Annotated in this window: 48 protein-coding genes and 1 tRNA gene (1 of these 49 running past the window's edge); 31 read left to right on the top strand and 18 right to left on the bottom strand. The window is 50.2% G+C overall.

The window, feature by feature from the left end:
* Together B160_RS0116660 and B160_RS0116655 are read left to right on the top strand one after the other, a co-directional pair.
* Positions 1–1,216, top strand: the 3' portion of a protein-coding gene (locus B160_RS0116660; protein ID WP_018629057.1) for a glycoside hydrolase family 88 protein. It extends 77 nt beyond the left edge of the window; only the last 1,216 of its 1,293 coding nucleotides appear in the window; its start codon lies beyond the left edge, outside the window; its stop codon occupies positions 1,214–1,216.
* Positions 1,217–1,268: 52 nt separating this feature from the next.
* A complete protein-coding gene (locus B160_RS0116655) occupies positions 1,269–2,552 on the top strand; it encodes a DUF2264 domain-containing protein (RefSeq protein ID WP_026309831.1) in 1,284 nt (427 codons plus the stop codon).
* 258 nt (positions 2,553–2,810) lie between these two features.
* Here the strand turns inward: B160_RS0116655 and B160_RS0116650 are convergent, their stop codons facing one another.
* Complete coding sequence (locus B160_RS0116650) at positions 2,811–3,749, bottom strand: sugar phosphate isomerase/epimerase family protein (RefSeq protein ID WP_026309830.1); 939 nt, start codon at positions 3,747–3,749, stop codon at positions 2,811–2,813.
* 117 nt (positions 3,750–3,866) lie between these two features.
* Between B160_RS0116650 and B160_RS0116645 the strand changes: the two genes are divergently transcribed.
* The 9 genes from B160_RS0116645 to B160_RS0116595 all read left to right on the top strand — a co-directional run bounded on the left by B160_RS0116645 (position 3,867) and on the right by B160_RS0116595 (position 14,821).
* Positions 3,867–4,100: a hypothetical protein gene (locus B160_RS0116645; protein WP_018629054.1), complete on the top strand. Its 234-nt coding sequence runs from the start codon at positions 3,867–3,869 to the stop codon at positions 4,098–4,100.
* A gap of 108 nt (positions 4,101–4,208) precedes the next feature.
* Positions 4,209–4,865, top strand: coding sequence for a class I SAM-dependent methyltransferase (locus tag B160_RS0116635; protein WP_018629052.1), 657 nt, complete (start codon positions 4,209–4,211; stop codon positions 4,863–4,865).
* 297 nt (positions 4,866–5,162) lie between these two features.
* A complete protein-coding gene (locus B160_RS0116625) occupies positions 5,163–5,516 on the top strand; it encodes a hypothetical protein (RefSeq protein ID WP_018629050.1) in 354 nt (117 codons plus the stop codon).
* Positions 5,517–5,598: 82 nt separating this feature from the next.
* Positions 5,599–6,858, top strand: coding sequence for a DsbA family protein (locus tag B160_RS0116620; protein ID WP_040680017.1), 1,260 nt, complete (start codon positions 5,599–5,601; stop codon positions 6,856–6,858).
* A 276-nt stretch (positions 6,859–7,134) separates the two neighbouring features.
* On the top strand, positions 7,135–8,607 hold the full coding sequence (locus tag B160_RS0116615) for a DUF3375 domain-containing protein (RefSeq protein ID WP_018629048.1): 1,473 nt from the start codon (positions 7,135–7,137) through the stop codon (positions 8,605–8,607).
* 10 nt (positions 8,608–8,617) lie between these two features.
* Positions 8,618–9,208: a DUF4194 domain-containing protein gene (locus tag B160_RS0116610; RefSeq protein ID WP_018629047.1), complete on the top strand. Its 591-nt coding sequence runs from the start codon at positions 8,618–8,620 to the stop codon at positions 9,206–9,208.
* Positions 9,180–12,563 (top strand): ATP-binding protein, encoded by a 3,384-nt coding sequence (locus tag B160_RS0116605; RefSeq protein ID WP_018629046.1) that lies wholly within the window; start codon positions 9,180–9,182, stop codon positions 12,561–12,563. The genes B160_RS0116610 and B160_RS0116605 overlap by 29 nt, the downstream gene beginning before the upstream one ends.
* A 185-nt stretch (positions 12,564–12,748) precedes the next feature.
* The gene (locus tag B160_RS0116600) at positions 12,749–14,260 is read left to right on the top strand and encodes a SulP family inorganic anion transporter (protein ID WP_018629045.1); all 1,512 of its coding nucleotides are present in this window, start codon (positions 12,749–12,751) and stop codon (positions 14,258–14,260) included.
* A gap of 138 nt (positions 14,261–14,398) precedes the next feature.
* Complete coding sequence (locus B160_RS0116595; protein ID WP_018629044.1) at positions 14,399–14,821, top strand: Dabb family protein; 423 nt, start codon at positions 14,399–14,401, stop codon at positions 14,819–14,821.
* Between the two features lie 78 nt (positions 14,822–14,899).
* On the opposite strand, the gene B160_RS29400 is transcribed toward B160_RS0116595, so the two are convergent.
* Positions 14,900–15,091 carry a hypothetical protein gene (locus B160_RS29400; RefSeq protein WP_018629043.1) on the bottom strand — a complete coding sequence of 64 codons (192 nt, stop codon included), beginning with the start codon at positions 15,089–15,091 and terminating at the stop codon, positions 14,900–14,902.
* A 265-nt stretch (positions 15,092–15,356) separates the two neighbouring features.
* On the opposite strand from B160_RS29400, the gene B160_RS0116585 reads away from it, so the two are divergent.
* From B160_RS0116585 to B160_RS0116560, 5 genes are all read left to right on the top strand, one after another.
* Positions 15,357–17,570 carry a glycoside hydrolase family 95 protein gene (locus B160_RS0116585; RefSeq protein ID WP_157558116.1) on the top strand — a complete coding sequence of 738 codons (2,214 nt, stop codon included), beginning with the start codon at positions 15,357–15,359 and terminating at the stop codon, positions 17,568–17,570.
* 211 nt (positions 17,571–17,781) lie between these two features.
* The gene (locus B160_RS0116580; protein WP_026309829.1) at positions 17,782–18,015 is read left to right on the top strand and encodes a thioredoxin; all 234 of its coding nucleotides are present in this window, start codon (positions 17,782–17,784) and stop codon (positions 18,013–18,015) included.
* 335 nt (positions 18,016–18,350) lie between these two features.
* Positions 18,351–19,190: a pyridoxal kinase gene (gene pdxY / locus B160_RS0116575; RefSeq protein WP_026309828.1), complete on the top strand. Its 840-nt coding sequence runs from the start codon at positions 18,351–18,353 to the stop codon at positions 19,188–19,190.
* Between the two features lie 85 nt (positions 19,191–19,275).
* Positions 19,276–20,013, top strand: coding sequence for a YggS family pyridoxal phosphate-dependent enzyme (locus tag B160_RS0116570; RefSeq protein ID WP_018629039.1), 738 nt, complete (start codon positions 19,276–19,278; stop codon positions 20,011–20,013).
* 350 nt (positions 20,014–20,363) lie between these two features.
* The gene (locus tag B160_RS0116560) at positions 20,364–21,071 is read left to right on the top strand and encodes a type 1 glutamine amidotransferase (RefSeq protein WP_018629037.1); all 708 of its coding nucleotides are present in this window, start codon (positions 20,364–20,366) and stop codon (positions 21,069–21,071) included.
* 33 nt (positions 21,072–21,104) lie between these two features.
* On the opposite strand, the gene pdxR is transcribed toward B160_RS0116560, so the two are convergent.
* From pdxR to B160_RS0116520, 8 genes are all read right to left on the bottom strand, one after another.
* Positions 21,105–22,523 (bottom strand): MocR-like pyridoxine biosynthesis transcription factor PdxR, encoded by a 1,419-nt coding sequence (pdxR, locus tag B160_RS0116555; RefSeq protein WP_018629036.1) that lies wholly within the window; start codon positions 22,521–22,523, stop codon positions 21,105–21,107.
* 216 nt (positions 22,524–22,739) lie between these two features.
* Positions 22,740–23,777 carry an alpha-L-fucosidase gene (locus B160_RS0116550; RefSeq protein ID WP_018629035.1) on the bottom strand — a complete coding sequence of 346 codons (1,038 nt, stop codon included), beginning with the start codon at positions 23,775–23,777 and terminating at the stop codon, positions 22,740–22,742.
* An 18-nt stretch (positions 23,778–23,795) separates the two neighbouring features.
* Positions 23,796–26,069 (bottom strand): glycosyl hydrolase family 95 catalytic domain-containing protein, encoded by a 2,274-nt coding sequence (locus tag B160_RS29395; RefSeq protein WP_018629034.1) that lies wholly within the window; start codon positions 26,067–26,069, stop codon positions 23,796–23,798.
* Between the two features lie 58 nt (positions 26,070–26,127).
* Positions 26,128–27,633 carry an alpha-L-fucosidase gene (locus B160_RS0116540; RefSeq protein ID WP_018629033.1) on the bottom strand — a complete coding sequence of 502 codons (1,506 nt, stop codon included), beginning with the start codon at positions 27,631–27,633 and terminating at the stop codon, positions 26,128–26,130.
* 8 nt (positions 27,634–27,641) lie between these two features.
* On the bottom strand, positions 27,642–28,079 hold the full coding sequence (locus B160_RS0116535) for an L-rhamnose mutarotase (protein WP_018629032.1): 438 nt from the start codon (positions 28,077–28,079) through the stop codon (positions 27,642–27,644).
* Between the two features lie 33 nt (positions 28,080–28,112).
* Positions 28,113–29,762, bottom strand: coding sequence for a sodium:solute symporter (locus tag B160_RS0116530; RefSeq protein WP_018629031.1), 1,650 nt, complete (start codon positions 29,760–29,762; stop codon positions 28,113–28,115).
* A complete protein-coding gene (locus B160_RS0116525; RefSeq protein ID WP_018629030.1) occupies positions 29,759–30,988 on the bottom strand; it encodes an enolase C-terminal domain-like protein in 1,230 nt (409 codons plus the stop codon). The genes B160_RS0116530 and B160_RS0116525 overlap by 4 nt, the downstream gene beginning before the upstream one ends.
* A gap of 16 nt (positions 30,989–31,004) precedes the next feature.
* Complete coding sequence (locus B160_RS0116520) at positions 31,005–31,778, bottom strand: SDR family NAD(P)-dependent oxidoreductase (RefSeq protein WP_018629029.1); 774 nt, start codon at positions 31,776–31,778, stop codon at positions 31,005–31,007.
* A gap of 287 nt (positions 31,779–32,065) precedes the next feature.
* Between B160_RS0116520 and B160_RS0116510 the strand changes: the two genes are divergently transcribed.
* Positions 32,066–32,941, top strand: a complete 876-nt coding sequence (locus B160_RS0116510; RefSeq protein WP_169540093.1) for an AraC family transcriptional regulator — start codon at positions 32,066–32,068, stop codon at positions 32,939–32,941.
* Positions 32,942–32,999: 58 nt separating this feature from the next.
* Here B160_RS0116510 and B160_RS0116505 read toward each other — a convergent pair whose 3' ends face one another.
* The 3 genes from B160_RS0116505 to B160_RS0116495 form a co-directional block, all read right to left on the bottom strand.
* A complete protein-coding gene (locus B160_RS0116505) occupies positions 33,000–33,776 on the bottom strand; it encodes an alpha/beta fold hydrolase (RefSeq protein WP_157558115.1) in 777 nt (258 codons plus the stop codon).
* A gap of 95 nt (positions 33,777–33,871) precedes the next feature.
* Positions 33,872–34,363: an SRPBCC family protein gene (locus tag B160_RS0116500; RefSeq protein WP_157558114.1), complete on the bottom strand. Its 492-nt coding sequence runs from the start codon at positions 34,361–34,363 to the stop codon at positions 33,872–33,874.
* Positions 34,335–34,691 carry a metalloregulator ArsR/SmtB family transcription factor gene (locus B160_RS0116495; RefSeq protein ID WP_040680016.1) on the bottom strand — a complete coding sequence of 119 codons (357 nt, stop codon included), beginning with the start codon at positions 34,689–34,691 and terminating at the stop codon, positions 34,335–34,337. The genes B160_RS0116500 and B160_RS0116495 overlap by 29 nt, the downstream gene beginning before the upstream one ends.
* A gap of 270 nt (positions 34,692–34,961) precedes the next feature.
* Between B160_RS0116495 and B160_RS0116490 the strand changes: the two genes are divergently transcribed.
* The 11 genes from B160_RS0116490 to B160_RS0116445 all read left to right on the top strand — a co-directional run bounded on the left by B160_RS0116490 (position 34,962) and on the right by B160_RS0116445 (position 49,746).
* Positions 34,962–35,555: an RNA polymerase sigma factor gene (locus tag B160_RS0116490; RefSeq protein WP_157558113.1), complete on the top strand. Its 594-nt coding sequence runs from the start codon at positions 34,962–34,964 to the stop codon at positions 35,553–35,555.
* Positions 35,556–35,664: 109 nt separating this feature from the next.
* On the top strand, positions 35,665–36,699 hold the full coding sequence (locus B160_RS0116485) for a FecR domain-containing protein (protein ID WP_018629022.1): 1,035 nt from the start codon (positions 35,665–35,667) through the stop codon (positions 36,697–36,699).
* A gap of 178 nt (positions 36,700–36,877) precedes the next feature.
* A complete protein-coding gene (locus B160_RS29390; RefSeq protein WP_169540091.1) occupies positions 36,878–39,097 on the top strand; it encodes a SusC/RagA family TonB-linked outer membrane protein in 2,220 nt (739 codons plus the stop codon).
* 47 nt (positions 39,098–39,144) lie between these two features.
* Complete coding sequence (locus tag B160_RS31735; protein WP_157558111.1) at positions 39,145–40,275, top strand: SusC/RagA family TonB-linked outer membrane protein; 1,131 nt, start codon at positions 39,145–39,147, stop codon at positions 40,273–40,275.
* 27 nt (positions 40,276–40,302) lie between these two features.
* Positions 40,303–42,114, top strand: coding sequence for a RagB/SusD family nutrient uptake outer membrane protein (locus B160_RS0116475; RefSeq protein WP_018629021.1), 1,812 nt, complete (start codon positions 40,303–40,305; stop codon positions 42,112–42,114).
* A 38-nt stretch (positions 42,115–42,152) separates the two neighbouring features.
* Positions 42,153–43,769: a sulfatase-like hydrolase/transferase gene (locus tag B160_RS0116470; RefSeq protein WP_018629020.1), complete on the top strand. Its 1,617-nt coding sequence runs from the start codon at positions 42,153–42,155 to the stop codon at positions 43,767–43,769.
* A gap of 23 nt (positions 43,770–43,792) precedes the next feature.
* Entirely contained in the window at positions 43,793–45,259 is a 1,467-nt protein-coding gene (locus B160_RS0116465) for a sulfatase family protein (protein WP_157558110.1), read from the top strand.
* Positions 45,260–45,351: 92 nt separating this feature from the next.
* On the top strand, positions 45,352–46,746 hold the full coding sequence (locus tag B160_RS0116460; RefSeq protein WP_018629018.1) for an alpha-L-fucosidase: 1,395 nt from the start codon (positions 45,352–45,354) through the stop codon (positions 46,744–46,746).
* Positions 46,747–46,800: 54 nt separating this feature from the next.
* Complete coding sequence (locus B160_RS0116455; protein ID WP_018629017.1) at positions 46,801–48,327, top strand: sulfatase; 1,527 nt, start codon at positions 46,801–46,803, stop codon at positions 48,325–48,327.
* Between the two features lie 245 nt (positions 48,328–48,572).
* Complete coding sequence (locus B160_RS0116450; RefSeq protein WP_018629016.1) at positions 48,573–49,520, top strand: alkaline phosphatase family protein; 948 nt, start codon at positions 48,573–48,575, stop codon at positions 49,518–49,520.
* Between the two features lie 31 nt (positions 49,521–49,551).
* A complete protein-coding gene (locus B160_RS0116445; protein ID WP_018629015.1) occupies positions 49,552–49,746 on the top strand; it encodes a glycoside hydrolase family 95-like protein in 195 nt (64 codons plus the stop codon).
* Between the two features lie 37 nt (positions 49,747–49,783).
* Here the strand turns inward: B160_RS0116445 and B160_RS29385 are convergent, their stop codons facing one another.
* From B160_RS29385 to B160_RS0116430, 3 genes are read right to left on the bottom strand one after another with little or no spacing between them, the layout of a single operon-like run.
* Positions 49,784–51,421 (bottom strand): SulP family inorganic anion transporter, encoded by a 1,638-nt coding sequence (locus B160_RS29385; protein ID WP_018629014.1) that lies wholly within the window; start codon positions 51,419–51,421, stop codon positions 49,784–49,786.
* Positions 51,422–51,433: 12 nt separating this feature from the next.
* Positions 51,434–51,586, bottom strand: a complete 153-nt coding sequence (locus B160_RS31730) for a hypothetical protein (RefSeq protein ID WP_018629013.1) — start codon at positions 51,584–51,586, stop codon at positions 51,434–51,436.
* Between the two features lie 9 nt (positions 51,587–51,595).
* Entirely contained in the window at positions 51,596–52,231 is a 636-nt protein-coding gene (locus B160_RS0116430; RefSeq protein WP_018629012.1) for a class I SAM-dependent methyltransferase, read from the bottom strand.
* A gap of 221 nt (positions 52,232–52,452) precedes the next feature.
* Between B160_RS0116430 and B160_RS0116425 the strand changes: the two genes are divergently transcribed.
* Complete coding sequence (locus B160_RS0116425) at positions 52,453–53,160, top strand: Crp/Fnr family transcriptional regulator (protein ID WP_040680014.1); 708 nt, start codon at positions 52,453–52,455, stop codon at positions 53,158–53,160.
* Between the two features lie 377 nt (positions 53,161–53,537).
* Positions 53,538–54,836: a TraB/GumN family protein gene (locus tag B160_RS0116415; RefSeq protein ID WP_018629009.1), complete on the top strand. Its 1,299-nt coding sequence runs from the start codon at positions 53,538–53,540 to the stop codon at positions 54,834–54,836.
* A 970-nt stretch (positions 54,837–55,806) separates the two neighbouring features.
* On the opposite strand, the gene B160_RS0116405 is transcribed toward B160_RS0116415, so the two are convergent.
* Positions 55,807–55,892: transfer RNA gene (locus B160_RS0116405), tRNA-Leu, on the bottom strand.
* A 134-nt stretch (positions 55,893–56,026) separates the two neighbouring features.
* Here B160_RS0116405 and B160_RS0116400 point away from each other — a divergent pair.
* Entirely contained in the window at positions 56,027–57,319 is a 1,293-nt protein-coding gene (locus B160_RS0116400) for a bifunctional folylpolyglutamate synthase/dihydrofolate synthase (protein ID WP_018629007.1), read from the top strand.
* Positions 57,320–57,393: 74 nt separating this feature from the next.
* Here B160_RS0116400 and B160_RS29380 read toward each other — a convergent pair.
* Positions 57,394–57,671, bottom strand: a 278-nt coding sequence (locus tag B160_RS29380) for a transposase (protein WP_018629006.1), incomplete at its 5' end; no start/stop codon positions are given.

The raw sequence follows: 57,671 nt of genomic DNA, 5'->3' as shown, positions 1-57,671 counted from the left end.
AAAACCGGCCGCCGACCGTTTTGTTGAAGAGAATTTTTTCCACAGCGAAAAGATGCTGCAGTTGCAGCTTGCAGACGCTGATCAGAAATTTGCCGCTCCCAAAGGCGCCTATCCCCGTACCATCAACAAAAAAGGGCAGATGACCACCACGTCGATGTACGACTGGACACCGGGGTTCTTCCCCGGCAGCCTTTGGTATGCATATGAATACTCAAGGAATGAGGCGCTGAAAAAAGAAGCGCTCCGCTGGACCGAAAAGCTGGAGCCGCTCAAAAACTTTACCCAGCATCACGACCTGGGGTTTATGATGTATTGCAGCTATGGCAATGCGTACCGGCTCACGCACAATGCGGCTTATAAAGACATCCTGGTACAGGCAGCGCGTTCTTTGTGCACCCGGTTTGATCCCCGGGTTGGCAGCATCAAATCCTGGAACCGTTTTGTTTCCTGGCATGGGAACAAGACCTATCATTACCCGGTTATCGTAGACAACCTGATGAACCTTGAATTGCTGTTCTTTGCATCAGCAGTTTCCGGGGACACCACATACCGGCACGTTGCCGTAACCCATGCCCTGAACGCGATGAAAAACCAGGTGAGGCCGGATTTCAGCACCTATCATGTGGTGTGTTATGATACCGCTTCGTCCAACGTGGTGGGCAGGGAGACCGCGCAGGGTTATGCCGATAACTCTACCTGGGCAAGGGGGCAGGCCTGGGCCATTTACGGGTTTACCATGGCTTACCGATTTACAAAAGACCCGCGGTTCCTGGCAACTGCAAAAGGGCTGGCCGGCTATTATATGAATCATAAGAATCTGCCTGCTGATAAAATTCCATACTGGGATTTTAACATCGGGCAGCCGGGCTATACGCCGGGTGTAAATTCCAACGCGCTGCGCGTAAAGATCCCGTATCGGGATGCTTCTGCGGCGGCGATCACGGCATCGGCCCTGCTGGAGCTGAGCGGCTATGTATCCGGTAAAGAGGCCACGGGGTACCGGCGGTTTGCCGTTGCTACCCTGCATACGCTGGCAAGCCCTGCATACCGTGCAAAGGAGCATACGAACGGAAATTTTATTTTGATGCACAGCGTTGGCAGCATTCCGCACAATAACGAGATCGATGTGCCGCTGGTATATGCCGATTATTACTTCCTGGAAGGATTGCTTCGGTATCGTAAAATTGCCCATAATGAAAAATTGTTTGAAGAATAACAAAAGACGGTGTTATAAAGACAGCATCATTGCCATATTAAAAGATAGAGAGATGAAATATATACAAAAGAAAACCGGGGCGTTCATGGTCATTGCGCTACTGGTATCCCTGGCAGGCAGCGGTCAGCCGGGACGCAATCCCAAAATAAAGCCGGCAAACCCCGGCATTGCCACAGGCGCACAGGATCGTGCCCGTTGGGTAAAGGACCTTTATAAGATCGCCTATCCGGTGGTGCACAACCTGGCGGAGGGCACCTTAAAAAAGAACCTGCCGCTGGAGCAGGGACCGGATTACAACCTGGTGGTAAAAGATGTGACCTACCTGGAGGCTGTGGGCCGGACCGCTGCCGGGATCGCGCCCTGGCTGGCCTTACCGGACGACGCAACAGAGGAAGGGACGTTGCGTGCCAAAATGCGTAAAGAAATGTTGCAGGGGCTCAGAAATGCGGTGGACCCGGAGAACCCCGATTGCCTGAATTTTAAAAAGCAGAGCCAGCCCATTGTAGATGCGGCTTATTTGTCGCACGCGTTCCTGAGAGCGCCCAAGGCCCTGTGGGAGCCGCTGGATACCCTTACAAAACGGCGGTACATCGATGCATTCAAATCCCTGCGCAACCGCAGCGGGGCCTACAATAACTGGCTGGTGTTCGCAGCGCTTACCGAAGGCTTTCTGCGATACATCGGGGAAGATTATGACCCGGTCCGGATTGATTATGCATTGAACAAAATGAAGGACTGGTACACCGGCGACAGCTGGTACAAGGATGGCGACCTGTTCAGTATGGATTATTACAACTCTTATGTCATTCATCCCATGCTCACGGATCTGATCAAAACCCTGCTGGAAAAGCGACCGGGAAAAGTACATGTGCGTGCGGAAGATTATGAAACGGCGTTGCGCCGGATGGTGCGTCATGCAGAATTCCTGGAGCGCATCATTGCACCGGATGGCACTTATCCCGCTTTCGGACGCTCGGTAACCTACCGCACGGCTGCATTTCAGGCACTGGCTCAGGTGGCACTGATGGAAAAGCTGCCGGAACATATCCGGCCGGCACAGGTACGTTGTGCACTGACAAAAGTGTTTTCCAATATGTTTGAAGGGAACCAGAACTTTGACGCCAATGGCTGGCTGGTGCTGGGCTTTAACGGGCACCAACCCATGATGGCAGATGTTTATACCTCTACCGGAAGCCTGTACATGGCCACGCTGGGCTTTTTGCCCCTGGGGTTACCCGCCGATAATAAATTCTGGACGGATCCTCCGGCAGACTGGACCAGCAAAAAAGCCTGGAGCGGACAGCCGGTGAAGAAGGATTATAAAGTGGATTATTGAGTATGTTAATTTGAGAATTTGGAAATGTGGAAATGTGAGAATGAGATCATCGGGCATAAAACAGATCAGGTATCGAACCATGAACTCTGAACTTCTTTTGCGGTGAGGGCGGGATTCGAACCCGCGGTGCTTTAACGTCAGGCCGTGAACCTCAAACACCCAATGCACCCCAGGTCATCAGCTGTTCGCTTTCGGCGGTAGTCGGACGTTAGACGGATCTGACCTCAAGCTTTAAACGTCAAACCTGAAACAAAAAGACTAAGCCCCGAGCGCTTTCCGGGCATAGTCCAGGCATTTTTTAACTTCCTGTACGGCATCGGATCCTTCAGTGATCTTATATTCCAGCTCAATTGTAACCGGTATTTTATACTTATTATCCCGGAGCAGGGAGAGGATCTCTTTAATAGGTGTATCGCCCTGGCCCCAGGGCAGGTTGGCCCCGCCGTTGGCTGCGGTTTGGCGATCTTTAAGGTGCATGGAGGTGATCCGGTTATGCCGCTTCCGGATCAGCGCCAGCAATGATTGGGCTGTATGCCCCGGTGCCGCGATATAATGACCACAGTCCAGGTTCATTGAATTATAGGGAGATTGCTCTAAAGCCTGGTCCCACAATGTATCGGTTGCCTGTGTATGCGCGTGATAGCCGATATAGACCTTGTGTTTGGCGCCCAGCTTGCCCAGCCGCTCTGTTTGCGCAGGATCTTTGGGCAGCTCAACGGTAACCGCCGAAGCGCCCAGGGCTTTTGCCGCCCGCATGGCGTATTCGATTTCAGCATCGGTATTGCGGGCACCTAATGCATTGGGTTTATAAGCGTAAATTTTTACACCGGCCTTGTTGAACATTTTTTTCACCATTTTGAATTTGTCCATCGGAACCGTGGCCCGCCAATCGGCTATTTGTGCTTTATCCGAAGGACATCCGGCATATTGCTCCACCGCATCGCCCATGAGCTCCACGGCACTGATGCCGCTGTTTACCGTGTATTGCAATATCTCCTGGAGGCTGCCGGGCATGCTCCGGTATGAGTAAGTGATGACACCTATCTGTACACCGGAAATCCTGGAGCCAGGCCCTTTGAACAGATCCTCCGGTCCAAAAAGAGAAGGAACGGTTAACAATCCCAGGGAGGCAAGGCCGCCTTTCTTCAAAAAATCCCGGCGTGAATGCCGACCGGTCTGTTCATTTGCTGCAAGCATATATTTGCTATTTTTAAAAGTGGTTGATGCCGCCAAAGGTACGGAGCTCTGTTTTATTGTAACAGCTTTCTCTATATTCGTTTGTAAATTCACTTTCTATATACCAATCCGCTCATTATGGGAGCAACACCTGATAAACGATCGCAAAAGCTTGTGCATGTGGTGCGGGCATTGTCGCTTGCAGGTATGGATCAACCTGCCGGGAACGCAGTAAAATACAGCCACAAAAAAGAAGAAACGGTGATTCATGTGGGCTGCAAGGAAACAACGCAGGATATTATTTATTTTGTAAAAGGGCGAGGGCAACGGTATCAGGCTTTCGCTGGTAGAACGGATCATCGCCCGGTATAAAGGAAGGGTATGGGCCGAAGGCGCGGCCGGAATGGGGGCTATTTTTTATTTTTCGCTGCCTTGGGTCTGAACCGGAAAAGAGACAATGTTACACTGTAAAAAAAACATATGAATGATAACGACCGGTTAAAAGAACTGGCCGCTCAGTTGCGGCAGCCCGACGGTGCAATGGGAATAGAAGTGGCCGATATGATGCATGAAAGTAATATCGGGATGACCAGGCATGCCATCGACCGGCTTGACATCGCCGATCATGATCATATCCTGGAACTCGGGCATGGGAACGGGAAACACCTTCCATATCTGCTGCGGCAAAAAGCAGACCTGACCTATTACGGGCTGGAGATATCTAAAACAATGAGCCGGGAAGCCGGGAAAATGAACCAGGCTTTTGTAGAAAGGAAGCAGGCCCTTTTTCAGCTGTATGATGGGGTGCACGTGCCGTTTGCTGATCATTATATTAACCGGATCTTCACGGTGAACACCATTTACTTCTGGAAAGAACCGGAGCGGCTGCTTTCAGAATTATACCGCGTATTGAAACCAGGAGGAAAATTGAACATCACCTTTGCACAGCAAAGTTTTATGCAAAAGCTGTCTTTTACACAATACGGATTTACCCTCTATGACAATGAAGGGATAACGGAACTACTTAAAAAGACCCCCTTTTGTATTGCGGATACAGCAACCCAAATGGAAGACATCAAAAGCAAATCGGGAGAGGAGGTGACCCGGGAGTTTACGACGGTTAGCCTCGAAAAGTAACACCATCGGACGGCGGGGCGCTTTATGACCTGGGCGCAAGCGCTATGATTATTGATGACCTTTCCCGCAACAGGAAGGGATATATGCGTATTTTTTTTCATGCTCGCTTAAATTAGCGATCCTCAAAATTTGGAAACCGGGTATCCGGGAGATTACCTTCGTTACGGGATATCCTCCAATTTAATTAATCCAAACCCAAAACGCAGGCAAATAGCTGCCGGCGCAAACAAACTGTTGTGTTTACCAAAACGTATACGTCTGCTCCCGTACCATTTTTCACACATAAAAAAATTTAAAATGAAAAAATTAAGCATTCTTTTTGCTGCAGTAATTGCTGTGGCTGTATTATCAATCAGCTGGAAAGCAATGAACAACGGCGCAGCCGTTATCAATGATGAATGGTGTGGTATGTATGATCTTGATGGGAATTTTCATGAGATAACTACCGCAAAAGCAGTGATCACAAAAAAATCATCGGGTCTGATGTCTTGTAAGTTCGATGACTTTTCCAATCCCAGCGGAAAAGCATATGTTCAAAAAGGGGAAGCTGGTTGCTGGTCTTATTCATTTCCCGGACAATGGGCCGACTACACTTTTGTGGTAAGCGCCTCCGGTCAGGCAACACTTACCTGTCATTTCCAAGCTGAATAGGAAAAGCACGTATAATAAAAATTTAAAAAGCGCCACGCCCTTATGCTGTGGCGCTTTTTAGATAGGTGTAATCTGTATAGATATGAAAACCGTTGTAACCAGAGGGATCGTAGTCTTTTTGATGGTATGGGCGATGACCCTTTCTTTTTATTTGTTTTTTAAACATTTGGAAACCGGAGGACCGGATGTTTGTTTGGCTGTTTTCGGCAATAGCTGTAATGGGGCGCTTTCCGGCTTCTATGCCGAATTGCTGGGGCTGCCCCTGGGGGGCTGGGGAATACTGTATTATGTTTCCCTTGGCTTGTTTTTCCTGATTCCCCGGCTTTTTGGAAACGCCTTTTTGCAGGGAAGCCGCTTTTTCATTTTCCTGTTCAGCTTTTGCAGCGTCATGGCAGGGGGCTACTTTATCGGATTAATGCTTTTGCAACCTGCGCTGTTTTGCCCGTTTTGCACGATGATTCATGGGATCAATTTCCTCTTGTTTTTCCTGCTGATGAAAATAAACAGCTATGGATTCCGGTCATTTTTAAGCAGCTTTCGGGCACCGGCCGTGCAAGTGCAACCTGCTGCTGCTTCAGGGCTCTGGAAAGCGTTTGGTTTCCTGGTCGCTGGCTTTTTTATGACATCGGGCTTCTTTGGTTTAAAAGCATTGGCGCTTTCCACGGCTGCCCGGCAAAGGATCGATATCAAAAAAATAGTTGCGGATTATGACCTCCAGCCGGTGCGGCAGATCCCTGTCAGCAAAGAAGATGCAACCGCCGGAAATCCGTCCGGAGCTATGAAGCTGGTGATCTTTACAGATTTTTATTGCCCCGCCTGCCGGATGTTTTCGGCGGAAACAGACAGTATTCTGAAGAAATTCGGAGGAGAATGTTTGATCGTATTTAAACCGTTTCCGCTCAGCACAGACTGCAATCATTCTATTAAGAAAGACCTGCATGCCGGTGCCTGCGAGGCGGCAAAGGCCTCCCTGGCAGCCGCTCAGCAGGGGAAATTTATGGAATTTCACCACGAACTGTTTAAAGATGCAGGGAAAAAAGATCTTATCATGGTGGCAAAACAATGCAGCCTGCAACTGCCGGCCTTTGATTCATTCCGGAATGGCCCGGTTGCAGCGTCTGTTGTTCAGGCTGGTATCCGCCAGGGTACGACCCTTGGTATTGAAGGAACTCCGGCTGTTTTTTTGAACGGCCGGCAAATAAAGGATACCCGGCCGGGAGTGGTGCAGGCTGTTTTGAAGAGGGAACTGCAGGCCACGGGCAGAGACTCCTCTATCTACCGCAAAAAACACCCGGATACAGGCAGATCCGTTCGCAATGCACATAACAGGCAAACCAGATAGGCAGCGCTGAAAAGAGCATTGTTTAGTTTAATGCTATTTTATATAAAGTGGTATAAATTTATAATTTTTAATTAGATATAGTAGTTTACATAAACTTAATATATTGCTGCTTGCCCGGCTCTTCAAAGGCCTATCGCCTGTCCTCCTGGTCAACCGATGGGTTTTGGCATTGGTTGTCGGGAATGCCCGCCGTTTAAAAAATGTTGTGCCATTAATCTCACCAGATTATCTTATTTTGCAGGCTTCCTATTGTAAAAGAGATGGTTTTGTAGAGGCATGACAAGCGAGCAAATTGCATTTTTAATCAGTTCATCACCAGCGCTGCAAATGTTGCGGTTGCGGAATGCAGGCTGGGTATTACCGTTTTTATATACTGTTTTTAAAGAGAACCGCCGGATGGTGATCCGGGAGGACCAGCTTGTGCCATTGCTGGCAGAGACGCTCGGCGCGCATGCAGATGGTATGGAAGACTGGGAGGAAGCACGGATCGATTTTGGAGAGGATGAAGAGAGCCGCAGCCGGAAGTACCTGCTGAGCTGGGTACAGAAACGGATCCTGCAGGATTTTCCCGACACCGAAGGCAATACCAATTACCAGCTGAGCGCTTATACCGAAAAAGTTTTTCAATGGATGCAGCATCTGCAGAAGGGACAGCATCACGTGGGAACCGAAAGCCGGTTCAAAATGCTGTTCTCTTCCCTGCGCGATATGGTAGAGAATACCGAGGATGACCGGGAACGCAAGCTGCAGATCCTCAAAGACCGGAAGGCGGAAATCGATAAAGAAATAAAAGCACTGGAGCTGGGTGTGGCGCCGCAGCGGTATAACAATGCCCAGGTACAGGAGCGGCTCGATCTGTTCATCCGTCTTTGTTATGAGCTGATCGGCGATTTTCGCGAGGTTGAAGACAATTTCAAACAGATCCATCGCAGCATCGTGGAGCAGCATACCCGTGCAGAACAGAACAAAGGTGCCATTGTGGGTTTTGCTTTTGAATCGTACGATGCGTTGCGCAGCAGCAACCAGGGCAAGAGTTTTTATGCCTTCTGGGATTTCCTCATCTCCCGCAGCGGACAGGAAGAATGGCGGCAGCTTACCGAACAGCTGCTGCTCCTGCTGGAAGACCGCCAGCTGGAAGCCGACACGGATTTCCTGCAAAATATCAAATCATTTCTGCTGGAGCAGGGGCGTGCGGTCTACGATGCCAACGATAAAATGGCGGAGAAGCTCAGCCGCATCATCACCGAAAAGGAGATCGCGCGCCACCGGCGGCTGCGCCAGCAGATCAGCGGCATCAAGGAGCTGGTATTCGATCTCATGGAGGAAGAGCATCCTGTTGAAGCTGGATTGTTACTGGAAGAGGCTGCCGATATTAAGATCGTTATGGACCGGGGGCTGACGCTGGAGGCAAAAAAAACGGCAGGCGCATTAAAACAGCCCATGCCGGCCGTGGAAAAGATCGCCGATGTGGACCGGTTCAACCGGTTGCTGAACACCAGCTTTATAGACAAAAAGCGGCTCTGGCAAAAGGTAGAGCAGGTGCTGGAACACAAACAAACCGCCACCCTAAAAGAGGTCATAGAAGCTGCAAAGCTGGAACATGGCCTGGCCGAGGTGATCAGCTACTACGGTTTTTTAAAAGAAAGATCAAAAAGGGTGCAGATAGTGGGTAGCGCGGTAGAGCTGATCCCGTTGAACAGCAGCGCCGATAAATTTGTGGAAGTGCCGTATTTGTTATTTAGTAAATAGAAAGAGATCCATGGCCGAAAAAATACATTCATTTACGCCTGTGTTCATCAAGCTGCTCAAAGGCCCGGTAGAATACCTGGACAAAAACGTTTGGGAAAAGCTGCTCCAGTACAAGACCGAGCTTATCGTTTTTTTACAGGGTGTAGGACTGACCCTGGTACTGGATGAGCAGGATGGCTACGCGTACATAAAACACGCGGTATCGGAAGAGGACGCCACCAGTGTAAGCTGGGTACAGCGCCGGGCCCTGGCCTACGACGAAAGTGTGATGCTGGTGTTACTGCGCGATATGATGGCTGAATTTGAAGTGGGCGAGGCTACCCAGCGGGAGCTGATCAAAAAAAGAAGGGAGATCAAGGAGTATGCCGAGTTATTTTTTAAAGAAAATGCCAGCCGGGTAAAGATGCTGAAGGACATCGACCGGCTCATCGAACGCGCCGTGGAAAATGGATTCCTGGAACGGTCGGGTGTACACGAAGTGCCGGATGAACAAAAATTCCGGATCAAAAAGCTCATCAAAGCCCGGGTAGACAGCGAGGTATTAGAAGATTTTAAACAGCAATTGACAGCACATGCAGCTAAGCGTATTCAGCACGGATAATGAAAAAAGCGGCTTCCGGTTACAATACATGGAAGTCTTTAACTGGGGAACTTTCGACGAACAGATCCATACCATCATTCCCGGTGGGGAAACCAGCCTGCTTACAGGATCAAACGGCAGCGGGAAAACCACGTTTGTGGACGCCCTGCTAACGCTCATCGTTCCCGAAAAAAAATACCGGTTCTATAACCAGAGCAGCGGCAGCGAAAAGAAAGGCGACCGTACCGAAGAAACTTATGTACTGGGGGGCTATGGCACCATCAACAATGAGAACGGCGTTACCAAAGCCTTGTACCTGCGGGAGAACCGCGAAGAAGCCTACAGCATCCTGCTGGCTAATTTTACCAATGAAGCCATGCAGGAAGTGACCCTGTTCCAGGTGCGGTATTTCAACAACGGGGATATGAAACGGATGTTTGGTATTGCCCATAAAAGTCTGCATATTGAGGAAGATTTTAAGCCCTTCGACCTCGGCAATGCCTGGAAACGCCGGCTGGATCAGCAATACAATAAAGGGAGCCGCAAGCAGGTAGAATGGTTTGATGCCGCGAGCAAATATGCCCACCGGCTGGTGGATGTGCTGGGGATGCAGAGCATCCAGGCGCTGACCCTTTTTAATCAGACCGTAGGCATTAAAGTATTGGGCAACCTGGATGATTTTATCCGCACGCATATGCTGGAGCCGCGCGATATGGAATCCCTGTTCCAGGAACTAAAAAAGCACCTGGCCACGCTGCTGGATGCCCAGCGGAATATTGAAAAGGCGGAAGAGCAGATCCGCCTGCTGCAACCTGTACAGGAACATTATACCGGGTTCAAAAATCTGCAGACCCGGCAGCAGAACGCCCAAAAGGCCCTGCATACTGCTGCTGCATGGAAGGGCTATACCCAGGACCGGTTATTACAACAGGCACTGGAAGAAGCCGGCATGGGTGTAAAAGAGCTGGAAGAGAAAACCGCAATAGCAAAAGCGGGTATTGATGCCCTGCATGAAGAAGAACGCGTTACCCGGAACCAGATCGACCAGAATCAGGCCGGGCAGCGGCTGAAGCAGCTGGAGCAGGAGCTGCAGGCATTGCAGGCCAAAAGAGCAGAAGCCGAAAGCGACCTCACATTATTTACAGAGTGGTGTGCCGCATTACACCTGGAAGATAAAAGCGCTTCCGATGAAGAAAGTTATAAACGCGTGCAGAAGGAAGCCGGCCAGTTTGCCCGGCGGCTCGAAAAAGAGAACCGGCAGAACGAGGCAGATGATTTTGATGCCAGGAACCTCCATAAAAGGGCCGGGGAGGCAAAGAGCAGCCTGGAAGAAGAACTGAATATCCTGCTGCACAACAAAAGCAATATCCCTGCCCACCTGGTACAGGTACGCCGGCAATTGTGCGCGGCATTAAAACTGGATACATCGGAACTGCCCTTCGCCGGCGAACTGATGCAGGTAAAGCCGGAAGAACAGCGCTGGCAGCCGGCCATTGAAAAATTATTGTATGGCTTTTCGCTCCGCCTGCTGGTGCCCGATCAGTACTATAAAAAAGTGACCCGCTACCTCAATCAGACCAATACCGGCACCCGGCTGGTCTATTACCGGGTACTGGATACCTTTCATACCCTGGCAGAGGACGATACCGTTTTTTATAAGCTGGATTTTCATCCGGAACATCCGCTTTCCGGTTGGGTACAACAGCAGGTGGTGCAGCAGTTTTCCTATACCTGCCTGGAAGAGGAGAAGCCGATGGAGCGCTATGATAAGGCTATTACGCTGAACGGGCTGATCAAGAACCGCGACCGGCATGAGAAGGATGACCGGCCGGGCAGCAATGATGCCGGGCGTTATGTAATGGGTTGGAACAATGAAAATAAGAAAGAGGCGCTCATCAGTCAGCGGAATAAGCTGGCAGATGAGCTGGCGAATGCCGCCGAGATCATAGAGCGTTGCCGCAACCGGGCTGCCCGGCTGCAAAAACAATTCTATGCGCTGAACCGGCTGCAGGAACATGGTGGCTTTGCATTGCTGGACGTAGCGGGCATACAGCGGAACATTCATAAAACCGGAGAGCAGATCACGGCATTGAGCAAAAGCAACAACCAGTTACAGGAACTGACCGCACAGCTGGAAGCAACGATCCGGCAGCGCCAGGAGGCAGAAAAGAGTTGGGAGCAGGCCGCGCAGGCGAAAACCACCCTGCAAAACGGGATCCGGACGATGGAGCAGCAACGGGAGCAACTGCAATTACTGTTGCAGCATATTACCGAAACGGATAAGGAAGAGCTGCTGCTGTTTCAGCAACAGCATGCGGCGTTGCTGGCAACTGTAACATTGGAGAATATTGAAACACTATATGCGCAGTTTAAAACACAGCTGGAGAACGAAACGCAGGAAATGCAGCGGCTGCTGCATAAGGAAGAAACGCAGCTGAACCGGGGCATCAGCCAGATCAAGAATCCGTCTCCGGCTTTATTGCAACGTTTCCCGGACTGGTATAGTGATGTGCAGTTCCTGCCGGAAGAGGCGGAGCATGCGGAAGAGTTTAAAGAGTGGCTGGATAAACTGGTGAGTGAGAACCTGCCGAAATACCGGAAGGACTTTGAGAATTTTGTCAACGATACCATTACCTATAAGATCGGCGGGTTGAATGAGGAAATGGAAAAATGGGAGCGGGAGATCAATAACAGTGTGAGCAAGCTGAACCAGTCGCTGGGAGGAATTAACTTTAACAAGCTCCCGGATACCTACATCCAGCTGGGCAAGCGCCGGGTACAGGATGCCACGGTAAATGCCTTCCGCAATGCCCTGCTGGAGGCCTTGCCTCAGGCGGCCAACTGGCAGCAGAGCAGCTTTGAGGACAAGGCACTGCATTTCCGCCAGAAAGTACAACCGCTGATCGACAGCCTCGATGAAAGCGAAACCTACCGTACGCGGGTGATGGATGTGCGGAACTGGTTTGAGTTCTGGGCAGATGAAAAATTCCGCAATACCGGAGAGCTGAAAAAGACCTATCGCCAGATGGGCCAGTTGTCCGGCGGGGAGAAGGCCCAGCTGACCTATACGATCCTGTGCAGCGCCATCGCTTACCAGTTTGGCATCACCCGTGAGGGAAAGAACAGTCGCAGCCTGCGTTTTATTGCCGTGGATGAAAGCTTCAGCAACCAGGATGAAGACAAGGCAACCTACCTGATGGAACTGTGCAAACAGCTGCATCTGCAATTGCTGGTTGTAACGCCCAGTGATAAGATACAGATCGTTCAGGATTACATCGCGCATGTACACCTGGCACAGCGCGTCAACAACAGGCATAGCATCATGTACAATATGACCATTAAAGAGCTGCAGAAACAGATGAAGAAAGCCTCCTGATCATGGATGTTCCAGGTTTAAGGTTCAGGATTTCACGCTGGATCCGGTTTGATGCATGGTGACCTGCCGGGAGCGGAAAGCTTACAGCTGGATGGTTCTCCTTCGCGCTGCATCTCCCGGAGGGGGCGCTGCCCTTTGCAGGAGAAAATGCAGGTATATTTTTTAACCGATTCATTAAATAGCAGATGCAGTTACTCGGACTGAACCGTAATACAGATTATAAAGCAGAGATCCTTGCAGGCCTCACCGTGGCCATGACCATGATCCCCGAATCCTTATCCTTTGCCATCCTGGCAGGTTTGTCACCGCTGACGGGGTTGTATGCGGCATTTCTTATGGGGTTGGTGACTTCTGTTTTAGGGGGCCGGCCGGGTATGGTTTCCGGCGGGGCTGGTGCCACGGTGGTCGTGCTCATTGCACTTGCAGCCGGTCATGGAGTAGAATATCTTTTTGCCACCGTGATCCTGGCTGGGTTGCTTCAGCTACTGGTTGGCTTTTTTAAGCTGGGCAAGTTCGTCCGCCTGATCCCACAGCCGGTTATGTACGGATTTTTGAATGGACTGGCGGTTATCATTTTTATGGCACAGGTTGCACAGTTTAAAACACCGGCCGGCTGGCTGACAGGAACAGCGCTGTATACGATGGCCGGACTGACCCTTTTGACGGTGCTGATCGTTATTGGGTTTCCAAAGATCACCAAGGCGGTTCCGGCATCCCTGGTAGCCATATTGGCCGTTTTTGCTATCGTTTTCTTCTCAGGCATGGATACCCGGAAGGTAATGGACATTGCTTCCGTCAGCGGTTCCCTGCCGTCCTTTCACCTGCCGGCAGTGCCGGTTACACTGGAAACGTTGCAGATCATATTTCCCTATGCACTGATCATGGCAGGTGTGGGGCTGATCGAATCGTTGCTTACCCTGAATATGGTAGATGAGATCACCCATACCAAAGGAGCTTCAAACAGGGAAGCGATGGCACAGGGCACCGCCAATATGGTAAATGGCTTCTTTGCCGGCATGGGAGGTTGTGCCATGGTGGCGCAAACATTGGTGAACCTGAATGCCGGTGCCCGTACAAAGCTGTCTGCCTTTATCGGGGCTGTTACCATCCTGGCGGTGATCCTGGTAGGAGCGCCCTTTATTGAGCAGATCCCGATGGCCGCCCTCGTTGGAGTGATGATGATGGTAGCCATCGGTACATTTCAATGGGTAAGCTTGCGGATCATCACCAAATTCCCCAAAACAGATATCATCGTTGGCATCTTGGTGGCACTGATCACCGTGGTATTGCACAACCTGGCGCTGGCGGTGCTGATCGGGGTGGTCATCTCGGCCCTGGCCTTTGCCTGGGATAATGCCAAACGCATCCGTGCACGCAAGCATACCGACAGCAACGGGATAAAATATTACGAAATTTATGGCCCGCTTTTTTTTGCGTCTACCACTGCGTTTATGGAAAAGTTTGACGTAAAGAATGATCCGGATGAAGTGGTGATCGACTTCCGGGAGAGCAGGGTGGTGGATATGTCGGCAATCGATGCCCTGAATAAGATCACCGAGCGCTATGCCCGGCAGGATAAGAAAATCCACCTGCGGCATTTGAGCCCGGATTGTAAACGGTTGCTGAAAAATGCCGGAGAGACCATTGATGTAAATGTAATGGAAGACCCGACCTATAACGTAATGCAGGACCGGTAATGCTTTCCCGCAGTACCGCTCGAAGAGGACGCTGCAGATGAAAATTCTTCCGGTCCCTTTCGGAAGACCCGGAAGAGAAGAAGGCTGTTGGCCCTTTTTCTTATCTTTGAAAAAACACGAAGTGCTCAAAAAGATCATATGCAAAACAAAAAAGATAGTGCAAATACCCGCAGAAAATTTATAAAGAATACGGCCGTGCTGGCTACCGCACCCGTAACCATGGGGCATAGAACGCCGCCTCCCAAACAGCCGGTCATTCATCATGTTTTCTTTTGGCTGAAGGAGCCTGCATCCGAAGCAGGTAAAAGATCCCTGATCGTCGGTCTGAAGACCCTGAAAGCCATCCCGCAGGTGCGGCAGCTGCTGATTGGCACGCCGGCTTCCACGCTGAAACGCGATGTAGTTGACAACAGCTTCCAGGTTTCGGAATTGATGTATTTTGACAGCACCCGCGATCAGGATGCATACCAGGAGCACCCGGTGCACAAAGCTTTTGTTGAAAAATACAGTCACCTGTGGGAACGGGTAGTTGTGTATGATATGGTAGTGGATCTTCCCTGACCCCTTTTTTAGTATTGCCGGTAGTCCTGCGGCGGGTGCACCGGTTTATATCTGCAACCCGGATCCGGTCGCCAGAGCTTAGTTAGCGGTATTGATATCCGAGACTTTGTGTATCTGCAGCCATTCCCGGAATTCGTCCGGGTGTTCCGGCGAAAAGTGAATGATCTCTCCCGATTTGAGCATGATGGTAAAAAAGCCCGCAGCTTCAACAAATTTGTTCAACTGCGTATGGCCATATTCAAATTCAGGAAATAAAACAGCAATGTTCATATCTAACTGATTTAGTCGTGCACAACGCCAGTAAGGTGCTGAACACCGTATAAAATTATCAAAATATCCTGCATAAAAATCCGGATGCGCGGGTAGCCCGATATCCTGGGGACAAAAGGTGGAAATCTTTGGTTTTTAATTTAGCGCAGGCCGTGCATTTAACGAAAGCAGCAGGTGAACCAATATCTTTGCCGACAATAAAAATACAATTGTCCTGCCGGTTTCTATGCTTCAGAAAGCGGGGGTGTTAAAAACGATGAAGAATATGAAGAGAATCACTGCATTGGTCCTGCCGGTTTTTTTTGCATGTCTTTTTGCCAAAGCAGGCAATGAAGGCGATGTTGCCTTATGGTATGAAAAGCCGGCTGCAAAATGGGAAACCGGGGGGCTTCCGATCGGCAACGGACGTATGGGGGCCATGATGCTGGGTGGTGTTGAAAAAGATGTGATCCAGTTTAATGAACAGAGTCTTTGGAGTGGCGATAACAACTGGGATGGAGCTTATGAAACCGGCGACCACGGTTTTGGCGCTTACCGGAATTTTGGAGAGCTGCGCTTGCTGTTTGACCGGAAATTATCGGTTCATGATTATCGCAGGAGCCTGAATGTAGCTACCGGTCTTTACCAGGTCTCTTTTTCCGGTGCAGGCGGCCACTACCGGCGTGAGGCCTTCGCCAGTCATCCGGACCAGGTAATGGTATTCCGGTATGTGGCAGGAAAGGAAGGAAAACTGTCCGGGCGTATCGGCTTATGGTCGGCCCAGGGGGCGGCAACGCAGGTTACCGGAAATACATTACAATTTGCAGGAATAATGCCCAACCAGCTCCGGTACGCTGCCCGGGTAATGATCCGGCATGAAGGGGGGAGCATAGCGGTAACCGACAGCCAGCTGGTATTTACCAATTGTACATCACTTACCTTGTATCTCAATGCCCGCACCAATTACAAACCGGATTATAATGCCGGCTGGCGGGGTGCCGATCCCCTGCCGGTGATTGAAAGAGAACTGGCGGCTGCATGGGCCAAAACCTATGCGCAATTGCGGACTGACCATATCAAAGACGTTACGGCGCTGACGGGCGCCGCCCGGATCGACATCGGGGCTACCCCTGCGGCATTGCGTGCCCTGCCCACCGATATGCGCCGGGATCAATACGCAGAGGGCAGCGCGGATCCGGACCTGGAAGAGCTCCTGTTCCGGTATGGCCGCTACCTGCTGATCAGCAGCTCACGCCCGGGTGGTTTGCCTGCCAACCTGCAGGGGCTTTGGAACCACAGCAATAATCCCCCCTGGGCCAGCGATTACCACAACAATATCAATATCCAGATGAATTACTGGCTCGCCGAAACAACCAATCTTTCCGCCTGCCATCAGCCCCTGATGGATTATATAGTAGCCCAGGCAGAGCCCTGCCGTATTGCTACCCGCAAAGCCTTCGGCGCTCATACCCGTGGCTGGACGGCCCGTACCAGTCAGAATATTTTTGGAGGGAACGGCTGGGAATGGAACATACCGGCCAGTGCCTGGTATGCCCAGCATGTATATGAGCACTGGGCGTTTACCATGGACCGTGCTTTTTTGAAGAGCACGGCTTATCCCGTGCTGAAAGAGATCTGCCAATACTGGGAAGACCGGCTGAAGCCATTGCCGGACGGAAGCCTGGTAGCACCCAATGGATGGTCGCCGGAGCATGGCCCGCGGGAAGATGGGGTCATGCACGACCAGCAGCTGGTATGGGATCTGTTTCAGAATTACCGGGACGCGGCAAAGGCATTGGATATCGACAGGGATTACCAGGCAAAAGTAGCATCCCTGCAACACCGGCTGGCGCCGAATAAGATCGGTAAATGGGGTCAGCTGCAGGAGTGGCAGGAAGACCGGGACGATCCCGATGATCAGCACCGGCACACCTCGCACCTGTTTGCCGTTTACCCGGGACGGCAGATCAGCCTTACCCGGACTCCGGAGCTGGCCCGGGCAGCCATTATTTCATTGCGCAGCCGCAGCGGGAACTATGGTAAAAATGCGGATAAACCGTTTACTGCAGCCTCCACGGTAGGCGACAGCCGTCGCTCCTGGACCTGGCCCTGGCGTTGCGCATTGTGGGCCCGCCTGGGTGAGGGTGAAAAAGCAGGGATAATGATCCGCGGACTGCTGACCTATAATATCCTGCCCAATCTTTTTGCCAATCATCCGCCCTTTCAGCTGGATGGTAATTTTGGTATCAGTGGCGCCATGGCCGAAATGCTGCTGCAAAGCCACGCTGGCGAGATCAGCCTGCTGCCGGCAATACCCGCCGCATGGAAGGCTTCCGGATCCTTTACCGGGCTCAGGGCCCGCGGAGGATTTACCGTAGATTGTAAATGGCACAATGGCAAAGTGATCAGCTACCAGATCCGTTCTTCCCGTCCTCAAAAAATAAAGCTGCGGATAAACGGCAGGCTCAAAGAAGTGATGTCTGCAAAAAGCGGTCGTTAAAACCGGTTCCTTTTTTTATAAGAACTGCCGGTATCGCATGCTCCCGGGCGCTGTTGCGCTGCGAAGAAGCTTCCCCATATGCACGGGGGAGTTGCCCCTCCTGCGGACCTGCGCCAGTTTTTAGGAAGATGCTAAAAACTGGAGGAGTTAAATGTTAGGAATCCTAACTAAATTTGCAATGTCAACATTTTTTAAAACCAAAAGACAAAAAATGGAAAAATCAATTTTTTACCACGCAGGCTGTCCGGTTTGCGTTAGTGCCGAACACGACATCATTCATTTAGTTGGAGAACCCAATGTGGAAGTAGTGCATCTTGGTGAAGACCAGGGCCGCATTGCTGAAGCAGAAAAAGCGGGGGTGAAATCCGTACCCGCGCTGGTAACGCCAAACGGCAATGTCTTGCACATCAACTTTGGCGCATCGCTTGCTGATGTAAAAGGGTAGCCACTCTGCCTTACGTGTAGTTGAAAGGTGAACGGGTTGTATCAGAAGCTCCTTGCCGCAGGCACCGTAAAGAGCCCGGGGATCATGCGGTTACAGGAACATCCGTTCTGATACAACCCTTTTGATTGTAACGGAAAATCCACACCGTTTGCCGGCGGCGATCGTATGAGGAGGTAGAGAAAACCGGTTGCTGGACCATCTGTTTTTTCAAAAACTGTATGAGACAGGCAGTCCTGTTTCTGGATAGCTTTGTTCAACAATCAGCCGGGATGCAGGGAAAGGTGCTGGAACGCGTTCCGTTGCCATCATTTTTAAACCGGCACAAAGCCAGAAACATGCGTGCAATGAAGAAGCGGGTGCTCACGATACAGAGCCAGGTGGCCATCGGATATGTGGGTAACAATATTGCAGCCATCGCCCTCCAGCTTTGCGGATCGGATCCGGTGCAGGTGCCCACGGTGATGCTTTCGAATCATATCGAGTATCCTGAAGTGTATGGACGACCTGTAGAGCCGGCTTTGTTTTCAGCGCTGCTGAAGGGGGTGGCGGCAAACGGGATCGTTGATGACTGTTCTTTTCTGATCAGCGGCTTTTGCAATGATAAAGTCATTCTTTCGTTGCTGGCAGATTTTATCCGGAAAACCCGCCCCCACGCCGGTTATCGCTATCTCTACGATCCGGTCTGTGGCGATTTCCGGGCCGGCGGCCTCTACATTCCGAAGGCGGTAGCAGATCATTCAATAGCAACATTGCTGCCCCTGAGCGATCTGATCACCCCCAATCATTTTGAACTGGAATATATCCTGGGGAGAAAAATAAACTCGGAGGAGGAATTTTATAACGCGGTAACAGGGCATCCGTTGTTGCGTTCCAGAACTGTTATTGTTACCAGTGCCGGATTTGTGAACCTGCCGGAAGACCGGATAGCAGTAATGCTTTTTACAGAGGGGCAGATAGCGCGTTTTGAAACAGACCGGGTTCCTGTTGAAGTGATCGGCACCGGGGATCTGTTTGCGGCCATTGTTGCAGCCCAGCTGAATCTTGGCAGGGATATCGGGCAGGCCGTTGATAAGGCGGTGCGCTATCTGCATGCGGTGCTCCGGTACAGTTTCGGGCTGGGCGAAACCGATCTCACCGCGGCTGCGCTGATAAAATGCCTGGATGTTTTGCAGTAGCCGCAGCCGTCAAAGGCGAATGGGACCGTGCCCGGTCGCTGATCTTTTGAAAAGAACATGTCGCGGGCATTCTAAACAAAAGCGTATGGCCGATATTTTAGAACACTTACAGGAGATCCGGAAACGTATAGAGCGTGCCTGCAGCGCAAGCGGGAGGGCGCCGGAGGAAGTACGCCTGCTTTTAGCCACGAAAACGGTGCCGCCGGCACGCATAAAGATCGCGTTGCAGGAAGGGCAACGCCTGATCGCCGAGAACAGGGTGCAGGAGATCCGCGAAAAACATGCAGCGTTGAAGGCAGTTCCACATGAAAGCCATTTCATCGGGCACCTGCAATCCAATAAGATCAAAGAACTGCTGAAATACGATATTTCCTGTATCCAGTCGGTCGATCGTTTGGAGTTAGCGGAAAAGCTGCATCAGCGCCTGTTATTGGAGCAGAGAACAATGGAAGTGCTCATACAGGTAAATACCTCCAATGAAGACAGCAAATTCGGGATCGGGCCGGATGCAGCGCTTGAACTGGTAAAGGCAGTGGCTGGTCTGGGATCCATAAAAATAAAGGGGCTTATGACCATCGGGCTTTTCAGCGCTGATACCGGGAAAGTGCGCGGCTGTTTCCGGTTATTAAAAGAGATCCGTGATCAGATCGCTGCCGCAGCCATTCCCGGCGTGGAAATGAAAGCGCTTTCTATGGGGATGAGCGGCGACCTGGAAACGGCCATTGAGGAAGGTGCGACCATCGTGCGGGTAGGAACGGCCATATTCGGGAAGCGGCGTTACCCGGACAGCTACTACTGGAATGAGCAGACCCCGGATGCATAGCAAGCGCAACCGCTACTATAAAAGTACAAGGTGTAGGGACAGAGGCCGCCAGGTTTTTTTGGGAGCATAATATCTCGATCCCTCAGGCGGCGTGTGGGGATGGCCGCCGGCTCATGATCCAAACGGCCGCGGTATTTTTATTGGATTTAAGATCTGTGCATCTGCGGCTCCTGTGTGCCTGAACTCACTGTTCCAGGGTCTTTCAGACGTCTTATATTTTGTTCCCATCTGGCAGTGTGTGAAATCACGCGCCATGCCATGGCCCCTTTCACTGTGGACCTGAAAAATAAACAGGATGTATTATCTTTCCGGCGCAGATCGGTCCGGATTTTAAAGATCAGGAAGCAAATATGATGCGCGTACACTATTTACAACACGTTCCTTTTGAAGCTCCGGCGTATGTAGAAACCTGGATGCAGGAGGAGGGACACAACGTTTCCGCCACCCGTTTTTACGACCCGGGGCACCGGTTGCCGGCTATGGACGAGCTGGATGCGTTGATCATTATGGGAGGGCCGATGGGCGTGTATGATGAGTCGCTTTATGATTGGCTGGCGGATGAAAAGACATTTATAAAAACCTGTATTGGTGCCGGCAAAAAAGTACTGGGCATTTGTTTGGGTGCGCAGCTCATAGCGGTTTGCCTGGGTGCCCGCGTACAGGCGGCGCCCCATAAAGAGATCGGCTGGTTTCCGGTGTACCCTGCCGGTGACTGCAGGGCGGTGCCCTGGTTTTATGAACTGTTCAGGACCGGTCCGGTAGTATTTCATTGGCATGCCGACCGGTTTACGATTCCGGAAGGTGCCATGGACCTGTTGCACTCGGAGGCGAACGGCAACCAGGCCTTTTACTATAACCGGGATGTGATCGGCCTGCAATTTCATTTGGAGGTTACCGCTTCATCAGTGGATGCATTATTGCGGGAGGCTGCTGCTGACCTTGAAACGGCAGCAGCAGTACAATCCGCAGCGGAAATAGAAGCCGGGAAGGACCTGATCGCGGACTGTAATGAAAAAATGGCCGCTGTTTTAACACACTGGCTTTATTCCGGGGAATGACCTGGAAAAGAAGTGAAAGCCGGAACCGGTCATTCAGAGAAAGGCTGCCAGGGCCTTTATACCGTCTTTCAGCTGCTCTTCGGAAAGCGCCCCGTAACCCAGCCGTATTCCATTCACCGGCTCGTCGTAACTGAAGCTATCCGGTGTGGTGATCCCGATCCCTTTTGATCGCAGTTGTTTGGAAACCTGCATCCAGTTTATTTTTTTATGGGGCAGGATCCAGAAGGCCAGCCCGCCCTCGGGTACCGGGTAGCGGGCTTTATTCTTTAAATATTCCGAAAGGAGCGAAGCCGTAAAATCCCGTTTTGACCTGTAATACTGAAAGGCCTTGCGTATATGCCGTTTAATGGTGCCGTCCCGGATCAGCTGCAACACCGCCTGTTCCATAATGGTATCTCCCTGAACGTCGATGATCTTCCGGAGCGTGCCGATCTTTTCAATAAGGGCCGCGTCCTTAGTAGCAAGGTAGCCGATCCGCAGGGCGGGCGCCACCACCTTGCTCAAGGTACCGACGTAAATGAAGTGCTTCAGTTCGGGGAAGGCAGACAAGGGATGAACGGGACGGTAACCAAAATGGAATTCATTGTCATAGTCATCTTCTATGATCACAAAACCGTATTCATTGGAAAGCCGGATCAACTCCAGCCTTCGCTGAAGACTAAGCGTTACCGTTGTCGGGTACTGGCGATGGGGCGTAGTATAAATGGCTTTTACCTTCTTATGTGAACGGAGGTGCGCAAGCACGTCTTCGATCAACAGGCCCTCCTCATCTACCCGAACCGGCAGTAAGGTGGCACCGGCATGTTCCCATGCCTGCCAGGCGGGTTTATATCCCGGGTTTTCGATCATCACATGGTCGCCCGCGGACAGGAGGCATTGCGCAATCAGGTACATGGCCATCTGACTGCCCCTGGTCACACATATATGATCTTCGGCAACCTGCATGCGCCGCTGGTGATTCAGCATCTGGGCGATCTCCGCCCGGAACGCAGGATCTCCATACACATTCCCGTAAGACATCATTTGCCATTTTGCCTTTTGGTGAAAGACCTGGCGGTACGAGCGCGCCAGTTCCGCAATGGGCGCTATCTTACCGTTCGGGTGACCGTCATCAAAATAAATGGAATACCCTGTTACGCGTCTTTCCTGCGTGGCGCGTACGCGCCCGGGGGATTTGATCTTTTTAAAACGGGGCAGCTGATCGGCAACAAATGTACCCTTACGCTCTTTTGATACCAGCCAGCCTTCGATGAGCAATACATGCAGCGCTTCCACCACGGTGTTACGGTTTACCTGTAGAAGTTGCGCCAGCTGGCGGCTTCCGGGCAGGGCTTCGCCGCCTTTCAGCCGGCCCCAATGAATGTCTTTTATAATGGCGTCGGCAATTTGCAGGTAGATCGCTTTACCGGATCGCTCATCCAGGTGAAGCTCTATATTCCATGGTCGTAACATCTGGACTATCAGGGTTCGTGAAAAATGTATGCAATAGATGGTCCAAATATACACTTGTTTTTGGGCGGGTCAAAAAAAGAAGCGTCCCGGGGATGACGCGTGCAGAAGAACAGCGCCTGACGGGTGTATTGGCGGCTTCGCGAGAAATAACGACTGCCGCTCCTTTTCGCTGCGCGAAATAGTGCCTTCGTTTGTCGTCCGGACAGCTCCGGGTGATCAGATCTTTAGCCTTTTTCTCAGCTCCGTCAGGATGTCGATATCACGCTGCCGTATTTTGCCTTTCCTGTTGGGCGGGCAGTTAAGGATAAGGATATTGCTGTTGCGCGTGGCGGTGTGGTAAAGCTTTTCCAGCTCATCAACCGGTTTGAAGCTGGTGTCTTTTGTGTTGTAGAACCAGCGTTTACTGATGCATACCGTAGACTCCCAGGGCATATAATACAGCTGACCATTGTGTGCGAAAAGTTTGGGATCGTTTGCCGCGGGCAGGTGGGGGTCGCCGAGCCGGAAGTCGCCGGGAAAATAGCGGATAGGGTATCCGGTCTTCTGATCCTCCGGCAGCACCGCATGCTTATCGGGGTCGCCCGGAGCTCCAATGCTCCAGTTGATGCCCACCTGGCATTGCGGTTCGCGTTGCTTGATGACCTGGTAAAGCTGCGCGATGGGCCAGCGGTTATTGGCCTTCATCCAGCCGCCATCAAACCAGAACTCCACAATGCGGGTATATGGCCGGGTAATGTCCATCAGCTCATTGAGCTGCCGGAGCATATAGGCATTGTACGCTGCATCGAGCGACGCATCTTTTGTATCCGGGTTTTGTTTGCGGTCCCAGAGGGAATAATACAATCCCAGGCCGATATTGTATTTTTTGCAGGCTTTCGCCACCGCTGCAACGACATTGGTACGGTTGGAGGAACTGGCCACGTCATAGGTGGTTGCTTTGCTGTCCCAAAGACAGAAGCCATCGTGGTGTTTGGTGATCAGGATCACGTATTTCATGCCCGCATCCCGGGCGGTCCTTATCCATTGTTCCGCGTCGATGGCTGTGGGGGCATAGGAAACGGCCGGCTTGGAGCCATCTGTCCATTCCTCGTCATGGAAGGTGTTGATCCCAAAATGCAGGAACATGCCATACCGGCGTTCGATCTGCTGTTGCTGGTAGCGATTGGGCTTCGTGGCAGGTACTGGAAGGAGTGCTTTTTGCGCCGAGGCAGCCGCGGCCAGGAATATTGCCAAAAAAAGGATCGTTTTTTTCATTGCGGATAAAGTTTGTTTTTAAGCGGGGTTAGTGGTAAACCTGATTTTTTGTCCTTTTTTCAGCAGCACGGTGGTGATCCCGTCTTTCCCGGTTTTAACGGTTGTGGCAAGAGGACCCCTTGCCTTCATCTTCCCGACAGGCAATTTTATATTTAGCAGCCCGCCTTTTTCAGCAAGCACTTCCACGGTATAGGTTGCTCCGTCTTTCTTTTCTGCAGAAACAAGGAAGGCCCCCTCGCTTCGTAAAGACCGGAAGGAACATTGCTGCCAGCTTTCCGGAACAGCAGGAAACACCTGGATATAGCCGTTGCGGCTTTGCAGCAGCAATTCATGCACGCCCTGTGCAAAAGCAAAATTACCTTCAAGGGTAAACGGGCGGTAGGTGAAGCCCGAGTACTGACCGCCTTTCTGATCGCCATTAAGGTGAAAGCTGTTGGGTGAGCAAAAATTAGATGCAAAGATCTGCAATTGTTTCACCGCGCTGTCGGCCTTGTAAGCCCGGGCATACAACGAAGCCATCCAGCTGAACGAATAGCCGCACCAGGCACGGGTGCCTTTTGCTGCAATGCGGCTTAAAGAATGTTCGATAATGGAGCGGTCATGCGGTTTGTTATAATCCAGAAGGGCCAGCGGGTAAATGGCCATGTAGGGCGACATATGCCGGTGCGATTCATCCAGGTTCTCTCCCGGTGCAACGGTCAGGCCGGTTTCATTGACCTCGTAATCCGGTAATTGCTTTAAGATCGCCGACCAGTGCCGGGCTTCGTCTTTCTTACCCATGGCTTCCGCTACTTCGCCTGCAGCGCCAAACAAGAACCGGGCAAGTGAAAGGTCGAAATTGCTCCAATCCAGGAACCAGGCGCTGATGTCGTTATTATTGTATTCGGGGCTGGAGCTCAGGGGCAGCTTCCGGATGCCGTTCTCTAACCGGGTAATATTTTCCAGGTAGGTAGCGCCTTCGTGTATATAGGTGTATGCCTGCGATCTTAAGAAGTGCGCATCCATCGAGTATTTCCACTGCCAGTAAAAGTGCTGGGCGCACCAGGCCACTACGGTTGGAGAAAGGGAGTACTGGATCCATCCGCCCATCGGGTCTCCGTTCAGTGTGACCACTCCGGGCACATTAAGGCCGGCTACCTGGAAATATTGTTTGGTGTATTGCAGGTTCTTCGGGCGGATCTTCCAAAGCCAGTCGGTAAAAGTGGCGCCCTCGGCCAGGTGGTTACCGGTATAAGCCGGCCAGTAACTCAATTGTGTATTGAGGTCGTTGTGGAAATCGCCTTTCCAGGGGGGCAGGCTGCCATTATCGGCCGTCCATACGGCTTGCAGGGTGATGGCGGGTGCTCCTTTCCGGGCAACGCTTCCCAGTTTGTACAGCTCCAGATAATATTGTTTTTCGATGAGCGGATCGGGCAGCGTAACGGAAGACTGGCTCCAGAAATTTTTCCACCAGGCAACGTGCTTCGCCCAGCCGGCAGGCTCCTTTGCCGTGGCGCTCAGCGCAGGAAGCGATGCAGGCCGGTCTTTTTCGATTGCCCAGCTGCCGGTCAGCTTATTGCCCGGTAATTGTTCCCATTGGATGCATACTTCGTAGTAATGTCCATCGTAAGTGGGCTGCCGGTACCGGATGGTGGTGGCAGTTTGGTGAACGGTCCCTTTTGCATAGCCCAGCTTTTCCAGTCCTTCTCCCGCATGACTGTTATCATTTTTCACCAGGCCTTTTCCACTGTTGTACCGGTGAACGATCAGTCGGGGTGCCAGCGCCCCGATCTGTTGCCCCAGGGCTGCCGGAAGATCTTCAAAAGAGAAATAGCCGATGTTTTTTGAAGCGTGTATATAGCACCGGAACCGGGCACCGCTCTCAAACTGTACGGTATTCAATGCGGTTCGGATATCCAGCGTATTGGAAACCACCCTGCCCAGGCTGCGGACATCAAATTCCATCGCAGCCGCCGGCAGCTTGGTGGGATAGGGGACCCGGTCGTAAGGCTGATCGCCCCGTTTTTGTACGGGTGCATAATCCTTTTTCAGCACCTGTTCTTCCACCCATTTAAAATTGAGTGAAGAAAGGTCCAGCGCTTTCCGCTCGTCCCAGAGATCGGCACGGTCCAGCGAAAGCCGCAACCGCTCCTGCTTTTCCCATACCAGGGCACCGAGCATGCCATTGCCGAGGGGCATGGCTTCATCCCATCGCGTGGCCAGGTGGTTGAACCGGAGATCATGCTCCGGTTTGGGCTGCGCCGTTGCAACGGCCGCAGGCAATAACAGCAGAAAAAGTATTTTTTTTATCATAACAAACAAAATAAAAGATGCGACCTGTTGTTGAAAACATACGGCTGATCCTCCATCATTACCGGCCTTCCGGCATCCGGATCACGCAGATCTCGTTGATGGAAGGAGGTGCCGAAGCGTCCAGGATCTTTAAACGCAGCTTACGGGCCCTGTAGTTTTTGGGAAACCGGATCACTTTGCAATCGCCCATCGGCTCGTCGCTAAGGTACACCGTTTGCCATTCACCGGAAGGCGGCAGCAGATCTACGCTGTATTTCCGGATGCGGGGAATGCGTATCTGCGAAAAGCCATCAGACAGCCCTTTTACATCCTGGTATTCAAAAATGGTTATTTTATTAAAGGCCTCCGCGGGATCGAGCGCCAGCTCCACGCTGGCCAGCGTATCTTTCGACGCCCAACGCGCATCCAGCTTGCCATCGTTGATATGGGATGCATCATAGCGGTCCTTTTCTGCAGGCCAGGCACTGGTAGCGCTGGCCGGCCTGTTAAAGGAAATGAACCGGCCGTTCCGGGGCAGCGGTTTATGGGGCGATAAGCCCAAACGCTTTCCCAGCGCTATCGCTGCATTGGCTTCGTACTCCCGTATGCGGCCGGTATTGTCCGGGGGCACGTTCACCACCAGTGCATTGTCATTGTCGGTACACCAGTAAAACAGCTCTTCCAGTTCATCGAGGTCCCGCACGGGCAGTTGCTCCGATTTCTGGAACCAGTTCCAGCGTTTGCTGATGCAGAGGGTATGTTCAAAAGGGAGGTAATAGGACCGGCCCTCGTGGAGGTATTGCTTTTTGTCGAATTTCGTTATAAGCTGCGGATCCCAAAGACGGAAGTCAGATGGAAAGTATTGAAAATAATAACGGTTGTCCTGCGTCATGTCGGACGGACGGGTAAAGGTTCTCTTTCCTTCTTCGTTTACGATCGTATGGTTAACGCTTACCGCACAGGCGGGGTTGTATTTTTTTACCAGTTTATAGATCTGGTCGATGCCCCATTGCTCCGGCCGGCGATCCCATCCGCCATCCAGCCAAAGCTCACTGATGGGGCCATAGCCTGTAAACAGCTCCGTCAGCTGATGCAGCATATAGTTGATATACCGCTGCGGATCTTTTTCCCTGTAGGAAGGCGCATGCCGGTCCCAGAGCGAATAGTAGATGGCAAACTGTATCCCGTATTTTTTGCAGGCATCTGAGACCGCTTTTACAATATCCGTCTTAACGGGAGACGCGGCTACATCATAGGTCGTGTACCTGCTGTTCCAAAGACAAAAACCATCATGGTGTTTGGTGATCAGCAGCACATACCGGAAGCCGGCCTCTTTGGCCACCCGCACCCATTGATCCGGATCGAGCTGGGTGGGATGGTATTTTTCAACCGGCAGGGTGCCGTCAGACCACTCCACGTCGGCAAAGGTATTGATGCCAAAATGGATGAACATCCCGTAGCCTCTTTTTATCAGCGCCTGCTGTGCAGCATTGGGTCTGGCAGATGGCAGCAGGGTTTGGGCAAAGGATGCCGTATAAAGAACGAACAGCACCGGTATCAGCAGGCTTATTGTTTTGTGTTTCATCTTATATTTCATTGCAGGTGAAAGACTTCCTCCATCGGGCTCCAGATCTGTTTTTTTGCGGCGGCATCCGGCAACGGGCGCTGTGCAGGGTCCGTTTCACGCCACCAGCGCCGGGTAGCACTGTCAGCAGCCATCTTTTGCATATCCGCATCAAAATCATCACCGGTGTATTCAAAATAGCTGAACAGGTAAGGCTTTCCATCCACTTCCTTGAGATAGATCGAATAATGCTGAATATGGCATTCTTTTATCTTGTTCCGTACTGCGGGCCATACGGCAGCATGTAATTGTTTGTAATACGGTATTTTTTCCGGCTTTATTCCTGTTACCATGCCAAAGCGCTGTACTTTTGGGGGAGTGGTCTTAGCAGGCGGCTGTTTTTGGCTGCAGGAAAAGAAAAGGAAAAATACCATGGCAGAAAAATACAAAAATAGACCTTGCTTCATGATTTGATTTTTTTGATCGTCCGGCCTTTATGGTTACCGGAAGATCCAGTAAACGACCGTCATAACGAACAGCAATAATAGTGTAAGTACTTTGTAATTACCCAATCCCGGCCAGCCCTTGCTTTGCAGGGGCTCCTTGAATGATTTCCAGTAAAGCGCGCGGCTTTCTTCAGTATGCTGTACCGGGTACACGTAAGAAAGAATGACCTGGAGGAGCACGCAGGTACAAAACAAATAGAAAGCCATCATCATAAACGGGATCTTTCCGATGGGGTTTTGCGGAAGGAGCTTATTGACCATAAAAACGGCTCCTCCCAGTAAAGAGCCGGTCCACAGGGTATATTGCGCGGCTTTGGCTGAAGCTTTTCCCCAAAAAATGCCCAGCAGGAATACGCACGTGATGGGTGGGGCGATATGCGCGATCACATCGTTGATGCCTTCAAATAAGCTCTGGTACTGATTGAGCAGCGGCAGCAGCGCAATGGATACAAGCAGGGCGGCACCGGCCGTCCACCGGCCTACAGCCACCAGTGTTTTATCGCCCGCCTCCGGCCGGACCCTTTTGTAAAGATCAAAACTGGCCAGCGTGGCGATCGAATTTAAGGCGCCGGCTATCTGACTCATCAGACCCGACAGCAGTGCCGCTACCAGTATGCCGATGAGCCCCGTTGGAACCAGGCTGGTGATCATGACAGTGTAAATGCCTTTGGTATTGAGCAACTGGCCGCCTTTTTCATCATGTTGCAGGAGGCTGCTCAGGTCCAGCGCCCCGGAGTGGTACAGGGTGTAGGCAAACAATCCGGGCAGCACAAAGATGAATACCGGCAGTATTTTAATGAACCCGCAGAACAGGGCGCCTGCGCGGGCATGGTTTTCATCCCGGGCGCCCAGGGCCCGTTGTACAATGGTTTGATCGGCACACCAGTACCAGATCCCCAGCACCGGGTATCCGAGAAACACAGCGATCCAGCTCATACCGCTGGCATCGCCCGCCGGTCGTATCATGCTCAGTTTGTCAGATGTTCCTGTTTGCTCCAGGACGGCAACCATCTGGTTCCACCCGCCCATTTTGTTCCAGGCAAAAAAAGTGATGATCAGTGCGCCGGTAATGAGCACGACGCTTTGAATGGTTTCGGTGACCACCACCGCCTTTAACCCGCCAACAATGGTATAAAGTCCGGTAAGCAGCGCTATTACGATGATGCTGACATACATATTGATGCCAAAGAGCGTTTCGAGGACGATGCCGCCGGCCAGGAAGGAAAAAGCAATGTGAATGATGACGGCAGACACGATGGAGATGAGCGCTAACCAGTTGCGGCAGGCCCGGTTGTACCTTTTTTCAAGGAAGTCCGGCAGTGTGGTAACGCCGGAGCGGATATAAAAAGGAATGAAGAACAGCGCCAGCAGGATCAGCGTAAACGCTGCCATCCATTCGAAATTCCCGTTAAGCAGACCGCTGTCGAAACCGCTTTGCGCCAGGCTTACCAGGTGCAGGCAGGAGATATTCGTGGCAAAGATAGCCAGGCCGATCATGGGCCAGCGCAGGGTTTTACCCGCCAGGAAATAATCGCGTGAGGTGCCGGACCCGGTTTTTCTGTTCCGGGTACCGGTCCAGAGCCCGATGGTTACGATCAGCAGGATGTAGCCGGCAGTAAGGACGGTATCGAATGTTCCGATCATTGCAAAGGTTTTAGATCGCAGCTGCTGCCCGGCTCCTGCGGGGTGATATACACACCGGTTTCAATTTTTACGGGATGCACAAAATGCTGTTTCAGGTGCGGGATATGCTCCAGGAACAAAGCTTCATGTCCCAGGGCAATATGGTTGAACAGGACCAGGTGCTGGTGCAGCTGCCCCATATCGCCTACGTGCGGCACCACCGGTACGCCAAATTTCCGCGCCAGCAGGCTCACGGTGATGAATTCGCTCACCCCACCCACACGCACGGCATCCACCTGGATGAATCCTGCGCAGCCCGCCTGCAGGTAGTTCTTAAATGCGATCCGGTTGGCCACATGCTCGCCCAGCGCAAGCTTTACGGGGGCGATCTCTTTTGCCAGTACCTGATGCGCCATGATATCGTCCGGATGGGTAGGCTCTTCGATCCAGTAGGGGTCGATCTGTTTCAGCTCCCGGCAAACAGAAATAGCCTGTGGCAGAGTCCACTGCTGATTTGCATCCAGCATCACTTTTACGGTATCGCCGGCCTCCTGTCTTACAATATGGGCCCTCCGGATATCGCGGCCGGGATCTGCGGCGCCTACTTTCAGCTTCAGCGCGCGGAAGCCGTTGCCGATGGCCCTCCGGCAATTGGTCCGCACCTGTTCGTCGTCGTAATTGAACCAGCCCACCGAAGTGTCATAACCCGGGTATCCGTTCTGCAGCACCTGCATGCGTGCATCCCTGGTAAGCGCCTGCTCCCGGAGCAGGGCAATGGCTTCCTCCTTTGTCAATACATCTTCCAGGTAGGAGAGGTCCAGCGTTTGCACCACCTGCTCTGGTGTCAGGTCAATGAGCAGCTTCCACAAAGGAACCTGTCTTTTTTTGGCCCAAAGATCGAAGCAGGCATTGGTGACCGAGCACAGCCCCAGGTGCACGACTCCTTTATGCGGCCCCAACCACCGGAATTGCTGTTCGTTGGAAAGTAAGCGGAACATGCTGCCAAAATCCGGCATCAGCTCCTCAATATCCCTGCCGGTCAATTTTTCGGCATAGAAGCGCGCCGCCGCGCATACCAGGTCATTTCCTGTCCCCAATGTAAAGGCAAGGCCCGTTCCCCGGTTTCCTGCATCGTCCTCCAGGTCCGTTACGGCGTAAGCGTATTGCGGATCTTTGTGTACGGCATCACTGCCCGCCCCGTTTTCCAGCTGATACCGGGCATCCCGGATGTTTATTTTTCGAATCATTATTTTGTTGCGTGGTTCATGAAAGTAATATCCGGTAGCCCAATTCGGCCCCGCCGGTAACGGGCAGGATGCAACCGGTTATAAAACGCGCGGCATCGCTCATTAAAAAGATGCAGGCGTCGGCGATCACATCGGCCCCGGGCATTTTGCCCAGTGGCTGCAAACGGTCGAGGTATTCCTGCACCCGGTCAGCATAGGGCTGCTCCCGGCTCCAGGCTTCCAGCATCGGCGTTTTGATGGCGGCAGGAGCGACGGCATTTACCCGCACACCCCAGGGCGCATAATCCAGGGCCATTGATTTCGTCAGCGCATTGATAGCACCCTTGGTTGCCGTGTAAGCCGCATGGTTTTCCTGGCCGATACTGCCCACAAGAGAGCTTGTGTGGAGCACACAGCCTTTGGAGGCTTTCAGGTGCCCGATGCCGTACCTGGTGGTATAAAAGATACTGCGCAGGTTCACATTCATAAGAAGCTCCCATTCGGCACCGGTAGTGGTATGCAGGGGTTTTGAGGGATGCGCTGTTCCGGCATTATTGTGCAGGGCGTTCAGCGCGCCGTATTTTTGGATCACGGCTTCCATAGCCTGCTGCACCTCCTGCTCCCGGGTCAGGTCGCAGGTAATAAAGAGGTGATCGCCGGTCTTCAGCTCTTGCAGCTTGTCAGCACCCTCCGGGTTCACATCTGCAATACATACGGAGGCGCCTGCGCCGGCATAAGCTTTTGCGCATTCCCAGCCGATGCCATCTGCTGCGCCTGTTAAAAAGATGATTTTATTTTGAAGCGGGTACATTTTTTATTTTGCCAGACAGGGTTAAGAAATAATAATGCGGAGGGATTTTTGCATGAAGCGGCCCGCGGGCCCGGTTGAATGCCGGTGGTTGCTGTACGTTTTTATATGCCCTGCACCTCCGCTACCGGACGGGCACTTTATGACAAGCCTGATCATGATGCTATTTTTTTTCTGATAGAAATGCAATTGCAAATTAGTTTTTGAGCAACGGGTTTCCTAAAGGTAGAATGATCAGATTTTATACTATTTTAGCAAAAAGTGATCGATTGAAACAAAAAGCGGTTAATATGAAGCCTGTTTTTGCAAAAGTGATGGAAGATCTGAAGGGAGAGGTCTATGCGTTCCGGTCCTTCGATCTGCCCTTTTTTTCCACGGAGTTTCATTTTCACAGGGAATGCCAGCTGGTTTATGTGATGCAAAGCGAGGGCAAGCGCATTGTGGGCGACAGCGTGGAGGACTTTTCCGGCGATGAGCTGATCCTGCTGGGTTCAGACATTCCCCATGTATGGCATAACGACAACCGTTATTTCAGCGGGGAGGCTGCCCGGAAGATCAATGCCCGGTCGGTGGCATTGTTCTTTCACCCGGACAGGCTGATCGCATTGCTGTCCAGGTTCATGAGTACTGTAAAACTCGAAGGGGTTCTGAACAGGTCGCAGCAGGGCATGAAGTTTACGGGTTCCGAAAAAGAACGGATCCGGCAACTGCTGCTGGGCATGGCAACGCAGGATGAGCTGAACCGTTTTGTATCATTGCTGCGGATCATTGAACAGCTGGTTGCTTCAAAAGAATATGAGCTGCTGGCCGGAGACGGCTATACCAATACCTATCAGGCAAAAGATAGCCAGCGGGTAGATAAGGTTTTCCGGTATATTTTTGATCATTTTGGGGATGATATCCGGTTAGAGGATGCCGCGGCCCTGGTGCATATGAATAAGCAGGCTTTTTGCCGGTTCTTTAAAAGCCGCACCCAGAAGACCTTTGTGGAATTTGTCAATGATGTGCGCATCAGTCATGCCTGCAGGATGATGACCTCCGGCGATCATACCATTGGAGCGCTGGCCTATGAATGCGGTTTTAACAGCATCTCTAACTTTAACCGTTTTTTTAAGACCCTGAAAAGAATGACGCCCAGGGAATACCGGAAAAAGGTCCTCGAATAAAGAACCGGTTATCCAGGGCGCGGCAGCTTCATGCCTGGTTCCGTTTTTCATTGCGATGCTATTCTTTATCGAGGAACTGTTCCATAAGCAGCACCGTTGATGCATAGGAAGCCTGTTCTGCCGGGAGGGTTGTGATCTCTCCGATATAGGCCCCGTGCCCGCCGGGAAGGATCGCCAGGCTGCACCGGGGGATCAGTTTCGACAGGGCAACCACATGCTCCGGCGTGGCCACATCGGCATTACCATTGATCAGCAATACCGGCGCCCGGATGGACCGGATGGCCTCGTCGCTGAAGTCGGTGAGCCGGAGCACCCGGTCCTTGCATTTCCGGAACAGGTTGTGCAGTTTAGCGCTATCCGGCGTAACGCGGAGAAATGCCTCTTTATATTGCAGGGGCATCTGCTCAAATGTTCCCTTCTTCATAAACTCCCAGAACTGCGGTGGGGCTCCGTTGCGTTTGAGCAGTACGGAGCCGGCAATGATCCTGCGGCAAAGCCTGGGATGCCGGATGGCTATCTGCAATGCGGTATTTCCGCCGTTGCTGAAGCCAAAGAGATCTGCCTGCGGCACCCGCAGGATCGTTAACAATGCAGCCACATCATCCGCATCCTGTTCAAAAGACAGCGGCGCGTTCCGATCGCTTGTTCTTCCGTGGGCCTGTAGCTCAACACAGATCAGCTGCCGGTGCTGCGCCAGTAGCGGAATGATGCGTCCGAAGCTGGTCTGGATAGTAGAACCGCCGCCATGTATCAATACCAGCGGCACGCCCTGCCCATAGATCTCGTAATACATTTTTATGCCGTTCACGTCTACATAGCCGTTTTTGATTTTCATGTTGCATATGGTTGTATCGGGGAATGAAGCCGCGGAAAGAGTGTTGTTTTGCAAAAACCAGGCTATCAGCGGAAGGATCAGGAGGCGTACCTTTTTCATAACAATTGATTGAGCCGGTTGAACATGCGGATCCAGCTGGGGAGTGCACCGGTCTGCCGGGCAAGCGCGGCCGGAACGGTTTGCTGAAGAAGGATCTCTGTCTTATTGCCCAGGCTGGTAAAGGTTACGGTCACTTTTGTAAGCACCGGCCAGTCGGCAGGCATGCCGGCTTCTTCCGGCGACAGATCATCCCCCTGCTCATTGGTGACGACCATGGTAAACACCAGCCGTTCCGGGGCTTTCAGCTCGAGGTAGGTGCCTTTGCACCAGCAATCGCCGTGTACAGGATCCTGAACGCAGGAATGGAAGGAGCCTCCTTCCCGGACATCGATGCTTTTAAACCGGATGGAGCAGCCATCGGGTGCATACCATCGTACCAGTTGCTCCGGATCCGTCCAGGCACTGAAGACCCGTTCCCATCCGGCATCGAATACATGCGTGAGCGCTACCATTTCTGAACTATTTTCTTTTGGTTCTTTTGCTATCATGGCTTGTTCTTTTTGATTTTTCATTTTGTAAATAGTTGTCCAGTGCCGCAAACCTGCCTTCCCATAAAGCTTTGTATTGTGTGACCCAGGAAGCTACTTCGTGCAGTTTTTCAAGACGCGCCGTACAATACCGCTCTCTCCCTTTTTGGGTGATCACCAGAAGGCCGCATTCGGTAAGGATCCGCACGTGGACGGATACCGCCTGCCTGCTTACATCAAACTGTTCTGCAATGGCATTCAGGTGCAGCGGCCGGGTTGCAACAAGATCAATGATCTGCCGCCGGGTGGGGTCGGCAATGGCCTGGAAAACGTCTCGTCTGATGATCATAATATGCAATTAAATGATTGCAAATATAAATGCAATTATTTAATTGCGTAATTTTTTTTAACCGCAAGCATATTCGAAGGAAAGGGATCAGTGCAAATCCGGTATCCCACCGATGCATGTGCAGTTGCTGCGGGGAATGTAATTGAAAATGTTGCGGTTGACCGGCGCTGCAGGAACCTGCGGCGCAATCGATTGCATGTTGCAGCTTTATTTTTTTATTTACTTTTAGCATCCAAAATAAGCGGACAGCTTACAGATTGGTTTTGTCAAATGGAAAATAACGGTAACTTATACAAACTTTTGTCGAAGGGCGACGAGACGTCTTTTAGCCGGTTCTTCTCAAAATATAAAGAAAAGGTTTATGGCTTTCTGCTGCTCTTTGTTAAAGTACCGGAAACGGCAGAAGAGATCACCATCGATGTGTTCCTGAGGATCTGGCAGAAAAGAGCCAGCTTGCCCGAAGTGATCGATATGGATGCCTTTCTGTTTACGATTTGTAAAAGAAAGGCGCTGGACTTTTTGAGAAAAACTTCACGGGAGAAAAAAGTACAACAGCAGATCCATGAAAGCTTTGAACGGCATCAGAAAAATACCGCGGCTGCTTCGGACGCGCACGCGGTGCTTGAATCCAGGGAACTGGCGGAAATGCTGTTCCGCTCGCTATCACCGCAAAGAAAGAACATATTGATACTGAGTAGGATCGAAGGGCTATCGCATAAAGAGATCTCGCAGCGGCTCAATATATCACAAAGTACTGTCAAGAACACGATCGTACAAGCCATGAAGGCGCTGGAACCGCTTAAAGACAAACTCCGGATCGAAAGTTGCTGGCTGGTCTTCCTCTTGCTGTTTCAGAAATTGTAACGGACCGGGTCGCTGCGGCCTATTTCCATTTATTTTTAAAAAAATTGTGTGCGGATAGTCCTGTTTGATACTATGGGGCGTCTTTATACATACAAATCCATCATCGTATATGTCGTCCAACCCTTACAGGCTCGACCTGCTTTTTCAAAAATACATAGCCGGTAGCTGCACGCCGCAGGAGCTGGATGAGTTCTGGTCGCTGATGAGCGAGCTCACGGATGAGGAACGGTTGTCTATCGGGATAGCCGATGCCTGGCGTCGGAAACAGCCTGAAGCTATGGTTGATGAAGAACAGTGGAACAGGATCTACAGCAAACTTCACGATAAAATTCAGCAACAGGATAAAATTCCCACCCCGAGGCCATTACGCTATTTGCCATATTGGGCTGCGGCGGCCATCGTGGCTTTTCTTGTATGGGGTTATTTTTTATATCCGTCTGCTATAAAGCCGGAACAGGATAAGCAGGGTTTGGCGGTAGAGGAAACGATCACACCGGTAGAAACGGATATCAAAGTAGTTGCCTTGCCAGACGGAACCGAAGTAACCTTACGCAAAAACAGCCGGTTGCATTATGATCCGTCTTTTATAACGGGAAAGACAAGATCGGTCCATATTACGGGTGAGGCTTTTTTTGATGTGGCCCACGATGCGGGACGGCCTTTTATAGTGCACTCCGGTAAGTACAGCATCAAAGTACTAGGTACGGCATTCAATGTAAAAACAACCGCAGGGAAGCTGGCGGTAACGGTAGCCAGGGGCAGGGTCAAGGTAGAGGAAACAGCTACGGAAAAACCCCTGGCTGAACTGACACCAGGCAATCAATTGGTAATGGACAACCTCCCGGAAATTGAAACAGCGGCTTCCGTTAAAACAAATGTAGATGCTGCAGCGGTCGGCAACTGGACAAAACAGGATCTGGTTTTTAAAAATGACAACTGGGCCACGGCTGCGCAACTGATGCACCGTAAATACGGGGTGGATATCCGGATAGAGAACCCTGCTCTCGGGCATTGCCGTTTTACGGCAGACTTTACAGATAAGTCGTTGAACGATTGTCTTGAGATACTGTGTACCCTCACCAATGCCCGGTGGCATAAGAGTGGGATCAGCACCATTGATATTGAAGGGGGTGGTTGTAAATGAGTAAATTAAAAACAGCAATAAAAAGGCCGTATTAACTGCGAATTAATACAGCCACGATTTAAAATCCTTTTATTCACATTTAAATCAGTTTAAAGGTATGAAAAAAAGTGCCTTTCGGGATCTTTTTTTGCCAGGGGTGATCCCCGGCCATAGCGGTAAAAGAAAAATTGTCTATTTGATGAGGCTTAGCTTTATTACACTCTCCTTCCTGCTTCTTACATTAAATGTTCTTTTGGCAAGGAATTCTTCAGGACAGAATATCCATAAAACCTCCGTCACTTTGACGGGGCAGGAGCTGTCTCTGAAGCAACTGTTCATCCGGATCGAACAGCAAACACCTTTCCGGTTTGCTTATCTTGAGTCGCAGGTAAACGCGTATAAAGATGTGCGGGTGACGGCCGGCCGGAAGGCGGTTGCCGGGGTTTTGAAAGATGCCCTTTCCGATACAAGGCTGAACTTCAGCATAAGAGGCAATACGATCATTGTACTTGAAGATCCCAACAAACTCCGGATGGAAGCGCTTGTATGGGGCCCTGTAAGCGGTGTCGTCAAAAACGCCAGCGGCGAGCCGCTCGAAGGGGTTTCCATTACCATTAAAGATACCAGGACCGGCACCACAACAACTGCCGGTGGTCTTTTCACATTGAATGTGAAACGTGGAGATGTGCTGGTATTCTCGAGGGTAGGGTATGAGTCAAAGGAAATAACGATCAGCGATCAATCTTCGGTCGAAATCATATTAACAGCACTGGAAGGCCGCATGGACGAAATTGTAGTGGTGGGATACGGCACTCAAAAAAGAGAGAACGTGACCGGCGCCGTCTCGCAGGTGCAAATGGACCGGGTATTGGGCGACCGACCCATTACCAGCCTGGGCGCAGCGCTGCAAGGTGCAATGGCCGGCTTTACGACTTCTTCCTCCGTGGTACCGGGGGAGGGCAACAGTTTTAATATTCGCGGATACGAATCGATCAATGGCGGTGCGCCGCTGGTATTGGTGGACGGTGTGATACAGAACAACCTGAACTTATTGAACCCTAACGATATTGAAACAGTAACGGTGTTGAAAGACGCCGCATCTGCAGCCATTTACGGGGCAAGAGCCTCCTTTGGTGTGGTACTCATCACCACAAAAAAGGGAAAGAAAAATGAAGCCCTCCGCATTGATTACTCCGGCAGCTTTGCCTTTTCAAAAGTGAACAACCGCCCCGAAATGGCAACGCCCGAACAGATCGTCCGGGGATTGAAGGATATGGGCTACGCCGCTTATTGGTCTGGCCAGAACATTGATACCTGGGAGATCCTGCTGAACGAGTATAAAACGAATCCGTCTAAATATCCGCTGGGATGGACCGATGTGAACGGTACCAAATATTTCTTAAAACAAACGGACCTTATCGGTGAGATCATCGAGCCGGGATCCAGGCAAATACACAATCTTTCGGTGCAGGGCGGCAGCCAGCATATAAGCTACCGTCTGTCATTGGGCCGGTCTAAGGATGACGGCGTTCTGATAACCGATAAGGACCTGTTCAAAAGAACGAATGTGGCGTCTTTTATTGACGGGAAGATCAATAAATGGTTATCCACTTCCCTGGATGTCAAATATTCTACGGGCTTCAGAACCTACCCGAATGCGACCGGCCAGAACAGCAGCTTGTGGAAGACGAATCTTCCATCCTATCATCCCAACGACTCCCTGCCGTTCAATGGGGTGAACTATGCGGTCAACACACCGAAACATTTAATTGAACAGGCAAGCAAACAGAGCTGGAAGACCAATGATGCGCGGTTGCTGTCGCGGACGGTACTATCCCCGGTGAAAGCTCTGAAACTAACCTTCGAATATACCTATCAGCACAGCGATGCAAATAATAAACGGTATAATAACTATTTTGTATTGCACCAGGGGCTCCAAGATGCCTTAAATATATCGGATCCCAATACCCAGTATTATGTGCAAAAGACGCTGAGTGACTATACATCGGTCAACGCCTATGCTAACTATTCGGTTACAATAGGAACGGGGCATAACATTGCAGCGGTAGCCGGTTTCAACCAGGAAGAAAGCAATTTGGAGCTGCAATGGTCAAGGGCATATAATATGATCAGCAATGAACTGCCTTTTCTGGGAGGTGCATCCGGATCTACCCCGCCCGAAACCGGGGATGATTTTGACCGGTTTAAGCTTCGCGGCGCTTTTGGAAGAATTACATATAATTACCTCCAGAAATACTTCCTGGAAATAAACAGCCGGTATGACCTCAGCTCAAAATTTCCTACGGACTATCGCGGTGGCTTTTTCCCTTCTGTTTCGGCAGGCTGGAACATTGCGCGGGAAAACTTTGCCAAAGGCCTTTCCGCCTCTGTTCAAACACTTAAGTTACGGGGGCATTAGGCGAGCTGGGTAACCAGACGGTAACCAACTACGGTTTTTTACCAACCATGGCCCCCTATGATGCCTTGTGGATCTATACAGGCGTTACCCCAAAAACCTTGCGCACGCCCGGCATGGTACGCGCTAACTATACCTGGGAAAAAGTCCGCACATTGAATGGTGGCGTAGACATCGGGATATTGCAAAACCGGCTGACAGCTTCGTTTGATATCTACAAGCGGCTCACACTGGGCATGCTGGCGCCGGGCATGGATTTTCCTGCCGTGGCAGGAACAGATGCCCCGTACCAGAATGCAGCGGACCTGAAAACCAACGGCTGGGAGCTGACCATGAACTGGACCGATAAGGCGGGCGAATTCACCTACGGTCTTGGATTGAATCTCTACGACGCTAAAACCGTTATCACCAAATACCGGAACGATGTTAAAGAGTTAGGCACCCCGGCAAAGCGTTCTTTTTATGAAGGAATGCAGATCGGGGAAATATGGGGATATGTGACCGATGGCTTTTATACTGCCGGCGATTTTAATGAGGACGGAACCCTGAAAGAAGGCGTGGTTTCCATCAATGGTGTCATTTCGCACGAAGGGGATATCAAATACAAAAACCTCCGTGACGGGACAAATTCCGTGAACCGGATCGACAATGGACAGAATACGTTTACCGATCCCGGCGACCAAAAGATCATTGGAAACGCTACCGCCCGTTATAACTACGGGATCAACGGCTTTATAGCCTGGAAAGGGATCGGCTTGTCGTTTATTTTACAGGGCGTGGCCAAACGTGATGCCTGGATCGGAGGCGATATCATGTTCCCACATGCCGGCCAGTTTTCTACGTTCTATGCACATCAGCTCGATTACTGGACACCCGCCAACACGGATGCTTATTACGGCCGGATCTATCAGAATGCCCAGGAGTCGCACGGAGCCAATCAACGCATCCAAACAAGATTTTTACAGAATGCTGCCTACCTGCGTGTAAAAAATATTACACTTTCTTATTCCATACCCGCGCACCCGATCTCAAAACTGAATCTGAAGAATGTAAAGGTCTTTTACAGCGGGGAGAATCTGTTTACCTTCTCTAAGCTGATCCGGGGGATTGATCCGGAATCGCTGGGCTGGGAATATCCGCACGCGGTCACCAACTCATTCGGTATCAATATCGGCTTGTAGTATTTACCCCAGTTAAAATTGTTCACAATGAAAAAGTTTAAATTATATATCCTGTCATTTTTATTATTGGGCGCGTCCTGCAGCGACAAATTCCTGGACGAGCTGCCGGCGGATGCATTTACAGAAGGAACCGCCTTTATTTCCTACGATAACTTCAAAACCTATTCCTGGTCATTATACGAAATCTTCTCGGACCCTTCGCACCTGCAGCGGATAGCCGGGGATATCACCGCCCTGCCGGAAGGGGATGTGGAAGCAAACTATTTGTACAACTCCAACGGAAGGAACCGCTGGGCCTGGCAAACGGTTACAGCAGAAACACCTCCCGCGGGATGGAACTTTGCCTATATAAGAAAGGTGAACATCATGCTCCGGAACATAGACCGGTCTGCTATGACCGAACCGGAAAAGGAGCACTGGCGTGCCGTTGGCCTGTTCTTCAGGTCGTTTCATTATATGGAGCTGTTATCGAAATACGGCGATGTACCCTGGCTGGAAGATGTGGTGGAAGAAGATCAGACGGACGTTATCTACGGGCCGCGGACGCCCAGGGATGAAGTTGCGGCAAATATTTTAAGGGATCTGCAGTTTGCCGAAAACAAGATCAAGCCCGGCGGGGATGGTGACAATACTATCAACAAGAACTGTGTACTGGCCCTTATTTCCCGTTTTGGCCTGCGGGAAGGGACCTGGCGGAAATACCACGGTCTGCCGGACAGCGAACGGTACCTGAAAGAATGCGAAAGGGCCTCGGCGCTCCTGATGACCGCCTTTCCTACAGTGGCTGCTGATTTTCAGCATCGCTGGTCAACAGAGGATCTCCGTACCTATCCGGGAATGATCCTTTTTAAGGAATATGCTTCCAATGTGATCATGCAGCCGTTCAGCAGAAGTGAACGGGGCGGAAGCAACAAGATTGAGATGCATGCCCGAACCATTGAACGATATCTCTGTTCAGACGGAAAACCCATCGGTACCAGCATACGGTACGAGGGGGCTGCCACAATGAATGATGAGTTCCGGAACCGGGACTACCGCCTGCTATACCGCATCATTCCTCCGTATAAGGTAAATCGGGTGCCCGGTGGCAATGTACTATGGACCTATACGAACAATCCGGCCGACCGTGAGTATATCGATCTGATGAACAGCCTGGACCCCACCGGTCTTCGCCCTTTTCCGGTTTTGACCTGGCAGCCGTTTACGATCGACCGGATCCCGCATATTACCGGTGCGACCGGATCGCTAGCGCCTATGTCCAATAATTGCGGGTATTATTTTTATATGTGTTACAATACCGGCACCGATGTACTGAGCGGAGGAAGCTTTGCCACAACCGATATCCCGATCTTTCATATTGAAGAAGTATTACTGAACTATGCAGAGGCCATATACGAATTGGGAAAGTTCAGCCAGCCCATAGCAGATCAGACCATCAACAAACTGCGCCCAAGGGCACATGTGGCCAATATGATCGTTGCCGCTATTGGTGACGACTTCGATCCCAACCGGGATCCGGAAGTGCCCCCGGTGCTTTGGGAAATAAGAAGAGAGCGCATGGCAGAGCTGATGGGCGAAGGTTTCGGATTTGATGATATAAGAAGATGGAAACGCGCCGGATACTTTATAAATGCCCAACCACTGGGTGTGCGTATGCCAAAGGCAGGTACGCCTGCCGCTTTGAAATGGGTAACAACCGGTGCCGATGCAGGAAGATGCTACCGCATCGATGATCCCCTGGCCCAGGCAAAAGGATGGAAAGATTATTATTATCTATATCCCATTCCCCTGACCGAAACCGTTTTGAATGACAAGCTCAAACAGAACACGGGGTGGTAGCATAAACGGATATTTGTAAAAAATAAATGATAGTACAGATGAAACAAAAGATCCTTCTTTTAACGATAGCTGTATTTGCGATGATCACATTGAACGCCCGGAAAAAGAAAAGTGTTCCGGAAAAACCACCCAATGTGATCTATATCCTGGCCGACGATATGGGGGCGGGAATGTTATCGTATTATGGTCAGAAGTTTTTTACCACACCACATATCGACCGGCTGGCACGCAACGGTGTGGTTTTTGAAAACTCCTATTCCAGCGCTTACTGTGCCCCCTCCAGGGCTACCTTCCTGACCGGGTATAGCGACTGCAGAAAAGGAAAATTTGTATTGACCCAGGCGGGAATCTATACGCAAACGGCGACCGGCAAGCTGACCGACGGACAGGCCCAGTCTGCGGTAAATGCAGCGATCGGGGTGGAACCGGACCTGGACTACCTGCCGCAAATATTTAAACGGGCAGGTTATATAACCGGGGAAGTGGGGAAGCTGGATTATGGCTTTGCCACAACTGAAAAGCAGCTCAACCATCACGGTTGGGATTACCATTACGGATACTATGATCACGTGCAGTGCCACGGGTTTTACCCGATGTTCCTGCATGAAAATGGTAACCGTATAGCAATTCCCGGTAACACCCATCCGGATGCCGGCAAATCGGGCGAATGGGGCTCTGATAGCGCAGATGTAAAAGCAAGATGGAATATGAACGGGAAGCTGGTCTATTCGCAGGACCTTTTTCTGCAAAAAATGCTGGAGTTTATACGGAAGAATAAAGACCGGCCTTTCTTTTTATACCATCCCACGCAACTGCCACACGGACCGGTTGCGATCCCCGCGATTCATCCTGAGCTGGCCTTTCGAAAGGAGCTGACTTTTATTGAAAAAGCCTATGGATCGATGGTGAAGCGTTTGGATGATGATCTGGGAGTGATCCGGCAGGAGCTGGTACGCCTGGGCATTGCGGACAATACGATCATTATTTTTTCTTCTGATAACGGGCATGAGCTCTATACGGCATATAAAGGCAGGGTAGAGAAACCCATAAAGAATATGCAAACCGGCCGGCGGTTCGATAATGTTACGGATAAGTTTTACAGCAAAACCGGCGGTGATATTTTTGACGGGAACCATGGTATGGCCGGTTTGAAAACCAGCAACTGGAACGGTGGCGTAAAAGTGCCGCTGTTTGTGTACTGGCCTCAAAAGTTTAAAGCCGGCGCTATTTCTAAAAAGCTGGTGACGAACTATGATTTTATAGCTACGATGGCCGAGCTCTTAAACGTTCCTCTTAAAGACCAGAAGGATGGTATATCTTATCTGGCAGCATTGAAAAAAGGAAGGCCGCCAGGGGCCGGGCAGCCGCGCTCCATTGCTTTTGCATCCTTTATGGGTCCCGCCCTTGTTACTTCCGACGGCTGGAAACTTCGGTATTTTGCGCCCAAAAAAATATTCCAGCTCTATTATCTTCCAAAAGATTACCGGGAGCAATACGACCTTTCCGCGCAGCATCCGGAAAAAGTGGCCGGGCTGAAAAAGCTGCTCATTGAAAAATGCGACGGTGATCTTGCAAACGGCCTGTTATCGGGCTCGAGATTTTTAAATCCGGTTCTGCGATCTTTGCCTTCCGGAGTACCGGGAAAAAACAAATAGTCAGCCAACAAAAAAGCATTCCCATGATCGTTCAACGATGTTTTCTTACCGGGTTAATGATCTGTCTTAACCTGTGGTATGTTTCAGCCCAGCAGCGGCCGAATGTGATCCTTATTTATGCCGATGATCTCGGTTTTGGAGATCTGGGCTGTTATGGCGCAACGCATATCCAAACGCCCAATACCGATGCCCTGGCAGAGCAGGGGATCAGGTTTACCAATGCCCACAGTACCTCGGCTACCTGCACCCCTTCGCGCTATGCTTTAATGACCGGGGTTTATCCGTGGCGTGAAAAGGGGCATAATATACTGCCAGGTGATGCTGCTTTGATCGTTCCGGTAAACAGGATCACATTACCAAAAGTATTCAAACAGGCTGGGTATCAAACAGGTATCGTAGGTAAATGGCATTTGGGTTTAGGTGATCAGGTCGAAAAGAACTGGAATGGCCGCATAACGCCTGGACCCAATGAAACCGGCTTTGATTACTCGTTCATTTTTCCGGCTACGGCTGACCGTGTTCCTACGGTATTTATGGAAAATGGCAAAGTTACCGGTCTTTCGAAGAAGGATACCATAACGGTGAATTACAAAAGAAAGATCGGCGACGAACCAACCGGGAAAGAAAATCCGGAGCTTTTAAAGCTTCGGGCTTCCCACGGCCACAACAATACGATCATAAACGGCATCGGGAGGATCGGGTTTATGACAGGGGGTAAAAAAGCACGCTGGACAGATGAAGAAGTGGGGCCGACTTTTCTTGCCAAGGCGCAGCAGTTCATCGACAAAAATAAACATCGGCCATTTTTCCTCTATTTCGCGCTGAACAATATTCATGTTCCCCGGATGCCGGCCACCATGTTTAAGGGAAAAAGCACCATGGGCTATCGCGGTGATGCGATCCTGGAAATGGATTGGATTGTAGGGGCGATCCGGAAACAATTGGAACAATCAGGGATCGCAAAGAATACCATCATTATTTTCAGCAGTGATAACGGCCCGGTCCTGGATGACGGCTATGCCGATGAAGCCGTGGAAAAGGTTGGGACGCATCGCCCGGCAGGCCCTTTGCGGGGATGGAAGACCAGCATTTATGAAGGGGGTACACGGGTACCGTTTATCGTTTACTGGCCGGGAAAAGTAAAAGCCGGCGTGTCGGATGCGCTGATCAGCCAGATGGACCTGCTGCCTTCGTTTGCGGCATATCTTAAAGTACGCATTCCCAAAGGGGCTGCCTCCGATGCAGAGGATCATATCCTTGCCTTAACGGGAAAAGATCCGAAGGGACGGGAGCAGCTGGTAGAAGAAGGCTATCATAACCTGGCGATCCTGAAAAGAGGGTGGAAATACATTCCCGCATCTAAAAATAAAGCGGAGCAACTGTTCTATTTGACCCGGGATATTTCGGAAGCCCGGGAGCTTTCCAAAGAATACCCGGAGAAAGCAGCTGCGCTTCGCGGGGCGCTTGATGCAATAAAGGGAAATCAATAAAACAGGAAAGGAGCAGGGTCCCTTTCTGTTTTCAAATACTGGCAGGAGCTCCTGATTGGGGGTGCATCATAAGGGATAGAAATTTTTATTTAATGATTACAAAACGTATGATCCGGTTACTGCAAACAGCAGGTTTATTGCTTCTCACATTTGGTGTGTATGGCCAGATCCCGGTGCCCACCGCCGCCCAGGCAGCCTGGCAGGAAGCCGAGTTAGGGGTTGTTTTTCATTATGACCTGCATGTGTTCGATGGAAAAAAATATAACCAGTCGCAGAACCGGATCAGCCCGGTTCCGGACTACAACATCTTTGCACCGGATACGCTCGACACAGACCAGTGGATCAAAGCGGCAAAAGATGCCGGCGCCCGTTTTGCGATCCTTACCGTTACGCACGAAACCGGTTTTGCGCTGTATCAGAGCGATGTTAATCCCTACTGCATGAAGGCGCTTAAATGGAAAAACGGCAAGGGGGACCTGCTGCGCGATTTTGTGAATTCCTGCCGGAAATATGGCCTGAAGCCGGGCGTATACCTGGGAATCCGCTGGAACTCTTTCCTGGGGATCCATGATTTTAAAATGCAGGGCAGCGATCCGTTTGCAAAGAACCGGCAACAGGCGTACAAGAAAATGTGCGAGGGTATGGTAGAAGAAGTAACCACACGCTATGAGGATCTTTTTATGATATGGTTTGATGGAGGTGCCTCCGACCCCAAAACCTACGGGGCCGACATATTGCCCATTGTAGAACGGAACCAGCCCAACTGCCTGTTTTATCATAATGCCCAGCGGGCCGATTTCAGATGGGGCGGCTCGGAAACAGGCACTGTGCCATACCCCTGCTGGGCTACCTATCCCTTTCCTTTTTCACATGCAGAAAATACAGAGGAGATCTTTAAAAATAATTTTCAATTATTAAAGGAAGGCGATAAGAACGGCCGGTATTATATGCCCGCAATGGCCGATGCGCCGATACGGGGCTACCATGGCCGCCACGAGTGGTTTTGGGAACCTGGCGATGTGGCGCATATTTACCCGGTAAAGGACCTGGTGCGCATATATCTCAATTCTGTAGGCCATAATGCAACGCTGGTGCTGGGGCTTACGCCTAACCCGGATGGCTTACTGGACCCGCAGGACGTGGATACCCTGGCGGCGCTGGGCAGGGAGATCCGGACCCTGTTTGACCGGCCTTTGGCGGCTGCCGGCGGCACCGGTAAAATGTTTCAGCTAAGGATACCGGATGGTAAACAGGTAGGGCAGCTTGTCGTTCAGGAAGACATTACCAAAGGACAACGTATCCGGGCGTTTGAGATACAGGCCTATCAAAAAGGCCAATGGCGGACGGTCTTTTCAGGAACCTCCGTCGGGCATAAAATGATTGCTGTTTTTCCGGAAGCCTTAACGGCACAAAAGTTAAGGCTCTTTGTGAAAGCGTCTGCAGCCGGCCCGGTGATCAGGACATTTGCAGCTTACCAGGCAAAATAGCAGAAATGAATTCAACCAGGCGAATGAAATATCTTTATAATAAATACAGCTTCTATGATACGACTCATTTTTGGTTTTGCATTGATCCTTTTGAACAGTTTAGCGCTTAGCGGCCAACCTGAAAAGCCGCAGCAGCCCAATATCATTTTGTTCCTGGTAGACGATATGGGCTGGATGGATACTTCCCAGCCCTTTGGCGATTCTGTAATGGCATTGAACCGGAAATTCCATACACCCAACATGGAGCGTATGGCCCGGGAAGGCCTGTTGTTTCACCAGGCATATGCGAACCCTGTTTGCACACCTACACGTACCACATTGATCAGTGGTATGAGCGCGGCAAGGACCCATATTACCAACTGGACCTCCGTTACTCCCGGCCAGCCCACCGATTTTAAAGATGATGTGCTGGAAGCGCCCAGGTGGAACGTGAGCGGGCTGAGCACCACAAATGACCCGCAGACCTATTCCTGTGGAAAACCACTTCCGCAGCTGCTTAAAGATGCCGGTTATTTTACCATTCATGTGGGCAAAGCGCACTGGGGGAGCCTGGGTACCCGGGGCAGCGATCCCATGAACCTGGGGTTTGTTGTAAACATTGCGGGCTCTTCGCTGGGACATCCGCAAAGTTATTACGGAGAACAGAATTTTGGCAATATGCCCGGTAAGACCACCTTTAATGCCGTGCCCGACCTGCAGGCATACTATGGGAAGGACACCTTTCTGACCGAGGCGCTGACCCAAAAGGCCATGGCGGCAATGGACTTTCCCATACGGAATAAAAACCCCTTCTTTTTGTACCTGGGGCACTATGCCGTGCATTTGCCGATACAGGCGGACCGTAGATACATCGACAAATACCTGGCGGCGGGTCTTGATGCAAGAGAAGCCGGCTATGCATCGATGATCGAGGGCATGGATAAAAGCCTCGGAGATATTATGGACTACTTAAAAGCGAAAGGGATAGAAAAAAATACGGTCATTATTTTTATGTCGGATAACGGGGGGCTTGCCAATACGGGCAGGGGCGGCGCGCGCAATACGCAGAACCTGCCACTGCGTGCCGGAAAAGGCTCGCCCTATGAGGGTGGTATCCGGATCCCGATGATGATAAAATGGCCTGGTGTTACCCGGCCGGGCACCAAAACAAATACCTATGTGAGCGCCGAGGACTTTTATCCAACAGTGCTGGAGATTGCAGGTATCAGGTCTCCTGTACGGGTTGATGGAAAAAGCTATGTACCGGTGTTGAAAGATCCGGCAAAGACAAAGAATGACCGCCCGTTATTGTTTCATTATCCAAACCGGTGGACGGCAAACGAAGATGAAGGTTATGCCTGGTCGGGCGCCATGCGTTTGGGTAACTGGAAAATCGTTTATTTAATGAAACAGCAAAAGCTGGAGTTGTACGATATCGAAAAGGATCCGGGTGAGCAGCATGATCTTTCGGGATCAGATCCACGAAAGCTAAAAGAACTGGCCCGGCTGTGGACACGGGAGCTGAAGCAACGGGGCGCGCAGATGCCTCGCTGGAAGGATAGCGGCAAACCTGTTGCCTGGCCGGATGCTTTGGCACATTAGAAGGACGAGGATCCGGTTCGCGATGTGATCATCCTTTCCGGAGCGGATCCGCATCATTTTTTATCCGGCGTGGTATTCAATTTACAAATGCGGCAATGACCGGCACTCTTAGGGCGATCATCCCTCAGCGGGATCGTCGTGCATCATGTGCGGATGCAGGTAAAGCTGAACCTATTCTGATCTAAGGAAATTGTTGCTGGCGAAAATATAATGGATGCTTATCTTTAGGATCAGAATATAATCATATGCTAAAAAAAGCAGCGTTTTTTTTGTCCGGGGTGAACAGGAGCCGTCGCTGGTCTAAAGGCGGCAGTTTTATTTTTACCTTTTTCTTTACTGTACTGACCCTGGCAGGATCGGCACAAAGAGTGGTGGTCCTCGGTTTGGACGGATTCAGTTCGGAAGGTTTTAATAAGGCAAAACATCCCAATATCGATAAACTGATTGCCGGCGGCGTGTTTTCGCTGACCACCAGGCCGGTGATGCCTTCTGTTACCCTGCCAAACTGGACGAGTCACTTAACGGGATCGGGACCCGAAGAGCATGGGGTCACCAGCAACGCCTGGACGCTGCAGAAACATGAATTAAGTCCGGTAGCTGCGGATGCCGAAGGGTATTACCCATCGATTTTTAAAGTGTTGAAGGAGCAGGTGCGTGGAGTAAAAACAGCTTTTTTTTACAATTGGGCGGAGCTGATCAACTCCATGAATAAAAAGTATATTGATGAACGGGCCTTCCAGGTGAATGACGGGTACGACAGTAATTACAACAGAGCCTGTGCATTTATCATCAGGAATCGCAAGGACCCGCAGCTGGTATTTCTGTACAGTGTTCATACGGACCATGCAGGGCACCAATACGGCTGGATGTCTCCGCAATATATTGCTGCAATTGAATCTGCCGATAGTGCGATCGGGGTCTTTTTAAAAAAATTGCAGGATGCCGATCTTTATAAGGATACCCATTTTTTACTCATTACAGATCACGGGGGCATCAATAAAGGGCATGGAGGCACTACCATGAGGGAGATGCAGGTGCCCTGGGCAATAACAGGTCCTTCTGTAAAAAAACAGGGACTGAAGCCGTTCCTGAACAGCAATAAGAATACCGCGCTTGTCCTGGCCCGGATCTTTAAAATAAAACAGGTGCCGGAGTCCTGGACGGGAGTGGTACCCCGGGGGATATTCAGGTAGCGCGTCATTCATTGTGGCAAAAAATGGGCTGGTGGCCCGTGGAAACTTTGTGATAGACATCCAATGGCAGCACGGCAGGCTGACAGCCGCCCGGATCTGGTCGCGCAGTGGTGGCAGCTGTACCGTGCGCTACCAGGAACAGCAGGTACAGATCCGCACGGTACCCGGCCCCATCCTTTACGCACTAAGATCGGAGGCATTTAGGTATTTCCCGCTGGTCCCATAAAGCGGCAGGATATGGCAGGGCCTAAGCGTACCTTGCTTTATTCCGCCAAAAACGCGCGTCCTCTCTGTACCGCTTTTTCAAAACTGGAGGTTACGTTGGCCTTCCCGATCGCAAACAGGAGCCTTGCGGCTCTCAGATCCTCAATGACCTGTTCATTGCTTATTTCAGAAAGTATGAGCTTGGTGCCCTGCCGCACCGTGTCTTTATGAATTTCGCGGATCGTCTTCATTCCCGTTGCATCAATGATGGGCACCTGCCGCATCCGTATGATCAACACTTTTGGCGGATGACCGATAAATGTCATGGCGTCCCTGAACTTATAGGCCGCACCAAAGAATAAAGGCCCCGAGATCTCAAAGACCTCGATTCCCGGAGGGAGCCCGGGGCGCTCTTCCTCATCATCTTCTTCATCTTCGGTGAGCACACGGCTCACCTTGCTGTTGCGGATCATATGCCGCATAAAAAGGAACGCCGCCAATATCATCCCTATTTCTATGGCAACAGTTAAATCTACAAAAACCGTCAGCAGGAATGTTGCCAGCAGGATCGCGCAATCATTTTTAGGGCCTTTGAGCACTGAAATAAAGTTTTCCCGTTCGCTCATATTAAAAGCCACCACCACCAGTATTCCCGCTAAGGTAGCCATTGGTATGAGCGTAGCCCATTTACCGGCAAAGAGCATGATGATGAGCAGGGTAAGCGCATGTACCATACCGGCTACGGGTGTGCGCCCTCCGTTTTTTATATTGGTAGCAGTGCGCGCTATGGCGCCGGTAGCGGGAATGCCGCCAAAGACCGAAGAAAAAATATTGGCCGTGCCCTGCGCTACCAGTTCCATATTGGATTTATGACGGGCACCGATCATGCCATCTGCCACGATTGCCGACAATAGCGACTCGATACCTCCCAGTAATGCGATCGTAAAGGCCGGCCGGATCATGTTTTTTATAGTTGCATAGTCCAAAGAAGGAATAGAGGGCGCGGGCAATGAGGAAGAGATATGTCCAAACCGGGTGCCGATGGTCTCTACCGGCAGGTGCCATACCTTAGCGGCGATCGTTGTAAGCAGCAAGGCCAGCAAAGACCCGGGAATGCTTCTGATAAACTTCGGAGAAAGCCAGATAAGCAGGATTGTGATGATGCCAATGGCCATTGCGTAAAAATTGATGGTATGGATATGCCGGAAATAAGCGATCCATTTGTTCATAAAATCTGCCGGCACTTCGCCCATCTGCAAACCCAAAAGATCCCTGACCTGTGACGCAAAAATGATCAGCGCAATGCCGCTGGTAAAACCAGTGATCAACGGATAGGGGATGAATTTGATCACAGAACCTAAACGTGCAAAACCCATCAGCACCAACATAATGCCCGCCATAAAAGTAGCGATGATCAGTCCGTTAACACCATAGGTTTGCACAATGCCATAAACGATCACGATAAAAGCGCCGGTGGGCCCGCCGATCTGCACCCTGCTGCCCCCGAGGGCAGAAATGATAAAGCCTGCAACAACGGCCGTGTACAAGCCCTTTTCCGGGGAGACCCCCGAAGCAATGGCAAAAGCAATAGCGAGGGGCAGGGCCACGATGCCCACAATAACGCCTGCCAGTATATCTTTGCCCAGCTGCCGGCGGTCATAGTGCTTTAATGTCGTCAATAATTTCGGCGTAAACATGCTTGTCGGGATTTACGTACAAACTTGAATGGACTGCTTTATTTCTATAACATCATCCTTGTTGAGCCAATGGCCGTATTTTCTGTAGGGCATAACCCGGAGGTTCCATTGCCGCTCTTCAAAATCAATGGTAGCGCTCATTTGTTTTTTATAGTTATTCTTCATGATAAAGCCTCATGCTTTTATCCAGCACTTAAGCAGGTTACCGGAGGCACTTTCCACCAGGTAATATTCCGGGGGGATCTCGTTTTCCATGCTGTGATAGGTTACGATCCGGGTGCCTCCCGGTTTTTGTGCCAGTTGCCGGAACAGGATGCGGTTATAATGGTTGAACAGCTCCTCAGAAACAACAATGCTGTCATCAATCTTATGTGCATGCTCCAGGTTCTCGTAAAACGAATTAAAGAAGTAAAAATGATCATAGCTCCCGAAATCCAGCTGCATAAAATTGGCGTGCAGGAAATATACATTTTCAGCCCGCAGGGCAGCCCGGGCATTTTGAGCATGTGCTAATAACCGCTTTCTTTGCTCCACACCGTAAAACCTTGCACAGGGTGCAAAATACGCGGCCGAAAGACAAAATTTTCCCACGCCGCAACCAATATCCAATATACGTGCGCCTTTATGTGTGGCCAGGAAGGCTGCGGCTTTCTTCGTTACAGCCAGTGGGGTCCAATGCCGGCTTGCCAGGGTTGCCACCGGTAACGGGTACAGTTCATGGAAGTTTTCATCCGACTCAAAATAATAGGAGCCGTCCCGCCCCGGAAGCGTATTCCCCTTAATGTTCTGCATCAGCTCTTTTTCCTCCATATGATTCTCTTGTATTTGATTGTATTGAGCCCCCGGGAATAACTGCATACCTCGTTTGTGTTCGTGAGTATTCTTTCGGGGATCCGGCCTTCGCCTTCAGGAGCATGGACCGTCGATTTACTACGCCGCAAAGATCGGGCTTGTGTTCGGGGAAATAAGTGCACTATATCAGCCTGAAAACTGCAAATTATCAGTCTTAAAATAGGGTAACTTTGTTGCTGATGAGTATTCATGGTATTTTTCCGATAGAGAAATGGGATTTCAGAAGCCACTCGATCCTTTCCGGATTATCGCTAGACGACCTGGAGCTTTTGATGGCGCACCGGCTGGAGCAGGTATATAAAAAAGGGACCCCTATCTTCAGGGAGGGCGGGTTTCCCCAGGGGATCTTTTATATTATAGACGGAGTGGTAAAGAAGTTCAAGGTCAATGATTCAGGTAAAGAACAGATCTTCTATGTGGCCCATACAGGAGAGCTCATCGGATATCATGCCTTGCTGTCTGAGGACCGTTATCCGGATTCTGCTGCGGCTTTGGAAGAAAGCAGGATCGCTTTTATACCCAAAGAAGATTTTTTGAAGGCCCTGCAATCTTCTCCGGATCTGAATGGCCGGTTATTAAAGACACTGAGTCATGAGTTTGCTGTGCTGGTTAACGGGCTGAGTCTTTTTACCCAAAAGTCGGTACGGGAGCGCCTGGCCCTTCAGCTGATCGTATTGAGGGAAAAATATAAAGTAAATTTTCAGCCGGGTATACCGGTAGTGATCAATATGAGCCGCGAGGACCTGGCCAACCTGGTAGGTACTGCTACCGAAAATGCCATCAGGATATTAACCGAATTTAAAGAGGAAGGCATTCTTGAAACAAAAGGCCGGAAAATTATTATTCATGATGTAAACCGGCTGATAAAGATCGCAGATTACCGGTAGCGAAAAACAGGCAGAACCGATCAAAAGGCTGTTTATGATGGATGGCGCTCCATGAAGTTGCAGGATCCCGGTAACAGGTATCGGTAAAAATTCCACACACGTTTAAATTTTTATATAGTTTTTTTTGTTTAGTTAAAAAAAGGAGTATATTTGTCTACCAAATAAGTAGACTATTTCTAACCACCGGCAATAGTCAATCTAAACTTAAAATCAAAATGAATACGTTGAAAATTTCTGCAATGAAATTGCAAGAATGCGCTGCCAGGCGCCAGGTGGAAAAACCACTCAAATTAACCGGGTTTTACAATTTAATCATGCGTCCCTTCATATCAGGATTTCTTATCCCTAACCTCATCCATTAAATCGAAACTTCCTAAATGATCCTTCCTGCTTCTAATTCGATTAAATATATTCATAGATGTGCCTTCTTTATTTTGGCAAGCATTTGTCTTAACTTGAATTCCAATGCCCAGTTAAATAAATTGCTGCAATCTGACATTGATAACGGCTCAAAAATAATTGAGCCATACATTTCAAAAAAGATGAACGACAGTGTGCGCCTGGTGGGATTAGGCGAATTACAAATTGACCAAAGAGAACCAATACTTCTAAACGCGGCAATTGCGGCGTATTTGATTCAAAAAAACGGTTTTAATACATATTTAGTTGATAAACCTGATTGGGTAGTGCGCAATTTTAATGAATACATCATCGCTGACGATAAAGCTTTTTCTCAAACAGCATTCGATACGATTTTCAGCAAAACATTTGCTGGCTCACGATATTTTAATACTGACTTTAAAAGTTTTGCACTTTGGTTAAAAAAATTCAATGCAAAGCAAAAAACAAACAAAGTCAGAATAAAGGGAGTTGGATTCCTGGTTGAGAATGTTTCTCAATTTCCAATAATGAACAATTACTTTATTGAAAAGTATGTTCGTCCTTACAATAAAGCGATTGCCGATAGTATGCATTTCCGATGGGAAAAAGCTGGCAACAGTAATACTGTCGCCTCTGACTCGGTAGTTATAGCGTATATGAAGACATGGCAGCAAATGGTTGAAAAGCGGAAGTTAATTACCGATACTGATGTGCTTGCACAAATGAATTCAGATATCGCTGATAGAACATTAGCATTGTCGCTCTTAAATAGCAAGCTGGATGAATTGCAAAAATATAATCAGATGCTGATGCTATATGCACATGTTGAGAAATCCTCAATAAATGAATTAATGAAAAATAGATCTAATAAGATCATTTTTTCCGCTCCAAATACCACTTTTACGAATTCGGCAGTGTTTGTCTATGACGTAAACAGAAAAGCCTTGCCGATACCAACCAACGGCGCAGCATACAGAGAAACGTTTGGTCGTGGTTATGTCAACACTGTTGTTACTTTTTCGGACAGCGCAAATGTCATTGGCATAAAAGGTGGCAAACCCTATCAACCGACAGTAGCAGATGGTGACGAGCTTACAAAAAAACTAATCCTTAAAAAGGGAATTTATTATTTACCAGAAAACAGCGTTGAGTTGTCTGATTTCAAAGTACCCACTATCTCGACCGGCACTTGGGGAAAAGACGCGACCATTGAATTAGAAGGTAAATCAAACGCTCCGCTATTTGATGTATTGTTTATTTTCCATACCATCACAAAAAGTACGTCTATAAAGTAAAGGAGAGTGACCACTTTTGAATTACCAACTTGCACACTAACCCTTATCAGAAACAATGATAAACCTGTACATTGTCGATTATTATTCCGATTTCAAGCTTAACGGGCTAAATACATATGTAGCTATGCTCGGACGCATGCTAGAAAAACACCGCGGCGTTAAAATATGCTATATCTGGGCAAGATCTAATGTAAAAAAAATTGAACATAAAAAAGTCAATAATGTAAAACATATCTATTTCCCTAATGATCTAGGGCACATTGGTAATTTTAATAACGATCGTCAACAGTATGACATAGTTTGCATAGTGATCCAGAAAATTCGCCTTAAACTTATGTTGAGGAATATACCGTGTTCCAACTGCTGGTGGTCTAAAATTGCCTGGCTTTTCGTTATATCCAGTATAGCCTTCGTTTCAAGATTATGTTGCTTCTCTGCGGCGTTTTTAGGCTTTACGTAGATGAACAAGCCCATAGAAGGACGTTGTCCCTTACCTCTGCCTCCAAAATCATAATAATAAAGATACTTATCGCGTTTTGCGTTCTTTCTTCTCCCGATATTCATACTCACTGTATTTAGAAGGTGATAAGAAAGATGATCAATGAATATGCCGGAATGCCTGGAGTGTTGCCTTCATTACCAGCCCGGGAAGACTGTGGAAAGAACTGTAAAAAAAAAATTTTCGGCGCTGCGTTTGTTTGCGTGCAACAGTTTGCCGGTTTGTCAGGAGCGTGTGTCATTTCATGTGTCAAACCATGTGTCAACCGGTCAAAAAATCTCCGAAAAAAGTAGTGATTGGAGCTGTATTTTTCTCCTTGTGTGCTGGATCGAATCCAGTAAATTTCGTGTGTCATTCCGTGTGTCATTTATGTGTCGTAAATAGTGGAAACAAGCGGAAAAAAGCGACACTTTTTTGACACACGCAAAAACAAAAAAGGTTGTAAGTGAATTACTTACAACCTTTTTTCTGTGCCCGAGACTGGATTCGAACCAGCACGCCGTGTTAACAGCGCCACCACCTCAAGGTGGTGCGTCTACCAATTTCGCCACCCGGGCTACCCGTTTGAGGACTGCGAAAATAGGCAAAAGACTTCATTTATTTGATAAATACCGGGGCCTATTTTTAAAGAATTTGAAATAACCGGAGGGGAGTTTACCCGGTGCGGTTCTTATCTTTGTATTTTTAAATCATGACATATCAGCAAACGCTGGATTACATTTATGCAAGGCTCCCCATGTTCAGCCAGATAGGAGCCAAAGCCATCAAAACCGGTTTCCAGAACATCCTGGAGCTTTGTGCTTTTCTGGGAGAGCCACAAACCAAAACCACCTTTATCCATATAGCCGGCACCAACGGCAAGGGGTCCGTAAGTCATATGCTGGCTTCGGCATTGCAGGTTCAGGGATATAAGACGGGCCTGTACACATCGCCCCATCTCACCGATTTCCGGGAGCGGGTAAAAGTAAACGGAAAGATGATCGGGGAACAGGACGTAGTGACATTTATTGAAAAGACCCGGCCGGTCATTGAGCGGATCGACCCCAGTTTTTTTGAGATCACCGTAGCAATGGCCTTCGATCACTTTGTAAGGGAAGCCGTGGATTATGCGGTGATTGAAACAGGATTGGGCGGGCGGCTGGACAGCACCAATATCATCCGGCCTGTCCTTTCGGTAATCACCAATATTGGGTTTGATCATGTGCAGCTGCTGGGCGATACCCTGCCAAAAATTGCTGCCGAAAAAGCAGGGATCATTAAGGAACAGGTTCCGGTAGTGATCGGGGAAACCCATCCTGAAACGGCGCCGGTATTTCTTGATAAAGCAAAAGAGCGGAATGCACCGGTCTTTTTTGCCGACCAGGAATGGCATGTGGAAAACTGGTATTACCAGGAGGAAATCCTGCTGGCGGAGGTTTCGAAAAAAACGGCGATCGACCATTACCGGTACCAGATGGACCTTTCAGGAGCTTACCAGGTAAAGAATCTGCTGACGGTGCTGGAGGCCTGCAGGCGGCTGCGCCGTGCCGGCATTGCCATAGACGAAGCGTCGGTAGCCAAAGGCATTGCACATGCCAAAAAGCTGAGCGGTCTGCATGGCCGCTGGGAGCTCATACACCGGCAGCCACGCATCGTGCTGGATGTTGCCCATAACGAGGATGGGATGCGGCAGGTGTTGGATCAGCTGGAACTGACCCCTTACCGCAAGCTGCACCTGGTAATGGGTATGGTAAAAGATAAAGATGTGGATAAGGTCTTGTCCATGCTTCCGGAAACGGCGCTCTATTATTTTACGAACGCAAAGCTTCCGAGAGCCCTGCCCGCAGCGGATCTTAAGGGGAAAGCCGCCGCATTCGGACTGAACGGTACTGTTTGGCCGGGTGTAAATGAGGCGCTGGATGCAGCAAAAGAACAGGCGCATGCAGAGGATCTGATCCTTGTTTGCGGAAGTATTTTCCTGGTGGGGGAGGTTAGGAGGTATTAGATACCCTGGCGGCTTTATCGGCGGTATATTCCCGCAGATTGGAAGATATTAAAATAACGTGAGTTCGACAAGATTTAGGCAGCAATAGCGATCCAAAAGTTTCGTTTATGCGCTTTGAAGGTAGGTTTGATATCTCTGAAGTTATATGCGGCCAGGCAGGCAAGCATGTTATTAAATCCATTGTCCACACTACGATGCCGGGTGTGCCACAAATCCTGAAAGTCCTTTAGTAAATCAATCACTGTTTCTATCAAAGCTCTTCGCTTCAACATAAACTTTTCTTTGATGGTCAATAGTTTATTTTTCATATTGCGACGGATTTTGGTAACCAGTTTAATACCCTGCTCCAATA

The sequence above is a fragment of the Niabella aurantiaca DSM 17617 genome, from assembly GCF_000374125.1.
Lineage (GTDB): Bacteria > Bacteroidota > Bacteroidia > Chitinophagales > Chitinophagaceae > Niabella > Niabella aurantiaca.
This window is presented reverse-complemented; position numbering and strand designations above follow the sequence as displayed.

Excerpts from the sequence above, each read along its gene's own strand:
- B160_RS0116540 (WP_018629033.1), bottom strand. The coding sequence starts at position 27,633 with ATGAAACACAAAACAATAAGCCTGCTGATACCGGTGCTGTTCGTTCTT.
- B160_RS0116455 (WP_018629017.1), top strand. The coding sequence starts at position 46,801 with ATGATACGACTCATTTTTGGTTTTGCATTGATCCTTTTGAACAGTTTA.
- B160_RS0116655 (WP_026309831.1), top strand. The coding sequence starts at position 1,269 with ATGAAATATATACAAAAGAAAACCGGGGCGTTCATGGTCATTGCGCTA.
- B160_RS0116530 (WP_018629031.1), bottom strand. The coding sequence starts at position 29,762 with ATGATCGGAACATTCGATACCGTCCTTACTGCCGGCTACATCCTGCTG.
- B160_RS0116560 (WP_018629037.1), top strand. The coding sequence starts at position 20,364 with ATGATGCGCGTACACTATTTACAACACGTTCCTTTTGAAGCTCCGGCG.
- B160_RS0116535 (WP_018629032.1), bottom strand. The coding sequence starts at position 28,079 with ATGAAGCAAGGTCTATTTTTGTATTTTTCTGCCATGGTATTTTTCCTT.
- B160_RS0116400 (WP_018629007.1), top strand. The coding sequence starts at position 56,027 with ATGACATATCAGCAAACGCTGGATTACATTTATGCAAGGCTCCCCATG.
- B160_RS0116475 (WP_018629021.1), top strand. The coding sequence starts at position 40,303 with ATGAAAAAGTTTAAATTATATATCCTGTCATTTTTATTATTGGGCGCG.
- B160_RS0116525 (WP_018629030.1), bottom strand. The coding sequence starts at position 30,988 with ATGATTCGAAAAATAAACATCCGGGATGCCCGGTATCAGCTGGAAAAC.
- B160_RS31730 (WP_018629013.1), bottom strand. The coding sequence starts at position 51,586 with ATGAAGAATAACTATAAAAAACAAATGAGCGCTACCATTGATTTTGAA.
- B160_RS0116495 (WP_040680016.1), bottom strand. The coding sequence starts at position 34,691 with ATGATCATCAGACGAGACGTTTTCCAGGCCATTGCCGACCCCACCCGG.
- B160_RS0116570 (WP_018629039.1), top strand. The coding sequence starts at position 19,276 with ATGGCCGATATTTTAGAACACTTACAGGAGATCCGGAAACGTATAGAG.
- B160_RS0116450 (WP_018629016.1), top strand. The coding sequence starts at position 48,573 with ATGCTAAAAAAAGCAGCGTTTTTTTTGTCCGGGGTGAACAGGAGCCGT.
- B160_RS31735 (WP_157558111.1), top strand. The coding sequence starts at position 39,145 with ATGGCCCCCTATGATGCCTTGTGGATCTATACAGGCGTTACCCCAAAA.
- B160_RS0116645 (WP_018629054.1), top strand. The coding sequence starts at position 3,867 with ATGGGAGCAACACCTGATAAACGATCGCAAAAGCTTGTGCATGTGGTG.
- B160_RS0116605 (WP_018629046.1), top strand. The coding sequence starts at position 9,180 with ATGCAGCTAAGCGTATTCAGCACGGATAATGAAAAAAGCGGCTTCCGG.
- B160_RS0116550 (WP_018629035.1), bottom strand. The coding sequence starts at position 23,777 with ATGAAAAAAACGATCCTTTTTTTGGCAATATTCCTGGCCGCGGCTGCC.
- B160_RS0116635 (WP_018629052.1), top strand. The coding sequence starts at position 4,209 with ATGAATGATAACGACCGGTTAAAAGAACTGGCCGCTCAGTTGCGGCAG.
- B160_RS0116625 (WP_018629050.1), top strand. The coding sequence starts at position 5,163 with ATGAAAAAATTAAGCATTCTTTTTGCTGCAGTAATTGCTGTGGCTGTA.
- B160_RS0116510 (WP_169540093.1), top strand. The coding sequence starts at position 32,066 with ATGAAGCCTGTTTTTGCAAAAGTGATGGAAGATCTGAAGGGAGAGGTC.
- B160_RS0116430 (WP_018629012.1), bottom strand. The coding sequence starts at position 52,231 with ATGGAGGAAAAAGAGCTGATGCAGAACATTAAGGGGAATACGCTTCCG.
- B160_RS29390 (WP_169540091.1), top strand. The coding sequence starts at position 36,878 with ATGAGGCTTAGCTTTATTACACTCTCCTTCCTGCTTCTTACATTAAAT.
- B160_RS0116650 (WP_026309830.1), bottom strand. The coding sequence starts at position 3,749 with ATGCTTGCAGCAAATGAACAGACCGGTCGGCATTCACGCCGGGATTTT.
- B160_RS0116470 (WP_018629020.1), top strand. The coding sequence starts at position 42,153 with ATGAAACAAAAGATCCTTCTTTTAACGATAGCTGTATTTGCGATGATC.
- B160_RS0116460 (WP_018629018.1), top strand. The coding sequence starts at position 45,352 with ATGATTACAAAACGTATGATCCGGTTACTGCAAACAGCAGGTTTATTG.
- B160_RS0116600 (WP_018629045.1), top strand. The coding sequence starts at position 12,749 with ATGCAGTTACTCGGACTGAACCGTAATACAGATTATAAAGCAGAGATC.
- B160_RS29385 (WP_018629014.1), bottom strand. The coding sequence starts at position 51,421 with ATGTTTACGCCGAAATTATTGACGACATTAAAGCACTATGACCGCCGG.
- B160_RS0116520 (WP_018629029.1), bottom strand. The coding sequence starts at position 31,778 with ATGTACCCGCTTCAAAATAAAATCATCTTTTTAACAGGCGCAGCAGAT.
- B160_RS0116485 (WP_018629022.1), top strand. The coding sequence starts at position 35,665 with ATGTCGTCCAACCCTTACAGGCTCGACCTGCTTTTTCAAAAATACATA.
- B160_RS0116425 (WP_040680014.1), top strand. The coding sequence starts at position 52,453 with ATGAGTATTCATGGTATTTTTCCGATAGAGAAATGGGATTTCAGAAGC.
- B160_RS0116585 (WP_157558116.1), top strand. The coding sequence starts at position 15,357 with ATGAAGAGAATCACTGCATTGGTCCTGCCGGTTTTTTTTGCATGTCTT.
- B160_RS0116500 (WP_157558114.1), bottom strand. The coding sequence starts at position 34,363 with ATGATAGCAAAAGAACCAAAAGAAAATAGTTCAGAAATGGTAGCGCTC.
- B160_RS29395 (WP_018629034.1), bottom strand. The coding sequence starts at position 26,069 with ATGATAAAAAAAATACTTTTTCTGCTGTTATTGCCTGCGGCCGTTGCA.
- pdxY (WP_026309828.1), top strand. The coding sequence starts at position 18,351 with ATGCGTGCAATGAAGAAGCGGGTGCTCACGATACAGAGCCAGGTGGCC.
- B160_RS0116415 (WP_018629009.1), top strand. The coding sequence starts at position 53,538 with ATGATCCTTCCTGCTTCTAATTCGATTAAATATATTCATAGATGTGCC.
- B160_RS0116505 (WP_157558115.1), bottom strand. The coding sequence starts at position 33,776 with ATGAAAATCAAAAACGGCTATGTAGACGTGAACGGCATAAAAATGTAT.
- B160_RS0116620 (WP_040680017.1), top strand. The coding sequence starts at position 5,599 with ATGAAAACCGTTGTAACCAGAGGGATCGTAGTCTTTTTGATGGTATGG.
- B160_RS29400 (WP_018629043.1), bottom strand. The coding sequence starts at position 15,091 with ATGAACATTGCTGTTTTATTTCCTGAATTTGAATATGGCCATACGCAG.
- B160_RS0116595 (WP_018629044.1), top strand. The coding sequence starts at position 14,399 with ATGCAAAACAAAAAAGATAGTGCAAATACCCGCAGAAAATTTATAAAG.
- B160_RS0116610 (WP_018629047.1), top strand. The coding sequence starts at position 8,618 with ATGGCCGAAAAAATACATTCATTTACGCCTGTGTTCATCAAGCTGCTC.
- pdxR (WP_018629036.1), bottom strand. The coding sequence starts at position 22,523 with ATGTTACGACCATGGAATATAGAGCTTCACCTGGATGAGCGATCCGGT.
- B160_RS0116490 (WP_157558113.1), top strand. The coding sequence starts at position 34,962 with ATGGAAAATAACGGTAACTTATACAAACTTTTGTCGAAGGGCGACGAG.
- B160_RS0116580 (WP_026309829.1), top strand. The coding sequence starts at position 17,782 with ATGGAAAAATCAATTTTTTACCACGCAGGCTGTCCGGTTTGCGTTAGT.
- B160_RS0116615 (WP_018629048.1), top strand. The coding sequence starts at position 7,135 with ATGACAAGCGAGCAAATTGCATTTTTAATCAGTTCATCACCAGCGCTG.
- B160_RS0116465 (WP_157558110.1), top strand. The coding sequence starts at position 43,793 with ATGATCGTTCAACGATGTTTTCTTACCGGGTTAATGATCTGTCTTAAC.